The 52,547-nt window shown below is 44.9% G+C and carries 39 protein-coding genes and 1 tRNA gene (1 of these 40 only partly in view); 26 read left to right on the top strand and 14 right to left on the bottom strand.

The genetic code is table 11. From position 1 onward, the window contains the following. Positions 1–55: 55 nt before the first annotated feature. Positions 56–2,416: an ABC transporter permease gene (locus B3O12_RS18750; protein WP_286757400.1), complete on the bottom strand. Its 2,361-nt coding sequence runs from the start codon at positions 2,414–2,416 to the stop codon at positions 56–58. Positions 2,417–2,688: 272 nt separating this feature from the next. Between B3O12_RS18750 and pelF the strand changes: the two genes are divergently transcribed. From pelF to B3O12_RS18725, 5 genes are read left to right on the top strand one after another with little or no spacing between them, the layout of a single operon-like run. Then, positions 2,689–4,224 (top strand): GT4 family glycosyltransferase PelF, encoded by a 1,536-nt coding sequence (gene pelF / locus B3O12_RS18745; RefSeq protein WP_286746518.1) that lies wholly within the window; start codon positions 2,689–2,691, stop codon positions 4,222–4,224. Further along, positions 4,221–5,828: a hypothetical protein gene (locus B3O12_RS18740; RefSeq protein ID WP_189630435.1), complete on the top strand. Its 1,608-nt coding sequence runs from the start codon at positions 4,221–4,223 to the stop codon at positions 5,826–5,828. The genes pelF and B3O12_RS18740 overlap by 4 nt, the downstream gene beginning before the upstream one ends. Beyond that, positions 5,815–6,621 (top strand): endo alpha-1,4 polygalactosaminidase, encoded by an 807-nt coding sequence (locus B3O12_RS18735; RefSeq protein WP_189630436.1) that lies wholly within the window; start codon positions 5,815–5,817, stop codon positions 6,619–6,621. The genes B3O12_RS18740 and B3O12_RS18735 overlap by 14 nt, the downstream gene beginning before the upstream one ends. Continuing rightward, positions 6,618–8,591 (top strand): hypothetical protein, encoded by a 1,974-nt coding sequence (locus B3O12_RS18730; protein ID WP_189630437.1) that lies wholly within the window; start codon positions 6,618–6,620, stop codon positions 8,589–8,591. The genes B3O12_RS18735 and B3O12_RS18730 overlap by 4 nt, the downstream gene beginning before the upstream one ends. After that, positions 8,588–12,466: a DUF2194 domain-containing protein gene (locus B3O12_RS18725; protein WP_286757399.1), complete on the top strand. Its 3,879-nt coding sequence runs from the start codon at positions 8,588–8,590 to the stop codon at positions 12,464–12,466. The genes B3O12_RS18730 and B3O12_RS18725 overlap by 4 nt, the downstream gene beginning before the upstream one ends. A gap of 52 nt (positions 12,467–12,518) precedes the next feature. Here B3O12_RS18725 and B3O12_RS18720 read toward each other — a convergent pair whose 3' ends face one another. Beyond that, complete coding sequence (locus tag B3O12_RS18720; RefSeq protein WP_286757398.1) at positions 12,519–12,866, bottom strand: hypothetical protein; 348 nt, start codon at positions 12,864–12,866, stop codon at positions 12,519–12,521. Positions 12,867–12,964: 98 nt separating this feature from the next. Beyond that, positions 12,965–13,330: a hypothetical protein gene (locus tag B3O12_RS18715; protein ID WP_286757397.1), complete on the bottom strand. Its 366-nt coding sequence runs from the start codon at positions 13,328–13,330 to the stop codon at positions 12,965–12,967. Between the two features lie 132 nt (positions 13,331–13,462). Here B3O12_RS18715 and B3O12_RS18710 point away from each other — a divergent pair, with 132 nt between their 5' ends. The 4 genes from B3O12_RS18710 (at position 13,463) to B3O12_RS18695 (ending at position 22,959) form a co-directional block, all read left to right on the top strand. Beyond that, positions 13,463–19,018, top strand: coding sequence for an alpha-2-macroglobulin family protein (locus B3O12_RS18710; protein WP_286757395.1), 5,556 nt, complete (start codon positions 13,463–13,465; stop codon positions 19,016–19,018). Positions 19,019–19,063: 45 nt separating this feature from the next. Next, complete coding sequence (gene pbpC / locus B3O12_RS18705; protein ID WP_286757394.1) at positions 19,064–21,439, top strand: penicillin-binding protein 1C; 2,376 nt, start codon at positions 19,064–19,066, stop codon at positions 21,437–21,439. Between the two features lie 219 nt (positions 21,440–21,658). Further along, entirely contained in the window at positions 21,659–22,195 is a 537-nt protein-coding gene (locus B3O12_RS18700) for a hypothetical protein (protein ID WP_286757393.1), read from the top strand. After that, a complete protein-coding gene (locus B3O12_RS18695; protein WP_286757392.1) occupies positions 22,192–22,959 on the top strand; it encodes a type II CAAX prenyl endopeptidase Rce1 family protein in 768 nt (255 codons plus the stop codon). The genes B3O12_RS18700 and B3O12_RS18695 overlap by 4 nt, the downstream gene beginning before the upstream one ends. Positions 22,960–22,981: 22 nt before the next feature. On the opposite strand, the gene ruvC is transcribed toward B3O12_RS18695, so the two are convergent. Then, a complete protein-coding gene (gene ruvC, locus B3O12_RS18690; protein WP_370299173.1) occupies positions 22,982–23,539 on the bottom strand; it encodes a crossover junction endodeoxyribonuclease RuvC in 558 nt (185 codons plus the stop codon). 68 nt (positions 23,540–23,607) lie between these two features. Between ruvC and B3O12_RS18685 the strand changes: the two genes are divergently transcribed. The 15 genes from B3O12_RS18685 (at position 23,608) to B3O12_RS18615 (ending at position 38,418) form a co-directional block, all read left to right on the top strand. Further along, positions 23,608–24,711 carry a glycosyltransferase gene (locus B3O12_RS18685; RefSeq protein ID WP_286757390.1) on the top strand — a complete coding sequence of 368 codons (1,104 nt, stop codon included), beginning with the start codon at positions 23,608–23,610 and terminating at the stop codon, positions 24,709–24,711. A 3-nt stretch (positions 24,712–24,714) separates the two neighbouring features. After that, positions 24,715–24,975: a hypothetical protein gene (locus tag B3O12_RS18680; RefSeq protein ID WP_349675969.1), complete on the top strand. Its 261-nt coding sequence runs from the start codon at positions 24,715–24,717 to the stop codon at positions 24,973–24,975. Positions 24,976–24,978: 3 nt separating this feature from the next. Continuing rightward, positions 24,979–26,205: a GAF domain-containing SpoIIE family protein phosphatase gene (locus B3O12_RS18675; protein ID WP_286757389.1), complete on the top strand. Its 1,227-nt coding sequence runs from the start codon at positions 24,979–24,981 to the stop codon at positions 26,203–26,205. Further along, positions 26,192–26,815: a polysaccharide deacetylase family protein gene (locus B3O12_RS18670; RefSeq protein ID WP_189630447.1), complete on the top strand. Its 624-nt coding sequence runs from the start codon at positions 26,192–26,194 to the stop codon at positions 26,813–26,815. Before B3O12_RS18675 ends, B3O12_RS18670 begins: the two co-directional genes overlap by 14 nt. Positions 26,816–26,817: 2 nt before the next feature. Next, a complete protein-coding gene (locus tag B3O12_RS18665; protein WP_286747068.1) occupies positions 26,818–27,903 on the top strand; it encodes a glycosyltransferase in 1,086 nt (361 codons plus the stop codon). A 1-nt stretch (position 27,904) separates the two neighbouring features. Beyond that, positions 27,905–28,672 (top strand): TatD family hydrolase, encoded by a 768-nt coding sequence (locus B3O12_RS18660; RefSeq protein WP_286757388.1) that lies wholly within the window; start codon positions 27,905–27,907, stop codon positions 28,670–28,672. Beyond that, entirely contained in the window at positions 28,665–29,726 is a 1,062-nt protein-coding gene (locus B3O12_RS18655) for an asparaginase (RefSeq protein ID WP_286757386.1), read from the top strand. The genes B3O12_RS18660 and B3O12_RS18655 overlap by 8 nt, the downstream gene beginning before the upstream one ends. Positions 29,727–29,815: 89 nt before the next feature. Continuing rightward, positions 29,816–29,903 (top strand) — tRNA-Ser (locus B3O12_RS18650). Between the two features lie 155 nt (positions 29,904–30,058). Beyond that, positions 30,059–30,853 (top strand): MotA/TolQ/ExbB proton channel family protein, encoded by a 795-nt coding sequence (locus tag B3O12_RS18645; protein ID WP_189630451.1) that lies wholly within the window; start codon positions 30,059–30,061, stop codon positions 30,851–30,853. A 24-nt stretch (positions 30,854–30,877) separates the two neighbouring features. Beyond that, positions 30,878–31,240: a hypothetical protein gene (locus tag B3O12_RS18640; RefSeq protein ID WP_189630452.1), complete on the top strand. Its 363-nt coding sequence runs from the start codon at positions 30,878–30,880 to the stop codon at positions 31,238–31,240. A 4-nt stretch (positions 31,241–31,244) separates the two neighbouring features. Then, positions 31,245–31,907 (top strand): ExbD/TolR family protein, encoded by a 663-nt coding sequence (locus B3O12_RS18635; RefSeq protein ID WP_189630453.1) that lies wholly within the window; start codon positions 31,245–31,247, stop codon positions 31,905–31,907. Between the two features lies 1 nt (position 31,908). Next, positions 31,909–32,370 (top strand): ExbD/TolR family protein, encoded by a 462-nt coding sequence (locus tag B3O12_RS18630; protein WP_189630454.1) that lies wholly within the window; start codon positions 31,909–31,911, stop codon positions 32,368–32,370. A gap of 138 nt (positions 32,371–32,508) precedes the next feature. Continuing rightward, entirely contained in the window at positions 32,509–33,804 is a 1,296-nt protein-coding gene (locus tag B3O12_RS18625) for an MFS transporter (RefSeq protein ID WP_286757385.1), read from the top strand. A gap of 144 nt (positions 33,805–33,948) precedes the next feature. Next, complete coding sequence (locus tag B3O12_RS18620) at positions 33,949–34,680, top strand: hypothetical protein (RefSeq protein WP_286757384.1); 732 nt, start codon at positions 33,949–33,951, stop codon at positions 34,678–34,680. 93 nt (positions 34,681–34,773) lie between these two features. Continuing rightward, positions 34,774–38,418: an alpha-amylase family glycosyl hydrolase gene (locus B3O12_RS18615; protein ID WP_286757383.1), complete on the top strand. Its 3,645-nt coding sequence runs from the start codon at positions 34,774–34,776 to the stop codon at positions 38,416–38,418. Positions 38,419–38,611: 193 nt separating this feature from the next. Here B3O12_RS18615 and B3O12_RS18610 read toward each other — a convergent pair whose 3' ends face one another. Continuing rightward, positions 38,612–39,385, bottom strand: coding sequence for an AMP nucleosidase (locus B3O12_RS18610; RefSeq protein ID WP_189630458.1), 774 nt, complete (start codon positions 39,383–39,385; stop codon positions 38,612–38,614). A 32-nt stretch (positions 39,386–39,417) separates the two neighbouring features. Here B3O12_RS18610 and B3O12_RS18605 point away from each other — a divergent pair, with 32 nt between their 5' ends. Both B3O12_RS18605 and B3O12_RS18600 read left to right on the top strand, forming a co-directional pair. Then, a complete protein-coding gene (locus B3O12_RS18605; protein WP_286748084.1) occupies positions 39,418–39,876 on the top strand; it encodes a type I restriction enzyme HsdR N-terminal domain-containing protein in 459 nt (152 codons plus the stop codon). Positions 39,877–39,895: 19 nt separating this feature from the next. After that, entirely contained in the window at positions 39,896–40,990 is a 1,095-nt protein-coding gene (locus B3O12_RS18600) for an alkane 1-monooxygenase (RefSeq protein ID WP_189630460.1), read from the top strand. 39 nt (positions 40,991–41,029) lie between these two features. Here the strand turns inward: B3O12_RS18600 and B3O12_RS18595 are convergent, their stop codons facing one another. From B3O12_RS18595 to B3O12_RS18555, 9 genes are all read right to left on the bottom strand, one after another. After that, complete coding sequence (locus tag B3O12_RS18595; RefSeq protein WP_286757382.1) at positions 41,030–42,034, bottom strand: formylglycine-generating enzyme family protein; 1,005 nt, start codon at positions 42,032–42,034, stop codon at positions 41,030–41,032. A gap of 175 nt (positions 42,035–42,209) precedes the next feature. Then, the gene (locus B3O12_RS18590) at positions 42,210–42,809 is read right to left on the bottom strand and encodes an intradiol ring-cleavage dioxygenase (RefSeq protein ID WP_286757381.1); all 600 of its coding nucleotides are present in this window, start codon (positions 42,807–42,809) and stop codon (positions 42,210–42,212) included. 607 nt (positions 42,810–43,416) lie between these two features. Then, positions 43,417–45,249, bottom strand: coding sequence for a family 43 glycosylhydrolase (locus tag B3O12_RS18585; RefSeq protein ID WP_286757380.1), 1,833 nt, complete (start codon positions 45,247–45,249; stop codon positions 43,417–43,419). 80 nt (positions 45,250–45,329) lie between these two features. Beyond that, a complete protein-coding gene (locus B3O12_RS18580; protein ID WP_286757379.1) occupies positions 45,330–46,082 on the bottom strand; it encodes a sulfite exporter TauE/SafE family protein in 753 nt (250 codons plus the stop codon). Between the two features lie 3 nt (positions 46,083–46,085). After that, on the bottom strand, positions 46,086–47,600 hold the full coding sequence (locus B3O12_RS18575) for a sulfatase family protein (RefSeq protein WP_286748077.1): 1,515 nt from the start codon (positions 47,598–47,600) through the stop codon (positions 46,086–46,088). A 220-nt stretch (positions 47,601–47,820) separates the two neighbouring features. Beyond that, the gene (gene bglX / locus B3O12_RS18570; protein ID WP_286757378.1) at positions 47,821–50,082 is read right to left on the bottom strand and encodes a beta-glucosidase BglX; all 2,262 of its coding nucleotides are present in this window, start codon (positions 50,080–50,082) and stop codon (positions 47,821–47,823) included. Positions 50,083–50,094: 12 nt separating this feature from the next. Continuing rightward, entirely contained in the window at positions 50,095–50,883 is a 789-nt protein-coding gene (locus tag B3O12_RS18565; protein ID WP_286757377.1) for a prolyl oligopeptidase family serine peptidase, read from the bottom strand. Then, a complete protein-coding gene (locus B3O12_RS18560; protein ID WP_286757376.1) occupies positions 50,873–52,228 on the bottom strand; it encodes a glucoamylase family protein in 1,356 nt (451 codons plus the stop codon). The genes B3O12_RS18565 and B3O12_RS18560 overlap by 11 nt, the downstream gene beginning before the upstream one ends. Before the next feature lie 29 nt (positions 52,229–52,257). Next, a protein-coding gene (locus B3O12_RS18555; protein ID WP_286757374.1) for a glucoamylase family protein crosses the window boundary here: on the bottom strand, positions 52,258–52,547 show its end. 1,663 nt of this gene lie beyond the right edge of the window; only the last 290 of its 1,953 coding nucleotides appear in the window; the start codon falls outside the window, past its right edge; the stop codon is at positions 52,258–52,260.

Genomic DNA, 52,547 nt, shown 5'->3' with positions numbered 1-52,547 from the left:
TCTGGTTTTTGATTCCTATCTTCCCACTATAAGCAGTCGGTCCTCACATTAATGCTTACTCGCTCCTTAGTCCTTCCGTAGGGCTGGTGGTCATAACTTTACGAACCTGGGAAGAGATAGTCAGTGCAACCATTAGAATTACTACAGCCAGAGCCAGAGAAAAGGGTAACCAGGTGATGGGTACGTGAACAGCATATACAGAATCGAAAAGCATGGTTAACAAGTAGTAGCTAATGGGAATGCCTAAAATCAGGGCAATTATCAGAAACACAGCAAACTGCTTGTTTATCACATAGACAAGGTTTTTGAGGCGTGCTCCCAGGGCTTTTCTAATACTGAATTCTCTTACTCTACTGGCAACATTGAGAGAAACCAGCCCATAGAGGCCCAGGCAGGAGAGCAGTATACAGATAGTGGCCACATACTGCATCAGGCGGCTATGCCCTTCAATATTTCTAAAATACCAGTCGAGTGAACTGGCCTGGTAATATCCGTCAAAGGGCTTGTCCGGAAAAAGTTTGGCCCAGGTTTTTTCCAGGTCTTCATAAGCACTGGTCAGGGAACCTTCATTCACCTTCATGGAAAAATAACGATACTGTTCTTCTTTGGCCAGCATAATAATCATTGGCTTTATGGGGTCATAAAAAGACCATTGATGAAAATCTTCAACTACTCCGGCCACCCGATAGGTAAGGCTATCTATTCTAAAGCTTTCACCCAAAGCCTTTTCCGGATTTAGCAAGCGCGCCATTTTCTGGTTCACCAATACATTCTGATAGTCGTTTTCGCGTTGAGCATCAAAGTTTCTTCCTTCCAAAAGTTTTAGTCCCAGGGTTTCTAAATAGTTGTGGTCTACGATTAGGCAGGGGATGTCGTACTTTTGATCAATCACCTGGACTATCTTGTTGGAAGTAGATCGGTTGAGGTGCCCCATTGAGGCAGAAACAGACTCTACTCTGGGGTTTTGCTGCAAGGCATTGGTGAGTTGTTTTACTTGTGTGGCATCGCCCACAAAGGCCGAAATTACCCGGCTTTGATCATAGCCCCAATCCCGGTCTTTTTGGAATGCTGTGTTTTGGGTAAAGAGTATTCCACCCACCACGGCAATCAGGGCAAGAATGTATTGAAAGGTGAGGAAGATTTTGGTGAGTATATTTTTGCCACCAAACTTAAGGCTACCCCTGAAAATATTTACTGCGTTGAACCGCGAAATATAAAGGGCCGGATAGGCACCGGAGAGCAAACCTGTGCTCACCACCAGTACCAGCAGAAATATCCAAAGTTCGGGTTGGTTGGTGTGAAAATCGAGTCCCACATCGAACAGGCGATCGAACCCCGGAATGAGCAAGGTAATGGCCAAAATGAACCCAAAGACCAGAGCCAATAGTGTGAGTACTATGTTTTCTACCAAAAACTGAAAAACCAATGCCTTGCGTGTGCCACCCATTACCTTTCTAACCCCAATTTCTTTGAGCCTTTTTGTTGCGGAAACAATGGCAATGTTTATGTAATTGAATACAGCCAAAACCAAAACAAAGGCACCAATTACCGATAAGACTATTCGAGCTACTGAATCACCCTCACCGGTCATCACACTGCTCATGTCTTCTGCCTGAACAAACAAGTCGGTCCATGGAACAAAAGAGAACGCAGTGGCGGGCCAGTCTTTTTGCACGGCATTCTGAGTTTTAATATGCTGTTGAACCGAACGCTCTACCTGCGCCACGGACTGAGGGTCGCTTGTTCTTATGTATACAGCATCGAGAAATCGGCTCCAATCGCTTAGGCTGTAGTCTGGGTCTATTACTTCCAGCTGGCCAAAGTTGACCAATACTTCAAAATTCAGGCTGCTTCTTCTGGGAAACTCCTGAGCTACGCCTGCTACTTCAAATGAAAACTTTCTTCCTTCAAAGTCAAAAGTCATCGACTTACCCAAGGCATTTTCTTCGCCAAAATATTTAACAGCAGCGTTATGGCTGAGAATGATTTGATTAGGTGTTTCTAAAGCTTCTTTTTGGCCGTAAGCCAGAGGAAAAGTGAACAATTCCAGAAATTCCGGGTCTACAAATGAGAAAGATTGGTTGAATACGTTTGGCCCCGATTTAAGTATGCCACTTCTTCTTTCAACACGAACCACCTGACTAATTTGAGGGAAATCGTTTTGAAGAATGGCTGCATAAGGAGCCGGAACAATACCGTGATGCCCTACCTCTCCATTTCGGTTGAGATAGGAAGTAGCCAGGTATATTTCTTTTTTATTTTCATGAAACTGATCGATACTAAGATCCAGGTCTATGAAAGCATAGACCATGATGGCTACTCCGAGAGCTGTAGCCAGACCAAAAATATTGATGAATGAAGAAAGCGGGCTACGCTGTATAGCACGAAGTGTTGTTTTGAGATATGACCTGATCATGGAGCCTGAGTTTTTGATGGTATGAACGACAGATGCAACCATGCGCTTTAGGGTTGCACACTAGCCATCAGGCAACTGATCTACTATTTTGGTTACTCAACGGCTTTTAACGGCAATTGAACGTAAGCCGGGCAGCGTGCCAAAGCTATTGAGTACTTTTAGTCCAATAGGCTTTGCTGGAATTTTAATCATCGATATCTTTTATGAAATGTTCGAAATACCAACATTTCTTAATTTAAAAAATGATTAACTAGCGCACTTTTTAAGAAAATTTGAAAAGAACAGAAGACGATAAGATCAATGTCCTTCTTATTTCGGAAGGAACCTATCCGTTTTACGGAGGAGGTATTTCTACATGGAGTCACATGTTGTGCGATAGGGTTTCTAACGTCCACTTTAATTTATACTCCATCAATGCCGGCTACATACCTAAGCCCATTTTTGAGCTAAGTCCTTCAGTAAAAGAGGTAATACAGGTACCTCTTTGGGCTCCCGATGAGCCGCAGGATTATGTGAGCTATAAGCGAGACTACTATAAGGTAGTGAGCAAAAAAGAAGAGACCACCAGCGAAGTAGTGCAAGAGCGGTTTATTCCCATTTTTGAGAAGTTCTTGCAAATGGTGTATGAGGGGTCTACTGACATGAAAGTGTTGGATGTGGTGTTCTATGAATTGTGGCTTTACTTTCAAGACTACGACTACAAACGCACCATGCAAGACCAGGCCGTTTGGGAAGCTTTTAAGTATGAAGCCACGCGCAAGACAGAAGAAGATGGCAGTTATGTGGCCTCTTTGTTCGATATTACCGTTGGGCTGCGTTGGCTCTATCGTTTTCTCATTCCGTTTTCTATTCCTATCAAGAAAATGGATTTGTGCCATATTACACTCTCGGGTTTTCCGCTCATTCCTGCACTGGTATTAAAATATAGATACGGTACACCGTTGATGATTACCGAACATGGGGTATACGTAAGGGAAAGATTGCTTTACATTAACCGGTCAGACTACAGTTACTTCATTAAGGATTTTCTGATCAGGCTTACAGAAACCATAACAAGGCTCTCCTACTATAAGGCCGATAAAATTCTATCGGTAAACAAGTTTAACATTACCTGGGAGCTCATGTATGGCGCCAGCGAAGATAAAATTGAAATTACTTACAACGGGGTAGACCATGAGAAATTTGCTCCCCGCCAAAAACCTGAGCACTTAAGGGGGATACCTACCGTGGTGGCTGCCGCACGAATTTTTGAATTGAAGGATGTGCTCACCATGATTCGCTCATGCGATGTGGTTCGGAAGAAGATACCCAATGTGAGATACCTGGTGTATGGCGATAAGAATGCGGTGCCGGAATATACCGAGCAATGCGAAAACCTAATTAAGCAATTAAAGCTGGAGAACAACTTCTTCTTAATGGGGTATCATAGTGAGCCCCACCTCATATTTAGTGAGGGAGATATATCCATTCTCACCTCTATTTCAGAAGGATTTCCTTTCACGGTAATTGAATCTATGAGCTGTGGGGTGCCGGTGGTGGCAACCGATGTGGGTGGAGTAGCCGAAGCAATAGATGAGGGTTCGGGCTTTGTGTGTAAACCCAGGGACCCTGAAGCCATTGGTAAAAGGGTAATTCAGTTATTGGAAGATGAAGAACTTAGAAAGACCATGAGTGTACACGCCCGAAAGCGGGTTATGGAAAACTTTACGCTCGATATTTTTATAGAATCTTATGAGCGTATTTATGAGGAGGTTTACCAGAAACAACAACCAAAGAAGCAGAAGATAAAGAAGGAGTTGAGCTTATGACACATACGCAGAAAATAGAGCAATTGGGATATGATGTTTATGATAAACTGGGCAAGCCGGTCAATGTGAATGTGGTGCGTGCCATGCTAGAATCTATGAGCATTAGAGCCATAGATGCTAAGCAAGACTATGGCATAGACGACCTTCAGGAATTGGCTCAACTGGTTTATGATCAGATAACCAATCCTCGTTTTCTGGAAGAAAACCCTAGCCAGCTGCCTGTAAATGAACAGTTCAGAGCAGACTTTACCTCTGCGACAGACTACCTGAAAATAAAAACCAGGTACTTCTTTTATTACTATCCGCTCGGTTTGTTTCATGGTGTTCCTGTGTTTTTGCAAATAGCTACCATCATCGTATTCGGGTATTCTATGTGGACCTACGTAGGTTTTAACCAGTTGCAATCTACGGCTGTGGTGTTGGGAGTAATTTTCGGACTGATCGGCACAGGAGGTTTTGTGCAGGTAATAGGTAGGCAGGTTTCTCACTATTGGTTTAGCAAAGACTTTCATATGGCGCGAAAGAGCACCATTATGGTTATTCGCGATGGGTTACTTTTTATGGGGGTGCTCTGCGTTTTGGCATTGGTGCTTAATTTCTTTGCCAATTTTTATCCGTATAAATTTTTGTGGTTGGTGTATGCCTATGCCTACTCCATTGGGTTGTTGTTATTGCTTTCGGCAGTGTTTCACCCCCTCAAAGAGCGGTGGTTCATTACGGTGGCATTTATTTTGGCAGCAGGGCTTTCTTTGGTACTACACCTGTACACCAGCCTGGAAACCTATTATACGCATTGGATAGGCATCTGGACGGCCATAGCCCTTATGGTACTTTACCTCAACTGGTTTTTTAAACGAAAAGTGAGTAGAACCAAAGTGTTCAACCGGGCCACCAGCAAAACGGCTGTAATGGTTTACCGCAACTATCGCTACTTCTTTTACGGGTTTGTTTTCTTCATTTTCATTTTTACCGATCGTTTTTTGGCGTGGTCCACATCAGACGATGGAGCTTTGCCATACATTCTCTACTATGAAAAAGATTATGAAATAGGCATGGACATAGCCATTCTCATTTTCTTTCTTTTGGTGGGGGTGCTGGAGTTTGGTATTGCTTCGTTTAGCACAATCAGCGACCTGCTACAGAAACAGATTCCTTATAATCAGGCCAAGGTGTTTAACAGACGATCGCTCAAAATGTACTGGGAACATGTGCTCATATTGCTCATTGTTGGAGCGGTTATGACCTTTTTGCTTTACCTCATTATCTGGGAAAGGCTGGGCTATCAGCGGGCGTTCGATCAGGTATTGAATACGGTGAGTATTAAAGTAAGTATTATTGGAGGGCTGGGCTATATTCTTGTGGCTTGGGGTATGCTCAATTCACTTTATTTATTTACGCTCAACAAACCAACACAGCCGCTCAATGCGCTGCTTTTAGGGTTGTTGGTCAATGTATTGGTGGGGCTGGCGGCAAGCCGTCTTATCTCTTATGAATACAGTGTGGTAGGCATGTTTGCCGGTTCGGCCGTATATATGCTCATGACACTGCGAACAACGTTACAATTTTTCCGAAATCTCGACTATTACTACTATGCCGCGTATTAAAAAAATGGCCTCATTTCTGGCTCTGTTTTCTTTTACGAGCCTCTTTTGCCAGGAGCCACCAAAAGCTTCAGTATTGGTGTGCTATGGCGATATCAATGCCGATAGAATCAGAAATTTTAAATATGTAATTCTGGAGTCGGAACAATACAACCCCTTCGATATACGCCTAATGAAAGAAACCAACGAGCTGGTGTTGGGTTACATTAGTGTGGGAGAGGTGAGCACGGCCCGATATTATTTTCCGGAGCTAAAAGACCGAACCCTGGGCAAAAATAGTTTATGGGACAGCTATTATCTGGATTTGGCCGATCCGGTGACCCAAAATGCGCTTATGGGCCTGGTCGACCGGATAAAGCAAAAGGGTTTTGATGGCCTTTTTCTGGATACGGTTGATGCTTATGGCCCCTGGGGGCCACATCCGGAGAAAGTAGGGGCTTATGTAGAGTTCATTAGTCGTGTCAAGGAGAAATACCCCGATTTTCATTTAATGCAAAACTCAGGGGTTTCCATCACCCCCCGAACCAAAGACTTTATTAACTCGGTTGCTCTGGAATCGGTAATTACCGACTATAACTTTGAAAAATCGGATTATCGTATGCGCAGGCTAAGCGAATACAATGAGCGTGTGGCCGGGCTTAAGAATGTAGAAGAAAAATATAACCTGCCCATTGTGCTTATTGAATATGCCAATACAAAGAGCATGTTCAATCGGGTGAGAAACCAGGCCACGGCATTGGGTTGGGATTATTTTATTGGAAACATAGGTTTAGAAGAATTGCCAAGGTTTAAATGAACATACCCTACATAGATACCATCTTTCTCGGCATAGTCAGGCTGCTGCTGTGGGTGTTCTTCCTGTATTTGCTCAAACGCTTGTTCATTAAAGACAAGCCATCGCAAAACCAGGTGAAGACCATGGGTAACTATTGGGCAGTTTTCGGAAGTGTGGTTTTGGTGCTTATCTATGTGCTTGTGCAGGTAAACAGCTACGACCTGCTGACCATCATTGCCTTTATGATTTTCTTCTTTGGCTTTCGGCTGATTGGCGTAAAACAACTCAAGCTGAAAAATAACCTTTGGCTTAGGAGGCGAAAGGCCATACTTATCAATGTAATTGAGAACATTGAAGATAAGGAGCCGATTATTGATGTACGAAAGGCCAAAGCCAATAAACGCTTTTCGGTAAAAGCAGGCTTTTATTTTGCCACACTGGCTTGCTTTACGGCCATGATGGTTCGCTTCTACCTGATGCAGTTTGATAACTATCAGCTTTCGGCCGCCTGGTTTCAGGAGCTCAAAATTCTGGACGGACTCAGTGATCAGCGTTGGTTCAACAACGAGATGGTTATGACAGGCCAGTATGCTTTAATGAGCTTCTATGGCCTTATTACCGGTATAAGTGCCGAAATGGCTCTTGAGTCCTTTGGTCTTTTCCAAATATTCATTTTATGCTTCGTTATTTTTTGGTTTATCGATGCCATGACCAACAGCTTGGTTACCATTCCGCTTTTAGGTACCCTGGCTTTTGCTCTATTCTTTAACCTGGTACCCATCAACCTCACACAAATAACCCACAGCAAGTCCACCTTTATGGCCATGACTTTCTTTTTGCCGGCCTTAATATTTATTCGGAAGCCCTGGGTGCTTTATAAGAATAAACGAAGTAATTATTTCTGGCAAATGCTGGTTATTTTCTGTGCCATTGCGCTTATAGACCTGTTTACATTACTTATTCTTTTGCCTCCCTACTTCATGGTGGTAATACCATTTATTCGAAGAGGATACTGGAAATTCTTTATGCAATCTTTTTGGGCTTATTTGGGAGCCTACGTCTTCATACTAGGCTCTTTTGCCCTTTCGGCTTATAATAATGATACAGATTTCTTTCTTTTTCTTCGATCCAATCTTCTTTCAGTTAGTTCTACCACCACTACCGGCAACATGATACTGTCTTACGATACCCTCATCTGGATATTCCAGGGCATATCCTTAGTGGGGGGTGTGGTCATGTTCTTTCTCTATCGCGACCATGAACGCAAGTGGGCCAGCCCGCTCGCCTTCATTATTTATGTAAATGTAATGATACTCTACAGCACCATGGGCTTTGAGTATTTCGATAGAGACCTGTTCAATGAAATATTGCCGGTGTTAGTAGCATGCGCGCTCAGCCTTGTTTTCTACATCATTTACTACTATTTCAACACTCGTTTAACTCGTGTAGAAATCCCCGACAAGGTTTCGGTGCCACTGATTTTTGCCTTGTTTTTAGTAACAGCCTATTACAGCCAGCCTGAGCTGGTGAACCGTACCTCTAAAACCAACTCACTGAGTAAAACCATACTAGAGGCCTATCAGAATATTAAGGCCAGTTTTATACCTTACGGGTATGCCGTGGTAAATGCAAGCAATATGCTGCCCATGAGTAGAGACTCTCATATATTCATAGGCTACGATGATTTTCTCAATGCTTACCCCGAGCGAGACTCTGTTTATTTTGAGTACAAAGACGACAAGGAATTTCTGCGGCTCAACACAGAGTACATTTTGCCGAATAGCGTGCTCGTTTTTATTTATCATAATGTATCGGATGAGTTTAGGCGTAAGGTGCGCATTGAAGAGGAGGTACAAGACGATGTAGTGCGATTGGTCAATGACCTAAGATTACGAGGAAGACCTATACGTCTCTTCTATGAAAAGGATAATTTAAGGGTCTATGAAATTGTGAATAAACCCAAAGAAGCAAGAATTAAAGAGTTGTTGTGAGTAAGAAGGCTTTCACCGGTTGTGTAGTTAAATGGCTTTTACTAGTACTTGTAGTGCTTGTTCAGGCTTGTTCTGACGATGAAAAGAACGAGCCCAGAAAGAAAGTACAGGTAGTGGATAATCAGCCCATTGTGCTGTACCTGATTGACTCTACCCATGAGATGAGCCGGCCCTATGCCAAAGAACTGGCCAAAGTTTTCGATTACAATAAAATACCCTACGCCACTCAGGAGCTACCTGATTATGCAGACGACCCCTACATAGATCCTTCCGTTAGGGTGGTTTATATAAATACCACTCAAAACCTGGATGATCTGGGCAGAGAAATATTGGTGGAGTTTGTGGCCATGGGGGGAACATTGGTGTTTCCAAGCCTCAATGAAGACCCCAATGGTGGTTTCCTTTCGGGTATAGATGTGGGAGCCGACTTTATGTATGATCTGGAGTCGCAAGGGATTCACTTTGTAAAGAACATGGTGCCCGGTATGGAAGGAAAGTCTATTTATCCTCAGAAGAAAAATATTGGGCTCAAGCGCGAAAGTTTTAAAGACTCCATCAATGTGCTAGCCACTGCCGCTACGGATCCTACCCAGCCGCTCATTTTTGAACATTATATAGGTGCCGGCAAAGTGGTGCATTTCAATACCAATATGGTTTTTGAAAAGCCCGACAGGGGTCTGCTCTTTGCTCCGGCACTAAAAGGCCTGCAGGGAGTGCCATATCCTATTGTGAGTGTAGGAGCTATTTTCATAGACGATTTCCCCAGCCCACTCTACGACTATAAGGCCGAGCCAATAGCCAGCGAATTGGATATTACCCAGGCCGAGTATGTAATGGATGTATGGTGGCCCGATATGCTCAAAGTAGCCGAACAGTTCAATATCGATTATTCGGCCTATCCCTGTTTTAACTACGACCGAATAAAACAACCGCCATTTATTTTCAGAGAATGGGATACGCACCGTTCCATACGCGATGGCAAAGAGGTTATTAGTGCTAACTGGATGACCAAACAGGTGATCAAACACAAGTTTGAAATGGCCTTTCATGGCTATAACCACGAGTCGTTGGTAGATACCATTTGGAGAAACCCGGAATATATGGAAGGGGCACTTATTGCGGCCCGGAAAAAATGGAGAGTGAACGGCTTTGGCCCCTTTCCGGTAACCTATGTGCCACCTTCGAACGATATCGATAGCATTGGACTGGTTCACCTGGCCAATGCTATGCCCGAAATTGAGTTTATGTGTTCTATTTACGAGGGCGATTTCTACGAAGGAGGCGAAAGAGAATACGATGTAGACCCTCTTGAGCCGAGACTGTTCGATTTTCCGAGGGTTTCCAGCGGCTATGTGTTTAGCGATTTTAAAACCTACAGTTGGCAATCGCTATACCTTTTTACCGGCATCTGGTCGCATTTCATTCACCCTGATGATATTTACCAACTCCCCGTTGAGAGCAATACCAGTGCAGGAGATTATGCATACAGAAATGCCGAGCGATTGGGGTGGTATACCTCCAGCAACAACCGAAAGGGGATGCTCACACGTTGGGTAGAGTACCTGGAAGAGGTAACGGAGACTCACCCCTCTATGCGCTTTTTAGATGTGGCAACCGGTGCTACCATTACCCGCGATTGGCGCAACAGCAAGTATGAGTATATACCCAATGGAGATACCTATAACGTAAAAAAGGTCAGTGCTAACAAATGGAAGAAGAAGCACTTTTTTTGGAATGTATTCGTAGAAAAGACCAATCAACAACTGCTTCAGGAAGAACTACAACGCAAAGGTCTCAATTACACCAAAACGCCCGTTATGGGAGGATACATGCTTACGGTAGAAACGCCCGAAGCCGCCATTGCCTTTAGCGAAGGACTCCGATTTAAGAATACTCGTCAGTACTCCTTAGATGAAATATTTGCTGACATTAAAGATCAGTTCAAAGGCTACGAAGAAAAAAGAAAAACCATTGTGCAGGAGGTAGACGAAGGGGAGTATGTGGAGGAAATTGAGCTTCCGGTTACCGTAGAAGACTCGGTGCAATATTTCGTGGAAAACGAAAATCTGGATGCCGCCACCAACATCTTGTTGCGTCAGCTCAAGGAGAGTACTCAACCCGATACGGCTATTTTTAGCCAGTATGCACTGTATTTGGCTTATAACGAAAAGCCTCAGGAGGTATGGGGCTTTCTGGAAAATACCTACAAAGAGTCGCCCAAAACAGCTATGGTTTACCTCAATCATTACCTGGCTACAGAAGCCTACCCCAACGAAGAGCTCAACGAACTATGGCTGAGAAGAAAAATTGAGCGCGACCCTACCAATATGGAGCTCATAAAAGAATACATGCAGTATTTCTATACCGACCAATACAAAGAGCAGGTAAAAGAAATGCTGGTAAATGCTCAAGAGGGCAATAGTGCGGAAGAGGCCTATGCTCTTTATGTACGTTATCTGATTGACTGGGAACCCGAAGAGCTCCATAGAGAACTGGTGAACAAAAGCCCCGAGAGATACCCAAAACTCTTGCCCATGGCCACTTCTATAGCCTATGCATTTTCAGACAATGGCATGTTGCAAGATGCCCTTTTGTGGACCGAATACAGCAATGAGATAAGCATGCTTACCCAATTGCAGTGGTGGGCCGACCTGGAAGCCTTTAATAAGATGGAGACGGTATACCTCCGATACATTAAGAACAACCCCAATGATGAAGAGGTGAAGAGCTTTGTGGCCAATACATGGTTTGATATTGGGGAGTTCGAAAGAGCCGGTTTAGTGGCTAAATCCATGAACAACCCGTTGAAAAAAGACAGCTTAAGAGAGCGCATAAACCCCGAAGCACAATACTTTGAGAGTGATGTTCAAAAATTCATGATTCTCAATACGCCCGGTGTATTCTACCCCGATACATTGCAAAACTTACTTATGCGTCTGAGGTATAACGAACATGCTTCAGTAGAATATACGACCGACTTTGTGGAGGATAACTTCAATCAGTCGGTGTGGAACAATATGGTTACCCTCCATATGAAAACACGCAAGCTCAACCAGCACAGCCTTTCGGTTACCTATAGTGATGTTTCAGACCTGGTCATTAATACATTCGATGCCAACAACGTGGCGCATCAATTGTATGGTTTGCGATACCGCTACCAAACCAGAGAGAATACAGATAAGCCCATTTTCTATGCCTTGGCCGGTTTAGAGAAAGACGATTTGTCTAACACCTTCTTTTCACTGGGGGCAGGAATATCACAGGCCAACGAAAAGTCTTTTAAGTCCATTGGCTACACCTTTAGCCCGGTAAAAACGGGTCCGGCCATAAGTAGAGAAATTTATTGGGGCGAACTGGTTGGCTACTATGAAAGAGGTTACAATAAGGCCTGGCAAACCTCTCTGTCGCCCGTGCTTTCTCACTACACTACCGGAGTCTACGAAGGAGCCGTTACAGGACGCCTTTTCTATAATATTAAGCCCCTTAACAAGTCTCGGTTTTCACCATTTGCTGAGGCATTTGGTTCGGTATCTAATGGCATGCAAGAAGGTGGTAACCCCTTCTGGGTAGTAGAGCGAAGGTTCTATGGAGGAGGAGGTTTGGCCTGGAATTACGGTAGAGACCAAACCAGAAAGCCATACATGCGTGTGGAGGCAGGAGCCTTTTACGATACCTATACCGGAAACTTCCTTAGAATTACCGGCAATTTCGCCTTCCCTATAAAGAAATATACTTTCGTTACCGGGCAGTTTGAGTTTTACAACCAGGCCCTCTATTACTCCAATGGCTTTCAGTTAGGTATAAGGCACTTCTTTAGAAGAAGAAAACCATATTACGTGAAGCCAAGGGAATATGACGACTGGTACGATGAGTAATAAAGCCCTTTCCATACTCCTTGGCCCGTTTAAGTGCTAAGACAGAGATAAATCACTCGGTTTTTTTGGTAGCCTCAAACTTTCGGTTGCCTCCTTCAAAAGTTAGTGAAATCACTACACCTTCTTTGTTTCGAGTGAAAGAAATACGGAGCCCCTTCGTGTTCTTCAATTCATATTTGTCTCCGGCCACTTCAACCATTTCTGTTAGAGGCTGAGATTTGTCTGAGGGTTGAGCCATGAGTACATTTTCGTTATTTAAACTCACCGTAATGTCAAAGCCCCGGTCGGTACTGGAGATGTATTGTCCCACATAATCTTTTGCCGCCTTGTCCTGAGCCAAAAGCGTGGAGACTGAAAAAAGAATAAATGCGATAGATAGTGTTCGAATGGAGTTTTTCATAAGACCTTTTGGAACCTTAGATGTGTTTAGCTTCGGCAAGGTTACATACCTGAGACAGACCAGTGCACTATCCGCCAGGCTTACTATTCGCATTTGTTTTAATAAGGCAAAAACAGCAAATAAAGTCCCGTTAGTAAGTTGACGCCAATACAAACCCACCCGATGATTGTTTTTAGCTTTTTGTTGAAAGCTAGCAACAGAACAAACAAGAAGAATGTGAGGCCTCCAATAAAAGGAGGTGCAAAAAGCCACAACAGCCCACCAAGTCCGGAGTTTTCGGGTAGACTGGCACTTGAAGAGAGGGCAAAGGATGTAATGACCGAAAGTAGAATTCCCATTAGAAACTTCTCTGTTTTGTCATCCATAAATTTCTCCGCCTCAGCAGGAGCCTTTCTGTCTTGAATGACCATGGCAATAATCAGTACCACAAAGGAGAGCGCAACGGCTGCTATAAATATCAACATTGTATTACCAAGTTCTAAAAAAGAAATGAGGTAAGGGTGTATGCACAATAAAAACTAATATTCTAGTTATTTATTCAGTGAGGCTTTTTTGCCTATCTTATTAACAGTAATCATCCTCCTAAACGTAGTCCAATGCACATTAAAAAAATAATGAGCTCACTGCTCTTGTTTCTCCTAATTCTGGTTGTTTTTAATGCTTGTCAGAAAAATAAAAAAACTTCGTCTGACTATGACCGGATAGCCGATCAGCAATACAGTCAGGTAATAACCGCCTATACTTCAGGAAAAATATCGAGCCGATCGGTCATTACCCTTCAGTTAGCCGAAGATATATCTCCCGATCGCCAACAAAAACTGGCTCTTTCTTTTACTCCCTCACTCAAAGGAGAACTTCGTTGGATAACCCCTCGGGTAGTTGAGTTCAAACCATCTTCGCCTTTGCCAAACGGTAAGTCGTATGTAGGCAGACTATCACTGGAGGGGCTTGGTTTGGCCAAGGCAGAAGGGTTGAAGCCTTTCGAATTTCAGTTTGCTGTTATTGAGCAGGATTATGATCTAAACATTACCGGTCTGGTGAGCGATGAAGATGAACCCATGAGGCAGCAAATTATTCAAGGAGAGTTTACTACAGCCGATGTGGTTGACACTCTTAACCTGCAAAAGGCAGTAACTTTTGAACAAGAAGGAAATACTTTGCCGGTGCATTGGCAGTTCGACCGGACCATAGGCAAGAAGCACAGCTTCTATGTAACCTCTGTTCAGCGCAAAGAGCAAAGTTCAACGGTGCGATTTAAAGTAGATGGGTCGGTCATTGGAGCGAGGAGAGATCGTGAAGAAAACCTTGAGGTGCCTTCGCTCAATGATTTTTCGGTGATAAGTACACGCATGGAAAAAGGAGAAGACTCGCATATAGTCCTTCACTTTTCAGACCCGCTCAACGAAAGACAAGATCTTACAGGCCTCATAACTCTTGAGGACGACCCAAATCCCAAATTTGTGGTTTCAGGCAATTCAGTAAAGGTTTATCCTTCAACCGACTTGAATGGCGATAAGCTTGTGCAGGTATATGCGGGCATACGCAATCGGCTCGATTTCAAGATGGCCAAAGGGTACCAGCAGGCAGTAAACTTTAGCCAATTAAAACCACAGGTACGGCTAACCCGCCAGGGCTCTATTTTACCGGGAACCCAGGGACTGATTCTTCCTTTCGATGCCGTAAACCTAAGAGCAGTAGAGGTTACCGTCATAAAAATCAATGAGTCAAATGTGTTTCAGTTCTTGCAGGTGAATAATCTGGATGGTGATGAGCAATTGAGAAGAGTGGGTAAACCCATTGTACATCAGGTGATAATGCTCGATGAGTCTGGAGTCACCGACTTTAGTCGATGGAATCGGTTTACACTCGATTTAGCCAAGTACATGACTCCGGAAAAAGGAGGGATCTATCAGGTGCGCCTAAACATCAGAAAAGAATTTTCACTTTACAATTGCGGCCAAACTATAGAAGACCTAAACCTGGAAGGAAAAATACCCGAAGATAACTGGGCGACATACTCGGCCGAAAGAGGAGGAGAGTATGATAGCTACTATACCTACAGTTATGGAATGAATTATGACTGGCGGGAACGTGACAATCCTTGTCACGATACTTATTACGCCTCCAATGCCAGAATGGTGAAAACTAATTTACTGGCATCAGACCTCGGCCTTATGGCCAAGTTGGGAAACGACCGGAAACTTTCTGTGTTTGTTACCGACCTTAAAACCACTCAACCCCTAACTGGTGTAGAACTGAAGGTATACGACTATCAACAAGAATTATTAGAAGTATTGCGTACCGATGAGAAGGGCCGGGCAGCACTCCAAACCCAGCGAAAGCCGTTTTTGTTGGAGGCTGTTCGCGGTTTAGACAAAGGATACCTGAAATTGACTGACGGAACATCTCTTTCAGTGAGCAACTTCGATGTTGGAGGAGCACGGGTAGAAAGAGGGATTCAAGGATTTCTTTATGGCGAACGAGGCGTTTGGCGGCCCGGGGACCCCATTTACCTCAACTTTATTCTAGAAGATAAGACCCATCAACTTCCTGAAGACCATCCGGTAGTGCTTGAGTTTATAGATCCCTCCGGACAGGTAAAAGACCGAAAGGTTAGCAATCGTTCAGTAAATGGCTTTTATCACTTTCCGTTACAAACCAATGAAGATGACCCAACAGGCAATTGGCTGGCCAGGGTTCAGGTGGGTGGCTCCACTTTTACCAAGCGGGTTAAAGTAGAAACCATTAAACCTAACCGACTGAAAATCAAATTCGATCTGGGCAAAGAAAAATTAACAGTGACAGACAGGCAGGTGAACGCCCGCCTGCATGTTAATTGGCTTACGGGAGCTACCGCCAAAAACCTAAAAGCCGAATTCGACCTTTTTCTTAACCCTGTGGCTACCGTATTTGAAAAATATCCAAACTATATGTTCGATGACCAGGCCAGAGAATACTACCCCGAAACGCAGCGTATTTTTGAAGGCCTTATTGACACAGAAGGTAAAGCACAGGTGCCCATTGGCTTGGTTAGCCAGCCCAATGCTCCAGGCATGCTCATGGCTACTTTTAGTGGTAAAGTCTATGAGCCGGGTGGAGATTTCAGTATCGATCAGTTTTCTGTTCCATACTATCCCTACACGCACTTTGTAGGAATAAAAAAGCCGGAAGGTGACTATAGAGGCAGGTTGGTTACTCAGAGAGACCACACGCTGGAAATAGTCTCAGTAGATGCGGATGGTCGGCCCGTAGACCGTTCGGAGCTCATTTTTGAGGTCTTTCGCTTACAATGGCGCTGGTGGTGGGATCGCTCGGGCGATAATCTGGCTTACTATGTAAGTCGCAACGAAGATAATCCATACAAGCGCCAATTGGTAAGTACCAAAAATGGGAAGGCTCAGGTTCATTTAAATATACCGAACGATGAGTGGGGCAGATACTACATTAGAGTGAGAGACCCGAAATCGGGTCACTCGGCCGGTTCGGTCACTTACTTCGATTGGCCGGGGTGGGCCGATAGTAATCAGCGACCTGGAGGGGCTTCGCTACTCAATTTCTCTACCGATAAACAAGAGTATAAAGTTGGGGAAAAGGTGACGGTCCGAATTCCGGCTAGTAATACAGGCCGGGCTTTAGTGAGCATAGAAAACGGCAGTCGTGTAATAGATGCCCATTGGCTTGAAACCAAAAGCGGAGCCAATGAATTCAGCTTTGAGGTAACCCCGGATATGGCTCCAAATGTATACGTCAATGCCACACTATTGCAGCCGCATGCGCAGACTCAAAACGATTTACCCATGCGTTTATACGGTATAGTTCCCATTCAGGTAACCAACGAACAAACGGTGCTGAATCCGCAGATCACTTTGCCCGATGTACTCAAACCTGAGGAGTCTTTTGGGGTAAATGTGAAAGAAGCAAACGGAAAGCCCATGACATATACCATTGCGGTGGTAGACGAGGGATTGCTCGATATTACGCGCTTTCAAACCCCAAACCCCTGGCATACCTTCTATGCGCGTCAGGCTCTGGGTGTAAAGAGCTGGGACGTTTATGATCACGTAATTGGGGCCTACAGTGGAGACCTTTCTCGTCTGTTAGCCCTTGGAGGCGATGGTTCCGGAATGAGGCCGGAAAACTCCAAAGCCAATCGCTTTAAACCTGTGGTTAAACACCTGGGCCCCTTTCGGTTGGAAAAAGGAAAAACAGCTACCCACCGCATAGACATGCCCAACTATGTGGGTTCTGTGCGTACCATGGTTGTGGCAGGAGGCAACGGGGCCTATGGCCACACAGAAGAGGCCACGCCTGTACGCAAGCCACTCATGGTGTTAGGTACCTTGCCCCGTGTTTTGGGGCCGGGCGAACAATTGCAACTTCCAGTGAGTGTCTTTGCTCTGGAAGATTTTGTGAAGCAGGCAGAGGTTGAGCTAAAAGTGAGTGGCCCACTGCTGCTCAAAGAAGGAGCCAGCAAAACAGTTAGGTTTTCCGGCCTGGGCGATGAGTTAGTCAATTTTGCCCTTGAGGTAAAGCCGGAACTTGGAATTGGCAGAATAGAAATACTTGCAAAGTCGGGTAAAGAAACGGCCAGACATTCAATAGAAATTCAGGTGCGTAATCCTAACCCCATGAGCACTAATCTCTATCAGGCGGCATTGCAACCCGGAGAGAGCTGGGAGCAGAGTTTTACAGCCATTGGCATGCAAGGTACGAACAGTACAACACTTGAGCTTTCTGTTATTCCGCCTATAAACCTGGAGAAAAGACTGGGATATTTGATTAGCTATCCCCATGGGTGTATAGAACAAACCACTTCAGCGGTGTTTCCTCAACTCTTTTTAAACGATGTGATGGAGCTGGAACCGCATAGGCAAAATGAAGTTCGAAAAAATGTGATCGATGCTATTGAGAAAATAGGCCGTTTTCAGACAGCCGATGGAGGCTTTGCCTATTGGCCGGGCAACAGCGATAACAATGATTGGGGAACCAATTATGCCGGACACTTTTTACTGGAAGCCAAAGACAAAGGATATAGCATTCCTTCGGCTCTGCTTACCAACTGGAAGGCCTATCAAAGTCAGCAAGCCAGGCGTTGGAGTCGCTACGGAAGATATAATGACGATGCTGTACAAGCCTATAGGCTTTATACCCTTGCTAAAGCTCAGGCACCGGAGCTTGGAGCCATGAACAGATTGAGAGAAGATGAAGGGCTGAGCCTGGAAGCCAAATGGAGATTGGCGGCTGCTTATGCCCTGGCCGGTAAGCCACAAGTAGCCCAAGAAATGGTGAGCAAGTTGCCAAAAGTTGCTTCCAAACGCTCTGCCTATTACTTCTATGGTTCGCTACTACGCGATAATGCAATGATTCTGGAGGCCATGGGACTAATGGGTATGCAGCAGGAGGGTATGGACTTGCTGCGCTCTGTGGCTTCCGAACTGGCCGAAGACCAATGGCTAAGTACTCAAACGACCGCTTTCAGTTTGTTGGCTATTATAAAGTTCGTAGGCATAAATAACAATGCCTTTGGCAGGAGTCTGCAAGCCGAGTATCAGGTCAATTCCGGCAGCAATCAGCGCATTGCTACCAGTAAACCCATCAGGCAAATTGTTCTTTCGGCCAATGAGCAGAGTGGAAGGTTGAAGCTTAGTAATACCGGAGAATCTATGCTGTTTGTCCACCTCATACAGCAAGGACAGCCGCTTGTGGGAGAAGAAAAAGATGGTAGCTCGGGCCTTCGCTTAGAAGTAAATTATTTCGACCGAGGAAATAACCCCATTGATCCGTCTCAAATGGAACAGGGAACGGATTTTTATGCTGAAGTAAAAGTATCTAATCCGGGCAGCCGTGGCATATACAGAGATATTGCCTTAAGCCAGGTGTTCCCATCCGGTTGGGAAATACTCAACGATAGACTGAACGAAATACCCGGAACTTCTCAGGGAGGAAACTTCACCTACCGAGACATACGAGACGACCGGGTGTATACTTACTTCGACCTAAGGCCCAATGAATCAAAAACCTTTAGGGTAAACCTAAATGCCACTTATACCGGTAAGTTTTACCTGCCGTCTGTCAATGCAGAGGCCATGTATGATCATACCATTTATGGGAGAAAGGCCGGACGATGGGTAGAAGTAAAGCGGGTGAATTAACCGTCAGGCACTGAACATATTCGGCAGTTGAAAACCAGATTAACATTGAAAAGGCTTAGGAAGCATAAGAAGTTACTGTTTGTAGTAGGTCTTCTTTTAGGAATGATCTACTACTTCTCTTTGCCCGAGCAACTGTTTGACGACCCCTATGCCACTGTTGTAAACGACAGAAATGGAGCCTTACTTTCTGCCAGAATTGCTCATGATGGGCAGTGGCGCTTTCCTCCGCTGGATTCACTGCCTCAGAAGTACATTACTGCACTCCTTACCTTCGAAGATCAGCGGTTTTACCAACACCCTGGCGTAGACTTGCTAGCCATGGGGCGGGCCATTCAACAAAATATTACTTCCGGCCGGGTGGTAAGTGGAGGCAGCACCCTCACCATGCAAATTGTGAGGCTACACCGTAAAGTGAAAAAACGAACCGTATGGGAGAAGATGCTGGAAATGATATTGGCCACACGGTTAGAGTTGCGCTACAGCAAGCATGAACTTTTAAAACTCTATGCTGCACATGCGCCATTTGGGGGCAATACAGTAGGGTTAAATGCGGCAGCCTGGCGTTATTTTGAACGCAGCCCCCAAACCCTTTCATGGGCAGAGGCGGCTTTGCTTGCGGTGTTGCCCAATCAACCTGCCATGCTTTACCCCGGCAAAAGTATCAGACCGCTCAGGGCCAAGCGAGATCGATTGCTTGCACGATTACACCAATTAGGTCACCTATCGGCTACCGATCTTTCGCTTGCTTTGGCCGAACCTGTGCCGGAAAAGCCGGAAGAGCTTCCACAATGGTCGGCCCATTTTACAGACTTTTTGGTAAAGCGGGGGTACTCGGGCAGGCAGATAAAGTCAGGTATAGATATGCATGTGCAAAAGAGTGTGGTGGGTGTACTCAAGGCGCATCACCAATTGCTAAAAACCGATGGCATAAACAATGCGGCTGCTTTGGTACTCGATGTTCGCCAAAATAAGGTATTGGCCTATGCCGGTAATGTGGAAGGTGCAGGTAGGGAGCATCAGGAGTTTGTAGATGTAATTCAGGCCCCTCGAAGTACAGGGAGTTTGTTAAAACCATTGCTCTACGCCAGTTTACTAAGTGAAGGGCAAATTCTTCCTAAAACCCTGGTGCCCGATGTCCCCGTATTTTATGGTGACTTTGCTCCCCAGAACTTCACCAAAACCTACGATGGTGCTGTTCATGCAGATATGGCCATCGCACGATCCCTCAATGTGCCGGCAGTAGAAATGCTTAAAACATACGGTTATCCCAAATTTTATCAGAAACTGAAGGATTTGGGCATGACCACACTCACTCAGCCGGCAGGGCACTACGGTCTCTCACTTATTCTTGGCGGCTCGGAAGGCACACTTTGGGACTTAGCAAATATTTATGCCGGCATGGCCCGAACGCTAAGCCATTTCAACACTCTTGGCTATGCCTCCAATCATCAGGCCTTTGCAGGCTTAGAAGCTTCACCAACTGGTAATGACAGAGCAACTTCAGGCTCAGACAAAATAAGAACAGAAAGCCCTCATCTATCGGCCGCCTCCATTTGGTTCACCTTTCAGGCCATGTTAGAAGTTTACAGGCCGGCAGAAGATGCAGCATGGAAAATGTATTCCAGTTCTCACAAAATTGCCTGGAAAACGGGAACCAGCTTTGGGTATCGCGATGGGTGGGCCATTGGCATTACCCCTGAATATGTAGTGGCCGTGTGGGTGGGTAATGCCGATGGCGAAGGCCGACCCGGGCTTACGGGCATTAAAGCTGCTGCTCCTATTATGTTCGATATTTTCGATAGACTGCCCGAAACCACCTGGTTTCGAATGCCAGTGGCCGAGATGACTCTCGCAGCCATAGACCGGCAAAGCGGACATCTGGCTTCACCATATTCGGCTCAGGTAGATACGGTGTGGATTCCAAAGGTAGGTTTGCGCACCTCCGCTTCGCCATACAATCGGCTCGTTCATCTCAACAAGGCACAGAGCCACCAGGTAAATGCGGGTTGTGTTCCTACCGACCAGTTAATTACAAAACCCTGGTTTGTTTTGCCTCCCAAACAGGCCTTTTATTTCAAAATGAAGAATCCTACCTATGCCGATTTGCCTTCTTTTTGGCCCGGTTGCGGCACAAACCTGACTGCACTAAAGTCTATGGAAATGATATATCCTGAGCAAAATGCATCGCTCTATTTGCCGGTTGAACAAGATGGTGAGGTTGGTAAGGTCATATTTGAGGCTACCCATCAAAGTCGGTTGGCCAGAGTACACTGGCACCTCAATGGCACATACTTAGGGTCCACACAGTCGGAGCACGTAATGGCCTTGCAGCCGGAGAACGGCAGACACAGGTTGGTATTGGTCGATGATTCTGGCAACGAGATTATAAGAACTTTTGAAGTGCTAAGAAAAGGAGAGTAGGATTGAGAACCTCTCTTTTAATGCTGTAACCTCGTATATCATTACATTCTAATTAGGGGTACTTCTTTAGATTACAAAGAAGTTAACAGACTACTCGAGCAAAAAGCTGTGCTACCACAAATGGCAAAATATGAAAACATGCCTCTTAAGTAAGTAACCCTAGTTTTAATTTTCTTTTAATAGGAACATTAGCATATTTAGGTACAATAAACTATTCACTTGGAAAATCAAGATACCACGCTCGACCAAGCAGCCCACGTCTGCTCAAATTGCCAAAATACCATAGATGATACTGCTACCTATTGTTCGCATTGTAGTTATCCGCAAAACGGAACAGAGGAAGAAAAGGCTAAATTTCAGAGGCGCATCGATGCCAAAAAGAGGCTTTTGAATGTAGTTGAAAAAGAGGTGAAGAAATCGAAAAACACACTGATAGCGCTAGGAGTGCTCAATATTTTGGCCGGTCTAATACTCGGTTATTTTGCTGATGATATGGCAACTCTCATTGCTTCTTCGGTTTTGACCATAGTTTACTTTGGTTTGGCCATTTGGAGCGATAAAGAACCTTTTGGTGCCAGCCTCACGGGTTTGATCGTTTACGGTACAATTATACTCCTTCAGGCTGTGTTGGAAGGTGCAATTTTTAGAGGGATCGTCTGGAAGATACTCATCATTAGTCTTCTCATTCGTGGGTTAAAGTCGGGGCTTGAAGTGAAGAAGGTGAAGGCCGAATTAAAAGAGTTGGGCATTTCATGACAGACGGAGCTCCGATAGGTCCTTTGCTTACATGCCAGCATTGTGGGGCAGAGCATTTTAACGATTTTCGTTTTTGTGGCCACTGTGGTCAGAAAAAAGAAATAGAAGACAGTCAAAGAAGCCCATTAGAATCCAAAGAGCTTCGAATCATTATCTGGTATGTTTCCAGCTTGCTGCTAATACTCGTGGTCTATCAGACTACTTCTATTCTCGACCAATGGCAGGAGGATTTTGAGTTTGTAGAAATTCTCCTTATTGCACAAACATTATTGTTTGCATACCTGAGTGGAAAGAAAGCATTGAAGCTAGTGTTTAAACCCATTGACCCCGGGGTGATTGGACTGGTTCTTATCTGTGCTGTCCCCGCTGCGGTATTGGTTCACTATTTTGCCGATTTTATTAACTTCAATTTGCTGGGTATTGAGTGGGATTTCCCTCAATATACCATTTATGGATTTGCTTATGCCTTTTTATTTGTGGCTGTTGTGCCTGCTATTTTTGAGGAAATGGCTTTTAGGGGCTTCTTCTTTACCCATATGAAGGCTATGGCAGGTACTCAGGCAGCACTGGTGGTAACCAGCATAGTTTTTGGAATTTCCCACCTTTCCATCATAAGTCTTCTGTGGTTGATACCTTTGGGCTATGTATTTGGATGGTTAAGACAAAGGTATGGCACAATAGTATATGGTATGTTGGCTCACTTTACTTATAACCTCACCATAGTTGTGCTCGAATACATGCAATACAATCTGGAGTCTTTTTAGTCCATCCACTTGATGGAGCGTCTTACTTCACCCGTCCCGGGTTTTCGCTAATAAAGCTCTTCCAGCTGGCCGAACGGGTTTGGGCCTGACCATTCTGGAAATGATGACAAACTGCCACGGCAAGTGCATCGGTGGCATCGAGCATTTTGGGTAGCTCCTTTATGTTTAGTAAGGTCTGCAGCATAGCTGCTACTTGCTCTTTAGAGGCATTGCCATTGCCAGTGACCGATTGTTTAACCTTTTTTGGGGCATATTCAGTAATGGGTATTTCCCGCGCCAGAGCAGCCGACATGGCTACACCCTGCGCCCGTCCGAGCTTGAGCATAGATTGCACGTTCTTGCCGTAAAAAGGGGCTTCCAGTGCCACTTCATCGGGGTGAAACTCTTCGATAATAGAGGTGACTCTCTCAAAAATCTTCTTTAGCTTGAGTTCGTGGCCAACGTATTTCTTCAGGTGGATGACGCCAAATTGGAGTAACGAAAGCTTTTTACCTTCTACCTTTAATACGCCATAACCCATCACGCTTGTGCCCGGATCTATTCCTAAAACAATTTTCTCCTGAACGGCCTTGTCTTTCACAAGGGCAATATACGGAATCGGTTTTTTCCGAAGGTTTTTAATTTGTGGCAGATTAGCAATCTTGCAGCATGCTGGCCATAGGGCTTATTCTTACCACCTACATTTTACTCGTTTTACTTGCTGTGAAAAACTGGAGCAAGGTAGATGCGAAATATAGTGGAGGTTCAAAGCCTCCGGCAACAAGTCTTATTGTTCCCTTCAGGAATGAAGTGGCCAACCTGCCCCATTTGGTCAAGTGTTTGGAGCAGCAGAGTCATCCCGATTTCGAGGTCATTTTTGTAAACGATCACTCCATCGATGCAGGAGCAGAGTGGCTCAATAATTACTGTGCTGCTGAAAACAGTGTGTTTCGCTTGATTCACCTCCATGAACAAACCGGTAAGAAGGCAGCTATTGAGAAGGGCGTTGAGGCGGCTAAAAATGAGATTGTGGTGACTACCGATGCAGACTGCTCAATGTCTTCTAATTGGTTAAAGACCGTGGCAGCTCCATTTGGGCTAGGGCAGGTGCAAATGGTTTTGGGTCCTGTAATGCTAACCGGTGAGTGCTTATGGCAAAAAATGCAGTCCATAGAGTTCAGCGCCCTGATTGGTGCCACTAAAGTGATGACCGATTACGGGAAACCATCCATGGCCAATGGTGCCAATTTGGCTTACAGGAAGGCTGCTTTCATTGAAGTTGGAGGCTTTGATAATATAAATACCACTCCCTCGGGCGATGATGAGCTGTTGCTACAAAAGGTACAGATGAAGCATCCCAAAGGCGTAGTGTTTTGTGCTTTGCCGGAGGTGCTGGTTACTACCGCTGCTGCTCCCAATTGGCAGGTTTTTCGGGAACAACGTTTACGTTGGGCTAGTAAGTGGAAAGAGAACAAACGAAAAAACACCATAGTGGCGGCTCTGGGTATTGTTCTGGTTCAGTGTGCTACACTTAGTATTCCTATTTTGCCGGTGCTAACCAACTCCACCAGTAGTTGGTTGTGGGGAGTGCTTCTGGCCAAGCTTCTGGCAGAATTTCTGTTTATACGAAAAGTACGTAAAGCATACGCCTTCAAAACTCCATTCCCTTATTTTCTCCTTTGCTTTATTGTATATCCCTTCTATGCCATTTATTTTGGACTTGCCGCTAACTTTAGGAAATTTGAGTGGAAGGGAAGAACTTATTCACCCTGAACTATGACAATGACCGATGCTGAATTTGATGTGATGGATGAGCTTTATTTTGTTCAGCCATATACATATTTGCTGGAAGAACTCACTCTTAAAGAGGAGGAATTAAAAGCTACTTTGCGAAGCCTACTCGAAAAAGGCTATATCAAGTGTTTTTTTAATATGAACGATGAGGTTTTCGAAGATCAGCTGAACTTTGAAAAAGAATATAAAACCTACTATTACCTGGCCACAAAAACGGGTCTTTTGGCTCACAATGGTCGCTAATTTATGAAGCAAGACTCTTTACAAACCAAGTTTTACCAGAAAGAACTGGAGGTTAATGCCCTGTTGGAAATTACGCAGGCCGTAAACAACAACCTGCCCGAAGAAGATCTATACAAAATTTATGAGTTTACCCTGCGGGCCAACCTTCAAATGGAAAAACTTTGTCTGTTTGTAATGGAAGAAGATTGGGAGTGTAAAGTGCAGTTTGGAACCACCAAAGATTTCACTAAAATCACCATGGGAGAGGCTTGCCTTCAGGTGAGAAAACCCACATTTATTGAAAGTGTGTCTTTAGAACAGCCTTGTTTCGATGAGTTTGAAATCATTATCCCCGTTCTGCACAAAGACAGGCTGTTGGCTTTTGTGTTTATAAAGTCTAAAGGAGAAGGAGTTAATGTAGATACCACCTTTATTCAGGCGTTGAGTAATATTATGCTTGTGGCCATTGAGAATAAGCGGTTGGCCAGAAAGCAACTGGAACAGCAGGCCTTTCAGCGCGATATGGAAATTGCCAAAAATGTGCAGAATTATCTCTTTCCTAAAGACCTTCCGGCCACCGATAAAATTCACATTGAGGCATACTATCAGCCTTGTAGAACAGTTGGGGGCGATTATTACGACTACATTACCCTCGAACATGAAAATCAGTTTGTGGTATGTATAGCCGATGTTTCCGGTAAGGGTATTCCTGCGGCCATACTCATGAGTAATTTTCAGGCAGTGCTACGTACCATTTCGCGCACAGCCGAAAATCCCATAGATGTGGTAAAAGAGTTAAACTATCAGCTCTGTGTAAATGCCAATAGAGAAAACTTCATTACTTTCTTTTTGGCGGTTTACGATTATGAAAAGAAAAACCTCCGTTACATAAATGCAGGGCACAATCCGCCACTGCTCATGAACGGGCAGCCCAAAATAGAGCGTCTCACCACAGGAACAACGGTTTTAGGAGCCTTTGAGCCACTGCCTTTTATAGATATGGGCTGCGTTGAAAACTTGGAACACTTCTCGCTGTTTCTTTTTACCGATGGTGTCACTGAAACTTTTAATGAAAATGAAGAGGAGTTTGGCAATGAAAGGCTGGAATCGTTTCTCATAGAAAACTACGACACTCCGCTGGAAGAACTGCACAAGAAGCTTTTAACCGAGCTCAATACGTTCAATGCCGGCAAGACCTTTTCAGACGATCTTACCTTTCTATCTTGTAAGGTGAACAATGCTTCCGTTTAGAACACCCTTTCTTGCGCCCTATGCCTTCCCCAACTTATTGTGGAGGGTAAACACGTTGGAAAAACACATATATCTAACCTTTGACGATGGTCCCATTCCCGGCCTTACGGAGTGGGTTTTGGAACAGTTAAAAACTCATGAGGCCAACGCTACCTTTTTTTGTGTGGGAGAAAATATTGCCAGGCATAGCAGTATCTTCCGGCAAATTATAAGTGAGGGTCACACGGTGGGCAATCATACCCAACACCATCTGAACGGTAAGAACACCCCCAAAGGTGCCTATTTGGCCGATGTACAGGCCTGTGATGCAACCATGCAGCAACTGCAAGTATCATCTAAATGGTTTAGGCCACCCTACGGCAGACTCACGCGGGCTCAGCGCAAACCTTTGCTTAAAGAAAAAAAAGTGGTGATGTGGGATGTGCTTACACAAGACTATGATCAATCCCTCAGTGCCGAAACAATTCTTACGAAGTCAATTCAGGCTACACGAAAGGGATCTGTTGTGGTTTTTCATGACAACCTGAAGGCAGAGAAAAACCTCAAAAAGGTGCTGCCCAAGTACATCGATTACTTTAAGCAGGCCGGATATCAATTCAAAGCGCTATGACGATGCTCATAGTTGCGATTACATTGGTATATCTGGTGCTCATACTTACTGAGTTGGTACTGACTTTACTTTTTAGTACTCGATTTAAGAATGTCTCTCAGCAGCCCAACGAGTGGCCTCATGTGTCGGTGCTCATATGTGCCAGAAATGAAGAGCTGAACCTCGATCGTTGTTTGGAGTCTCTTATTCGCCAAGACTATCCCCGTGAGCAAATGCAACTCCTGATAGGGAATGATAATTCCGAAGATGGCACAGCAGAGAAAATAGCCGGTTATACAAGTAGTTATTCTTTTATTAAAGAGATCGAAATTACTCATGAAAAAGATGGGCTTATAGCCAAGGCCAATGTGCTCAATCAGCTCATTGATGCTACCGATGATGAGTATATTGTAATTCTTGATGCAGATATGAAAGCCCGACCGGGGTGGCTAAGGAGCATGGTTTCGGCCTTGGGACACAGTCCATTAGTAAGCGGTTATACCCGTATAGATCCGCATAGCTTCCGTGCACAAATTCAGGCTTTCGATTGGCAGATAGTGTTACACAGCATGAAGGCTATGGCCGATACTTTTCGACCTATATCCATACTTGGCAATAACATGGGCTTTAGACGATCGGCCTACGATCAGGTTGGAGGATTCAGAGCACTTGGCCCAACCGATGTGGAAGATTTAGGGTTGTTGCAGCGCTTTCAGAAAGCAGGGCTTTCTACTCTGCAACTCATCGATGGACAGGGGAGTGCCTACACACTGCCCCAGGCCACATGGACAGAGATAATTGTGCAGCGGTGCCGGTGGATGAACGGAGTCTTTACTCATCATTGGCTGCTGGCCATACCGGCTTTTTTTGCCCGCTTATGGCTTCCTGTGGCTTTGTTAATGTTCTTCTTCCATCCAGAGGTGGCACTCTTTATAGTTCTTTATGCCTATGGAGCCTCGCTGGTCAAGTATATACAAGTGAGCCATCGTTCGGCAGGAGCGTTTAAACTATTGCTTGGTGAACCTTTTTTTATAAGTCTTTTAGATACTTTTGCGTTGCTGAGAATTCTCATTTTCGGTAAAGTAAGTTGGAAAGGAAGAAAGTTCTGAAATGATAGAAACCCACGCCCATATATACGCAGAGCAGTTTAAAGAAGATATTAGTGAGGTGTTAGAAAGGGCACAAGAAGTTGGTGTTCAAAAAATTATAATGCCCAATATAGACCACACCTCTATAGATGCCATGTTGGAATTGGAGCATCGCAACCCAAGCCTTTGTATAGCCACAATGGGATTACACCCCTGTTCGGTGAATAAGCATTTTGAGAAAGAACTCTATGTGGTAGAAGAATGGATCAATAAGCGACCCTTTGTAGCGATTGGAGAAATTGGAACCGATCTTTACTGGGATAAGACGTTTAAAGATCAGCAAATAGAGGCGTTCAAAATACAGGCCGATTGGGCTAAAAAACTTAAAAAACCCATTATAATCCATTGCCGCGAATATCTCGATTTGACCATCGATCTGGTGGAATCAATGAAAGACCAAGAATTTACTGGTGTGTTTCATTGTTTCAACGGCACGGTTGAACAAGCACAACGCATTGTAGATATGGGTTTTTACCTTGGGTTGGGAGGGGTTTCAACCTTTAAAAATGCAGGCATGGATAAAGTAGTGCCGGAGCTGGATGCCCAAAGAATTGTTTTAGAAACCGATAGTCCATATTTGGCTCCGGTACCTTATAGGGGCAAGCGCAACGAGCCGTCATACCTCAATGTAATTGCCCAAAAACTGGCCGATTACCGTCAAGTGTCCCTAACCGACCTGATAGAACAAACTACAGTCAACGCCCGAAAACTTTTCCAACTCCATGATTAAAGTAAAAAACATAGAGCACTTTGAGTTTACTCAAAAGCCTAAGGCACACATACTCCTTATATATACCGGAGGCACCTTGGGAATGGACTTGAACGAAGAAGGAGCCCTGGTACCTTGTGGTTTTGAGCAGATACTGAATAGAGTACCTGTAATTAAGGAATTGCAGGTTAATATATCGGTAGTGAGTTTTAGCGAACCAATCGACTCATCCAATGTGCAGGTAGAACATTGGCAACTTTTGGCCGGACTGGTTTATGAACACTACGACCACTTCGATGGCTTTCTGATTTTGCATGGCACAGACACCATGGCCTATACTGCTTCGGCTCTGAGCTTTATGCTCGAAGGCGTTAACAAGCCCGTGATATTCACAGGAGCCCAGTTGCCCATTGCTTCTCCGCGTTCCGATGCTACTGAAAATTTGGTGACCTCTTTGGAAATAGCAGCCGATAAAAAAGATGGCAAGCCAATCATTACCGAAGTGTGTATCTTTTTTAATCATGTGCTTTTGCGCGGTAATCGGTCTAAAAAAGTAGAAAGTCAGCATTTCGATGCGTTCGAGTCCGAAAACTATCCCATTCTGGCGGAGGCAGGTATTTCCATCGATTATCAGTGGTCTTACCTTAAACCTTATGCAAAAGACTTTATACAATACCAATCGGCAATGGATACCCACATAGCCGTACTCAAATTGTTTCCCGGACTCAACGAATCTACCGTTGCACACACCGTTTTAGCCGAATCTGTAAAAGGTATCATTTTAGAAAGTTATGGCTCCGGTAATGTGCCGCAAGAACCGTGGTTTCTGGACTTGCTCAGAGAGAGTGTAAAGCAAGGCAAAATTATTCTCAACGTATCGCAGTGTAATGGTGGCCGGGTGATGCACGGTAAGTATGAGACTAGCAGTGAGTTAGATAAGATAGGTGTAGTGAGCGGTCATGATCTTACCTTTGAAGCGGCCACTACCAAAATGATGTACGTGTTGGCAAAATACCCGAATACCAGAGATGCAAAAAAATGCCTAAGAACTCCAATTAGGGGCGAAATGAACTGATTTTTTGTGCCTTACAAAAACAGAATAGCGCTTGCATCATGAGATAATTATTGATTTATTTGTTGCCCTGCGAGAAGCGCAAAGATTAGGGAGAGGTGTCCGAGTGGTTGAAGGAGCACGCCTGGAAAGTGTGTATACCCCTAAAGGGTATCGAGGGTTCGAATCCCTCTCTCTCCGCAACTCAAAGTGTTAAGTGTTGGATTAGGGGCCTCGCACGACTATAGTTGAGTATCCTACTTTCTATCAACTAAAACTTTAAGTATAAATTTCTTTTAATCATAATAATTAATAATTTAGAAACCGTTTTAACCTTTATTAATCAAAACTAGACTATGAAAAAGTTATTCTCTTTACTGATGATCCTGGGTGTCTTTGCCTTCGGATTTAACGCAGTTGCACAAGACGATACGACAGGTACCGACTCTACTGCAGTTGAGGACACTTACCCAGAATCTCCAGATTATTCTGCTGAGACTGAAACGGAAGAAGCTCAGTCCTTCGATCAGATCATCAAAGAAAAATTTATTGAAGGTGACCCAGCGTTCATGGTTTACCCTCTAATCTGTTTGATCCTGGGATTGGCTATCGCCATCGAAAGAATTATCAGCTTGAACCTTTCTACAACGAATACAGCAAAACTTCTGAGCAAAGTGGAAGACGCTTTGGAATCAGGCGGAGTTGAAGCTGCTAAAGAGGTAACTAAAAATACCAGAGGTCCTGTGGCTTCTATCTTTACCCAAGGTTTGATGAGAATGTCTGAAGGCATCGAAATGGTTGAAAAATCAGTGATTGCCTACGGTTCTGTAGAAATGGGGCGTTTGGAAAGAGGACTTGTATGGATTTCCCTATTCATCTCACTAGCCCCAATGTTGGGTTTCATGGGTACTGTAATTGGTATGATCGATGCCTTCGATGCTATTCAAGCAGCTGGAGATATCTCTCCTTCTTTGGTTGCCGGTGGTATTAAAGTGGCTCTTTTAACAACAGTTGCTGGTTTGATCGTTGCGATTATCCTTCAGTTGTTCTACAACTACTGTATATCTAAAATCGATTCAATCGTAAACTCTATGGAAGATGCTTCAATCTCATTGGTAGACCTATTGGTGAAGCACAACCTTTCAAAATAATTTCCATCTTAAAAGACATTAAATATGGATCAGGAACAGTGGATTGATATAGGGCTATATGCGGCTTACATCCTTATTGGAGTAGCTATTGTAGCAGCTATAGTAATGAACCTGATCAATGCCTTTGGAAACCCTAAGTCATTGATCAAAGGTGGAATTGGAGCTTTAGTTTTAGTAGCTATTTTCTTCATCGGCTACAGCATGGCTCCGGCCGAGTTTGGTGCTTCTACAGCAAGTGTTATGGAGGCAGCCAAAATGGATCCAACCAGTGAAAGCGCTGTAACAACCTACAAACTTGTGGGTGGTGCTATGACCACAACCTTAGTTTTAGTAACTATAGCTGTTGTGGGCTTGATTTACTCATCAATTGCAAGAATAGTAAGATAATTTTATGGCTAGAAGTAAAAACAAAGGAAGTCAGGAAGTGAATGCAGGCTCAATGGCCGACATTGCGTTCCTTCTTTTGATCTTCTTCCTTGTAACTACGCAAATTGCCACAAACAAAGGTCTTACCCTATTGCTTCCTCCGAAAAACGAAGACGATGAGCCAATCGAGATCAAGCAAAACCAAAAGAACGTTTTCAAAATTCAGGTAAACTCTGCCGACCGTTTGTTGGTAGAAGATGAGCCTTTGGAAGACGTTGCGCTGATCGAAGATATGGTTTATGATTTCGTATTAAACTTCGGTAACCCAAGCAATACCAAAAAGGGTAACGACAAAATGAGTGATGTAGATGTTTACAATACCTTGCCGGCTTCTATGAAATCGTACATTTCTAGAAATTTGGGAAGCAAAGAATCATCAGATGGACCGACTTCGGCCATCGTATCGCTCAAGGCAGACCGTGGTAGTAGCTACGAGATATTTATTGAGATATTGGATGCCCTTAATGCTGCTTACAATAGAATTTATGGTGAGCGAGTAGGGCTGACAGCGGAAGAATTCAGAAAGCTGAATCGAAACAACCCAAAAGAGCAAGAACTGTATGACAGAGCGCGATTGGGGATTCCTAAGGCTATTTCGATAGCAGAACCAACAACACAAGGAGGGTAATATGTCAAAGTTTAAGAAAAAGAGTACATCGAGTCAGGATATACCTACCGCAGCTTTGCCGGATATTATTTTCATGCTCCTGTTTTTCTTCATGGTAACAACTGTGTTGAGAGAAACAGAAATTAAAGTAGAGCAGAGAATTCCACGTGCAGAGCAGTTGGTAAAGCTCGAGAAGAAAAAACTGGTGACTTACCTTTATGTTGGTAAGCCTAAGGATAAGTCTTTAGGAACTGAGCCGCTTATTCAGGCCAATGATGCCTTTATTGGCATTGAAAACATTGTGCAGTGGATCAACGAGGAGAAATCTAAGTTGGCAGAGAATGAGCGTGACCAGATTACCGTTTCAATGAAAGTTGACAATGAAACCAAAATGGGGATCATTGTAGATATTCAAACGGAGCTGAGAGAGGCTAATGCTCGTAAGATCATGTACGCCACTCCGCAGAAGACTGAAGACAATTAAGCGAATAACTACCGAATCATATAAAAAGAGACTGCTCATGCAGTCTCTTTTTGTTTATGGTATTCATTGCCTTTTATAGAAGAGTCTTTCTTCCTTATCTTACCAAGCGGTTTCTAAACCGAATTTCAAACCTTAGCCATGGCCACCGGAATTGAACTGAACGATAAGAGAACAACCAATGGATGGTGTTTGTATGACTGGGCCAATTCGGTCTACTCACTTACCATAACCACAGCAGTTTTTCCTATTTACTATGAGGCCGTAACCACACAGCCCGATGGCACCGCAATGGTCGATTTCTATGGCTGGAGTTTGCCCAATACGGTACTTTATTCATATGCTCTGAGTGTTTCTTTTTTACTCACAGCTATGCTTATCCCGTTGCTTTCGGGTATTGCCGATTACTCCGGTCGGAAAAAGAGTTTTCTGAGGTTTTTTGCCTACTTCGGAGCATTGTGTTGCGCGGGTATGTACTTCTTTACCGGTCAAAATGTAGAGTTTGGTATTCTCATGGCCGTATTGGCCAGTGTAGGTTACTCCGCCAGTTTAGTATTTTACGATGCTTTTTTACCCGAGATTGCTACTCCCAATCGATTCGATGAATTAAGTGCCAAAGGCTACTCCATGGGTTATGTAGGTAGCGTTATTCTTCTAATTCTTAACCTTGCTATAATCGAATCGCCTGCTACCTTCGGAATCCCGGAAGGCGACCTCCCGGCTCGGCTTTCCTTCCTGTCGGTAGGCCTTTGGTGGATGGGTTTTGCTACCTATTCTCTCAACCGCCTTCCCGCCAACCCTTACCACAAGCGGCCTGAGGGGCACTGGTTGCTCAATGGCTATAAAGAACTTCGGCTGGTTTATAGCCGGATTAGAAAATTGAGTCAAATGAAGCAGTTTGTTTTGGGCTTTTTCTTTTACAATGCAGGAGTACAGGCAGTTATGTATCTGGCCTCTTTGTTCGGAGCAAAAGAGCTGAATATGGAAACACGCGACCTAATTATGACCGTTCTCATCATTCAGTTGGTGGCCATAGGAGGCGCTTATGCCTTCGCCTATCTTTCAAAAAGAAAAGGCAATATATACTCGCTGTCAGTGATGATAGTCATATGGATTGCCGTATGCATACTCGCCTTCTTTGTGAGTACCAACTATCAGTTTTTTGGCTTGGCTTTTCTTGTTGGTGTTATTATGGGAGGCATTCAGGCGCTGTCCAGAGCTACCTTTTCTAAACTCATTCCTGAAGATACCACAGATCACGCTTCCTTCTTTAGTTTTTACGATGTCACCTTCAATGTATCCATAGTATTTGGCACCATTGCCTATGGCACAGTAGAGTGGTTTACAGGTTCTATGCGATATAGTGCGCTGGTACTCAGTGTGTTCTTTGTTATAGGTCTTCTGCTTATTAGAAGAGTAAGAAGTAACTGGGCTTAATTTTATCCATTTTAATTGTTCAAGGTTAGGAACCTCGTTTTCGCAAACGTTTGCAACGCGGAAATGTCTCAGATCATTTACAAAGCGGTTTTTTTATCCTTATTCTTGGTTAAGAAACTTCTTTAATCAACCTAATCTTAAACGATGATGAAAAATTTAATTCGAGCCATAATGGCCCTGGCTGTGACCAGTTTGACACTCACTTCTTGTGGAGATGATGAAGACGATGCGGTAGCAATTGCGATTAGTGCACCAGCCGAAATTACCCTCGGAGCAGGCTTTCAGCAGACCCTTGCTATCGATGCTACCGGTAGTGGTCTTTCTTCAGCTACGGTAACAATATCTAAAGAGGGAACCAATGTACTTACTGATGAACTGACCCTTTCAGGAGATGAGGCTGACCTGGACTTTTCCTTTACCATTAATGAGACAGGCGATTATACCGCTGTAGTTACTGTAACAGACGGTAGTGGGGCTACTCAAAGTGCCAACATAGCTTTAACCATTGCCTGCATGCCTACACCAGACCATGTGGTGGCGTCAAAGATTTCGTTTGTGGCCGAAGTACCTTCCTTTACCACCGGTTCTGTAGGAGTGGTAGGTCAGTTTACAGATTGGGGAAATAACCCGGATGTCAGCCTGACCAAAGTGGGAGAATCGGATTGCTACTGTGGTACCGTAGAAACCACTATTGCTGATGGTGGATTTAAATTGAGGCTTGATGGTACCTGGGATAAAGTTGAAAAAACATCAGATTGTCAGGAAATTTTGAACGGTGAAAACCGTACAACTACGGCTGTTGCCGGAGATACCGTGGCTGTAGTAGTAGCCGAGTGGAGAAACAGCGACCAATTCGGAGGAGGCTGCGGAAACTAATATCCGGTTTCATACAATCCGCTTGGGGAGACTGTCTACCCTCATCTATGGTCAATTGCAGTCTTCCCTTGCAACTCAACAAAGTTACCCTTCATGCGAAATTTCTTTTCAGCACTTCTTCTTCTTCTTTTGCAGTCTGTTGCTACTGCGCAAATTGTGCGGATAGAACCGGCCAGTGCCACAGCCGATGATCAAATTAAAATAATTTATGATGCCACTCAGGGAACCGGAGGTTTGGTGGGGGCATCAAAAGTATATATGCATGGTGGGGTAATAACCAGCTCGCCAACGGCTACAACCTGGGACGAAAACTACGTAAAGGGTAACTGGGGCAAAGACGATGGAATTGGTCTGATGACTAAGGTACAAGGTCAGAACGATTTATGGGAAATAACCCTTGATGCTCCTGCCAGAGCTTACTACGGAGTACCATCTACCACTACTGTTTTTCGTTTGGCCATGGTTTTCCGAAATGCCGATGGCTCGGCAGAAGGCAAAGGAACACCCGGAAGCTTTGAGGGAGGACAGGTAGCTTCTAATGGCGATATATTTATAGACCTTGCAGTTGATAATTTTGTAACTATAAAGCAGCCTGCTACTACTACCCACTTTATAAAATCGGGTGAGCACATAACCATTAGTGCCGAAGCTTCTTCAACCGTGAGTCAAATGACAATAGCCATTGATCAAGGGCAGGGTTTCGAAAATAAAGCCAATGTAAACACGGGGACTACCATTAGCTACAATTTTAGCCCTTCAGAAAGCTTTAGAGGAACCCTTCGGGTAACGGCCACCATCAACGGAGAGCAAGTACAAGACGAACAACCGTTCAATGTAAACATTACCGATGCCACCACTGTGGCCGAACTTCCGCAGGGAGTACAGAAAGGAATTAACTATGATGATGAGGATCATAGCCGGGTAACCCTGGTTCTGGAAGCTCCTGGCAAAGACTTTGTCTACGTGGTAGGTGATATGAGCAACTGGGAGGTTCAGCCTGAATACCTGATGAATAAAACACCCGATGGAGAGCTATTTTGGCTTACACTGACCAACCTGACGGCAGGAAAAGAATATGTATTTCAATACTGGGTAGAAGGAGCCATTAAAGTGGGAGATCCTTATGCCGATAAAGTGGCCGACCCCTGGAACGATCAATACATACCCTTATCGGTAAACAATCAGATACCAGACTACAACCTGACCGAAAACGCCATTGCCACCACCTTTCAAACAGGTCAGGCACCCTACCAATGGCCGGCAACCGAGCAAAACTGGGAAAGACCGGACGCCAAAGACCTGGTGGTGTATGAACTTTTGGTGCGCGATTTTGTGGGCAGCAGAAGCTACAAAGATCTCATAGATACGTTGGACTATATTCAAAATCTGGGCGTAAATGCTATTGAGCTAATGCCGGTTATGGAGTTTGAAGGCAATGAATCATGGGGATATAATCCTATGTACTTTTTTGCTCCCGACAAATACTATGGTACCAAAAACGATTTAAAGGATTTTATAGCAGCCTGCCATCAGCGTGGATTAGCGGTTATTCTGGATATGGTGCTCAACCATGCTTTTGGACTTAACCCAATGGTGCGTATGTATTGGGACGGCTCTAAACCTTCGGCAGAAAGTCCCTGGTTCAATACCGAGGCAACCCACCCATTTAATGTCGGGTACGACTTCAACCATGAGAGCCCTTATACTCAGGCTTTTGTTGATTCCGTGAATGCCTACTGGCTGAGGGAATATCATTTTGATGGTTATCGTTTCGATTTATCTAAGGGCTTCACCCAGACCAAAAATACCGATGTAGGTGCTTGGTCTGCCTATGATCAGTCCAGGGTAAACCTGCTCAAGCGCATGGCCAATAAGCTGTGGCAGGTAGACGAAAAAGCCTATGTAATACTGGAACATTTTGCGGCTTCCAACGAGGAAGATGAACTGGCAGAGGCCGGTATGCTGCTTTGGCGAAATATGGGCTACAACTACTGGACGGCTTTGGGAGGAGAAGCTAACTCTTCTTTCGATGGGGCTACTGCCGAAACACATGTGAGCTATATGGAAAGCCACGATGAGCAGCGCCAATTGTGGGAAGTGTATGAAAACGGACTTGCCAACGGTGTTTATAACACACGCGATACCACCATTGCTTTGGAACGATTAAAAATGAATGCTGCCTTTCTCTACACTCTGCCCGGCCCTAAAATGCTGTGGCAATTTGGAGAGCTTGGCTACGATATAGATATTAATTTCAACGGAAGAGTGGGCAACAAACCTTTGCCATGGGGGCAAGACGGCCTGCAATACTATAATGATCAGCTGAGGAAGCATGTATACAATGCCTTTTCTGCCATTTTGAATCTTAGGAAACAAATCAATGCCCAAGATAACGTTTCCTATACCTATGATTTTTCAGGGAATGAAAGGTTCATACATGCTGACTCAGACGATCTTGATGTGTTGATTGTAGGGAATTATGGTTTGGAGGCATCATCAATTAACCCATCCATAGCCACAGGTAGCTCTTGGTACAACTATTTTTCTGGTGAGACCATACCGGCCGGAGCTTTTGAAAAAGACATAAACCTCGCACCCGGTGAATTTCGAATATATACCTCAAATAAAATTTCGGATGGATTTCATCAGGTGGTTGAGGCCTATGAGTTACCGGTTACTATTAGCCCGGCCAGCTTCTTTGTTGAAGATGAGATAACCATTACGTTCGATGCCACCAAAGCTCATCCGGCAGGTACTGAGGGTCTGGTGGGAGCCGAAAAGGTATATATGCATGCCGGTATAGTGTTTGAAGATTTCAATGCTACAACACTGGAAAACGAAGTGGGCAACCATACCGATGATGGTGTAGGTTTAATGACTCGTGTGGATGGAGAAAATGACATGTGGCAAATAACCCTTACCCCGAAAGACTATTTCTCTATTACCTCGGGAGAGGCGGTTAAATTAGGCATGTATTTCCGAAATGCCGATAACTCTAAACTTGGTAAAGGCTTTAGAGGCCAAACTATATTTTTTGCAATAGAAGTTGATGGGGAGTTAATTACCATTACTCCACAGCAGTTTGATCAGGATACGGAAATAACACTAACCTATGATGCTCGCTTTGGCAATCGCGGATTGCTTAACGCGCAGCAGGTATATATGCATTCGGGCGTTATTACAAGCTCGGCCAATGGAACTTCATGGGATGAACAACACGTGGTGGGTAACTGGGGAGCAGATGATGGAGTTGGTGAAATGACACGCTCCACAACCAATAATAATCAGTGGCAAATTACCCTTACGCCCAGTAACTATTACGGTTTGGGACAAACTAAGCTTGCCTATCGCCTGGCCTTTGTTTTTAGGAATGCCGATGGTAGTAGAAAAGGTACTGGTACTGCAGGCGACTTTGAACACGGAGTGGTATTAGAAAACGGAGACATACTTTACGATGTTCCGGTATTGAAACAGATCACGGGCTTGGAGGAGGAACTGCCCGGCTTCCGGTATTATCCTAACCCCGCCAGCGGTATCATTCATTTCGATGGAGAAATCCCTGGCCAGATTAAAGGTCTTGAGCTGCGCACTCTAAAAGGAGAAGTGGTTGTTCATCAGTCTGTTGCAAACAACAGTCTCAGTCCATTAGATATTTCCGAACTTCCAAATGGCCTTTACCTGCTTAGGATAATTACCGAACAAAAAGGATATACGCTCAAGGTATTGGTAAGTCGTTGAAAGCATAAGGTGGTGCAGGCCAATGGCCCGCACCGAATTTTTTTATAGGGTTACTTACTTATGTCGCAAGAAGTGCATTTCTGAACCTTACCTCCATTTGTGTCTTCACAAATGGTTGTAACGCTGTGAGGACACAGCTTGTGGCTAGTATACTGGAGCTAACAAATGCGATCTAAATGAGTAACCCTATTTTTTATTCAAAGCGCATGTGCTTCACAGAGTCACCCGAATCTCTCAATTCGCGCAACGCGTCAATACCAATTTCCAGGTGAGCGTTCACATAATCAGCACTAACCTTCTTGTCGCTTTCTTCGGTTTTTACACCCTCAGGAATCATAGGGTTATCCGACACAAGCAGTAGGGCACCTCGCGGAATTTCATTCACAAAACCTACGGTAAACAAGGTGGCCGTTTCCATATCTATGGCCATAGCCCTGATTTTCCGCAGGTATTTCTTAAAGGCCTTGTCGTGCTCCCACACCCTTCGGTTGGTGGTGTAGCAAGTGCCTGTCCAATAGTCCATGGCGTGCTTCTTAATCATGGAAGATACTGCCCGCTGCAAACGGAAGGAGGGAAGAGCAGGTATTTCCACCGGCATATATTCATTGCTGGTTCCTTCGCCACGAATAGCGGCAATAGGCAAAATAAGATCGCCCAGTTGGGTTTTCTTTTTCAACCCCCCACATTTACCAAGAAATAGAACGGCACGTGGGTGAATGCTGGAAAGCAAGTCCATAATAGTGGCAGCCATTGCACTCCCCATACCAAAATTGATTATGGTTATGTTCTCGGCTGTAGCACTTTGCATGGGTTTTCCTTCTCCCATTACTTCCACGCCAAACTTATCTGCAAACATTTCTACATACGAAATGAAATTGGTAAGTAGAATATATTCTCCAAAATCCTCCAGAGCCACACCTGTGTAGCGGGGTAGCCAGTTTTCAACTATTTCTTGCTTGTTTTTCATAGAATAATGTTTGGTGTAATTAGATTTGCCCAATGTTGCAACTCAACCTGCCGACATACGCCTATCGGCTTGAGAATAGAGGCGGCAAGTTATTTATTTTCGATCCCATTCGAAAGAAGTTCGTTCAATTGACTCCTGAAGAATGGGTTAGGCAGCACATGCTCAACCATCTTATGGTCAATTTGGGTTATCCTGCGGCCCGTACTCGCGTGGAGTCGGGCTTGAAATATAATGAACTGCAAAAACGCAGCGATATTCTCATTTATGACCAGAAGCTCAAACCATTGGTACTGGTAGAATGTAAAGCACCTTCTGTGGCTTTGGGACAAAACGTGGTGGAGCAAATTGCCGCGTACAACAAGGTTTGTCAATCCAGGCTGGTAATTATTAGTAACGGTATACAAACCTATGCTGGTTTATGCTCAAGCGCTAATGAGCCAACCCAAATGTTGAGTACCATACCTGACTACCAACAGTTGAAAGTGATGTAGGGAAATTGTATTTTTCTACATGAGTTGGATCAAGAAGATTGGTTTTCTTACGGCTTTTATCATTCCCTCGCTCACTGTGCTGGGCTTTTATTCCGGGGGTTATTGGAACTGGTTGACGGTTGCCTTTGTGTTTGTGCTCATTCCTTTGGCCGATCATCTGATAGGAGAAGACCCTGAAAATTTAAGTGAGAATGAAAGTTTGCTTCTGGCCGAACAGTTCTATTATCGATTTATCACTTACGTATGGACTTTTTTTCAGGTAGCCTTTGTCTTATGGGCATGTTGGATGGTTGCCTCACATTCCCTCGACCTTATGGAGTGGATTGGCTTTACCCTTAGCTGTGCCCTGGTAACCGGGGGCATAGGCATTACTGTAGCTCATGAGTTAGGCCACAAGAAGTCGGGCTGGGAGCGGTTTTGTTCCAAACTACTACTAATGACGGTATGCTATATGCATTTTTATATTGAGCATAACCGTGGACATCATGTCTATGTGGCCACACCTCGAGATCCGGCTACGAGTCGTAAAAATGAGCCTTTTTATCGTTTTTGGATACGCTCGGTTTTCGGTAGTTATTTTAGTGCCTGGAAACTGGAAAAGGAAAGGTTGAGCCGCAGAAAGCAAGGGTTTTTGAGCCTCAGGAATAATATGCTCTGGTTTACTGTTCTACCCCTTATTTTTTGCGCCCTGATTGTGCTGGCCGCAACCTGGTATTTGCAGGAAATGGCCTGGCCGGTGGTGGTGTTCTTCTTTGGTCAAAGTATTTTGGCATTCACACTCCTGGAGTTGGTAAATTACATTGAGCATTATGGAATAGTGCGAAAAGAGCTTGCCCCCGGGCGATATGAAAAGGTGAACCCAATGCATTCCTGGAATTCTAACCATCGGTTGAGCAATTTTTTTCTTTTTCAATTACAACGGCATTCCGATCACCATGCCTATGCCATTAAGCGCTATCAGGTATTGAAGCACTACGATGAATCGCCCCAGTTGCCTTCAGGTTATCCGGCCATGATTTTACTGGCGGCCTGTCCTCCATTATGGTTTCGGTGGATGAATCCAAAGCTAAAGGCCTGGGAGGAAGAAGTATACAACGCTAAAGGTAGTGGATGAAGCCCACTGGGTGATGGCTCATGAACTGTCAGGGATAGGTTAGGGACGCAAGATGGTTCGGAAACCCAGGTGAGGCATTCCGGTATCCGGTGCCGCAGGCATTTTGGCCGATACTCTGTAGCTGGAGCAATAGCTGTCGTTGCATAAAAATGAACCGCCTTTGATCACATGTTTAATTGCATACGGAGCTGCCGGATCATAACTTCTTTCAGGGCCTTGCGGGTTACTAATAGTTCCTTTTAATGCCAGTTGCTGATAATAGTTGGCATCGTAAAAGTCGCTGCACCATTCCCATACGTTACCTGCCATATCGAACAGGCCGTATCCATTGGCCGCAAAGACCCCGACAGGACTGGTGTGCTCAAATCCATCGTCTACCGTGTTATTTAGAGGAAAATTGCCCTGCCAGTAGTTGGCCATAGGTTTGTTCTCAGGGATTAATTCATTACCCCAGGGGTAAATATGGCCTTCCTTTCCGCCCCGGGCAGCAAACTCCCACTCTGCTTCTGTAGGTAGCTCTTTACCTGCCCATTGGCAGTAGGCAAGCGCATCGTAGTAGGCAATGTGAACTACCGGATGGTTCATACGGTCTTCAATGCTGCTTCCCGGGCCCTCCGGCTGGCGCCAGTTTACATGGTTTTTCCATTGCCACCATTGAGCATAGTTATGCATGTCTTCTACTTGCGGGGGACTGTAGAATACCAATGAGCCCGGGGCTAACAGGCTGTCAGGCGGTTTTGGAGTGCCGGGAGGCAGCTCTTTTTTCATGGTTTCCCAGTCCAGTGCCCGTTCGGCTAAGGTCTTGTATCCGGTGGCTTGGGTAAAGGCCAAAAATTCTGCATTGGTGACCTCGTACTTATCCATCCAGAAACCTCCTACTTGTACTCTATGTGGTGGTTTTTCATGGGCCATTGCCATTTTATGCTCTGCTCCCATGGTAAAAGTTCCCCCTTTTATCCACACCATATGGGTGGTATCTGTATAGCCTCTATAGGGTATTTGTGCTATTTCCGATGCGTAAGGTTCGGGTATATAGGCGCGCATTGAAGACGCAGATTGCTCTGTTGTGGGTTTGGGCTGACAGCTTACTATGAGCCAAAAGCAGGAACAGAATGAAAGCACAAATTGCCGCATATTCGATGCCTTATTTAGTCAGAGGGCAATTTAGGCATTAACAGGCTTTTTAATAGATTATAGGCCGACCAATTGAGAGTGAAAATTAGCGGTAGTTTGGGATATTTAAGCCCAGAAAAATGTCGCGTCTTGCCCAAAAGAAACCATTCTCTTCTTTGAGATTAACAATACCATTTCCGCCTCTGTTTTTCCTGTCTTTGCGAATACTTTGGCTCAAGAGTTCGTCATTTTCAAACATTATATCGTCAATGTAATATTCTCTTTTGCCGGGCTCTTTTATGGTAAGGTGTACATGGGCTGGAGCTGTTCGGCCGGGATAGCTTCCAGGCCTGAAGGTATAGAAGGTATATTGGCCGTTTTTATCGGTTATAGCCCATCCTCTTATGTAGCCATGTCTTCTGCCCCAACCTGTTTCATTGCCCCGGGTGGGGTATATTCCTTCACTATTGGTGTGGTAAGCATAAATAATAACGCCTTTGGCAGGGGTATGGCCGTCTTTTTGAAATACGGTTCCCTGAATAATCATTTGAGGAGCCCCCTCTTTAAACCCCGGTAGAGTATCGGTAGATGTCAACGTTTTGTTGCCGTACTCTAATAATGCCTCGCAACCCTCGCAGGGGCCTCCGAGTATCTGTGCCTGAGAGTAGAGAGGCCACAGAAGTAAGCCAATGAACAAGTTTCTCATAGCTGGGTGAACGATAACTACCTTGGTCAGTTGGTTCTTTTCGATCAACAACCGGGTTCGCAGGACATATAGAAGCTTATTCAAGTACTACCCGTTCTTGGTGTTGTTAGCGGTGAGGGGCTAGTTGGTTGTTTAGTCTACATGTCGAATAGTATTAGGGCTTTAATCCGTAAGATGGATATAAGAGTATATTGGATTGATTGCTTCCATTTTCTTTTTAACGCCAGAAAATACGCGGCACGTTGGTTCTGACAAAAACCATAGTCCATTTTATCTCTCAGATAAGAAAGGAATACCCTTTTGATTTATATTTTTTTCTCTTTCTCCTTCTTCTTCTCGAAGAGCTTGGTCTCATGTGATATAGAATGAACCCTAGAGCAATACCAATGAATAAACCTTACAGATTGGTAGTCGGTGGTCATGTAAAGGATTTTATCTAAAGTAATACATAGTAATGATGTTTTATCTTTAAATACTTCTTTTTGACCCGATACCGCTGGGCAAGGGCTTTATTTGGGTTGAATTTATTGATAAAAGAAATTCTGGTCTTAGTCTGGAAAATATTGGGTGGTTTTTATCACAAAACCTTCTTGGTACCCAACAGCTCCTATTGAGTAAATAGTATTTCGCTTCTTTCCGAAATTCCGTTTTCATCAAAAGCTTCCACCTGGTAGTAGTAGCCGGTGTCTGTATTGAGAGCTCTAAGTTCATAGCTATTCGCTCCATAGATCATGGCAGAAAGGTTCAGTTTGTCTTCGGCTATACCCCAATAAATGACATAGCCTGTGGCACCCTCAACGGTATCCCAGCTCAAGTCTGCATTTCTCCGGTCTTTTTGTCGGCTCACCTTAAAGTTGGCAGGGGTTTCGGGTAGGTCCTCTTTGCCGTTGCCAAATACCCTGAACTCGGAGATGGAGAGGTACTCATTGGTGCAGTATACATGGTTGTAGCGCACATAGCGGGCTTCAATAGCTTGGGGTAACTCAATGTATCCGTGGGGCATGTCGCGCATGTTTTCAGAGTAGTCTGCAATGGTCTGCCACTTGTTGCCATCAATAGAGGCCTCTATTGTAAATTGCTGTCTCAGCGTATCCGGACGCCCGAATATTTTACTGTTAAAGTCTTGAAAGTTGATCTGGATAGCTTTTACATCCATGGTTTTCTCTAAATCTACTTCCACAAAAATGGAATCGTTGTTGGCCTCCGATACCCAATAGGAGCGAATTTCTTCATCGTTTATTTTACGGATATCGAACTCCCTAATTTGCCCGAGCATATAGCCCGACTCGCTTTCATCTACCACGTTGATTTCCTGACTCACCAGGCCTGAGTTTGTGCGTACCGGCTTGTTGTAGCTAAGGAGCATCCACCCGGTAAATCGGTTTTTGTGATCTTCCACGGGTGTACCGGGCAAATAGTGAGGATAGTCTCCATAGGCAGTATTCACGTACATTTGACCGTTTTCTTCGAATCCGGCAGGGTACATCCCTATTCTTCGCTCAAACTTATAGTTTACTGAAATGGCCATTGTAGCGTAGTGCCAGTAATTGCCATTATTATCGCGTACGGTGCTGCCATGCCCCGAGCCTTTCAGAAATCCTCCGGGTTTGTAAGAAATTGGGTTGTAAGGAGCATATTCAAACGGCCCCAAAGGGCTTTTACTGGTATATACTCCATCGGCATACACGTTCCACTGAGTTCCCGGAGCACCATATTCCAGGTAGTAGGTGTCTCCATGCTTTACCATCCAGGGACCCTCTATAAATGGCTGGATTTCCGATTTATGATCTTGCCCAAAACGTTCCCACCCATGTTTTTCGGGCTGAAGGTAAAGTAAATCGGTCTGTTCTCCTTTGGGAATATAGTAGTTGTCCGGGTCTAGCTCTACTCCCCTGATAGGGAATTTGTTAGACGACTCCTCATAGAGGTATACTCGGCCATCATCGTCAGTAAACAGCATTGGGTCCTGCACGCCATTGGGCGTATTAATCACTGCAAAGTTGGTTTTCCAATCGCCCAATTCCGGGTTGTCTGTTTCGATGACCGCGCCCCTACCCGAAGGGTCGCCTAATACCAGAATTTTTCCGTCTCTTACAGTGGCAGCAGGAGCATTACTGCCGTTGAAATACCAACTCCGGGGTCTGATAAACCGCCAATTGCTCATGTCTTCAGAGGCCCAATAGCCGTGAGAACGGGTAACAAACATGTAGTAGGTGCCCTTAAAGTTCACAATGGCCGGGTCGGCACCCGAGCGATAGGAAACGTTGTTGTTGGCCCTGTAATGCGACATGTAGGTGTAATCGATGTCTAGTGGGTTGCAATATGTTTTATAGTGCTTTTGCTCCTGAGCCGTAGAAAATGACACTTTTGGCTGGTGCTGTTCTGGGCCTGAGCAGGCGAGAAGGAGCAGAAGTGGGAAGAACAGGTTAATGCTTTTCATAGAAATTTATGTATTGATCCTTATAGGGTTGTGTTAGGGTTGAAATGATTATTCTGACACGTTTGTTGCGGCCGATATACTCAATAAAACCATACCTTGATGAGCGTAGCCACAATCATTAAAACCGAAATAACTTTGGCCCACAAGTGGGCTTTAGTGTTTACTCTTATAAACCGGGCCGCACCATAGGCACCTATTACCTGACCTATGGCCAGCAACAGGGCTGGCTTCCAGAGAATGTGGTTGGTAAAGGCAAAATACAGTGTAGTGGGAATGGTATAAATGAGTACGATAAGCAGTTTGTACGTATTGGCCTCCTGATAGGGCATACGGTATACTCCGGAAAGTATAACCAGAATGAGAATGCCCACGCCTATCTGTATAAAACCACCGTACAAACCACCGAGAAATAGCAAAATTGCAGCCCAGCCCGAACTACCGGAAAATGATAGTTTCGATCTTCTGGTTAGTGAGCCGGGTAAAAGAAACGAAATCAGCAAGGCTACCATTACTATCGTAGCCATTAGGTTGAAGGATGCGTTGGACACCTGAGTGGCGCACCAGGCACCCGCCATAGCTCCGGCTACGGTAGAGAGAATTGGAGTGAGTTTAAACTGACCATGCTGCGAAGAAATAGTCTTTCGAAGCACCAACACTCCCGTTAGGTTTTGAAAGAAAACCCCGGGGCGTGTAGTGGTATTGGCCATTACCAACGGAATACCCGTGAGGGTCATTACTCCCATGCTGAACAGTGTGCCACTACCGGAAATGGTGTTCACTATTCCCGCCAATATGCCTCCGGCTATAAGCAATATTTCGTTGGTCCAATTCACTCTTTAAAAGGTGCCCCTGTACAAATGGTCGAACCGCGCTCCCGTGCCATCAGTCTTTAGTGGAATTTGCATTCCACCTGTTTCTTCAAGCCAGTTAAAAAGGTCGGTGCGAAGTTGTTTGGCAATGTCGCGATACGCTTCGTCCCTGATTAGATTATTCATCTCCCAAGGGTCGTTCTCCAGGTCATAAAGCTCGTTAATGTCCCACAAACCATAGTAGCGTATAAACTTATATTTGTCTGTTCTTACCGCATGTACTGTAGGAGTTTGCGGAAATGGCCGCTCCCAGAAGTACTCATAATAAATGCGTTTTCTCCAGTTATCGGGATTCTCCCCTTTAAGAATAGGTAAAAAGCTCTCTCCATCCATATTGGTGGGTTTTTCTAAACCGGCCATGGCTAATATGGTGGGGCCAATGTCTATGTTCTGAATCATTTGCTTCACCTTATTCTGCTTAATTACATCTTTTCCGCCATAAATGAGCAGCGGCACCCGAATGGATTCTTCATAGGCATGTCGCTTGTCAATAAGGCCGTGCTCACCAAAAGAAAAGCCATTATCGCCCATATAGAATACAATGGTATTGTCAATCTGTCCGCTCTTCTCCAGTTGGTCAAGCACGGCTGCAATGCTTTCATCTACCGAAAGTAGCGTTTCGGTATAAAGCTGGTAAAACTCATCGAAACCAATCTGACCATGATACATATAGTCTACACCATGCCAGCTGTTGCGTTGTTTTTTTACCCAATCGGGTACATCGGCATAGTTGTAGTCTTTGTTCTTTTCAGGAAACATGGTAGGCGGATAACTCGGTTTGGTATTGGCATATACTCCCTGGTGTCGTTTGGCCGGTTTAAAGTCGGCATGTACGCCTTTGTGTGATAAATAGAGGAAAAAGGGCTTTTGGCCGTCTCTTTCGCTTAGCCATTTAACAGCCTCTTCGGTAAGTAAATCGGTAATGTATGTGCTGTCGCTAAAGGTTTTTTCAACCCCATTGATGTTAATGAGTGGGTTGTAATAATTGCCCTGACCTTTAAGGCTAAACCAATGATCAAAGCCCTTTCGAGGGTCTGCATGGTGTTCACCCATATGCCATTTGCCCATAAAGGCTGTTTCGTAACCGGCTGCCTGAAGGTATTGGGGGAAGAACTTAATACTATCAGCAATAAGCGACTGATTGTCTACCACCTGGTGGTGGTGCGATAGCTGCCCCGTGAGAATGGAAGCCCGGCTGGGCGAACATAGCGAGGTGGTAACGAATGCATTTTCAATATGGGCCCCTTCGCGTGCCATTTTGTCCATTGCAGGAGTTTCTAAGAAAGGTACTTTACCAGTAAAACCCATGAAGTCGTAGCGATGGTCATCACTAAGAATAAAAACTACATTCATGGGTTCTGTCCCTTCAATGTGCTTTAAAATCAAGTCGTTTTTTTGTTCGCCCCTTGGGGCAGAGCAAGCCAATGCTACCAGATGCACCAGCGCCAGCAGACTTAAAAGTTTGGTTGTGGAATTAGTCATGGTCTTAGTTTTTGATTGTACAATGGCATAGGTGAGGTCGATGGTTGCCCAGCGTGCAGGGTTCCCACCGACCTACCCATAAGATGCCGTCCGCATTGAATTTCCAGTTTTCACTCACGGCTGTATTTTTTCTGCCTTGCCCATTGACAGAAATTCCGGTGAATGATTCCAAGGGGGCTGAAACGATGATTGCACTTCTGGAAAAGGACGGCATTTTTCTTTACTTAAGCTTAAAGTCGGCCTCAAGCCCTGTGGAAGAGTTGGGGCCAATAAATACTTTGAAATCCCCCGGTTCGGCTTCAAAGCGCATATCTAAAGTATAGAATGCCAGGTCTTTAGCGCTAAGGTTAAACGACACGCGCTTCGATTCTCCGGGTTTAAGTTTAATTTTCTCGAATCCTTTGAGCTCTTTTACCGGGCGGGTTACGCTGCCCACCATGTCTCGCACATAGAGCTGTACTACCTCTTGGCCCTCATAGGTTCCCGTGTTGGTTACCGTGGCCGAAACGGTAAGGGAGCTATCGAACGATAGCTCAGAGCTGCTCAAGCTAATGTCGCTGTACTCAAAGGTGGTGTAGCTCAGTCCGTAGCCGAAAGGATAGAGCGGCTCGTTAGAAACATCCAGGTATTTACTGGTGTATTTGTTGTCGGCACTAAAAGGGCGGCCTGTATTCTTCATGTTATAGTATATGGGAATCTGACCCACGTTTTTAGGAAAAGTTATGGTGAGTTTGCCGGCCGGATTATGGTCTCCGAAAAGCGTTTCAGCAATGGCTTTTCCAGACATTGTGCCCAGATGCCAGGCGTTCATAACAGCAGGAATGTGTTCGTCAATCCAATTGATGGTGAGTGGCCTGCCAGCCATTACCACTGCGACTATGGGTTTGCCAAGCGCATGTATAGCTTCTATAAGCTCTTGTTGCGGTCCTGGCAGTCCTATTTCCGATCGGCTGGCTGCTTCTCCGCTTTGGGTATAGTCTTCACCTATGGCCATTATAACTACATCCGATTTTCTGGCTGCTGCCAGAGCTTCAGCAAAACCCGACCGGTCGTCTCCACTAAAGCCGGCACCACGTGCATAGTTGATTTTTACTCCGGGAGCAATTTGCGCTATGCCTTCTTTTAGAGTAATCACTTTAGAGGCATCGCCAGCTACATGCCAGGTGCCTAGCATATCTTTGCGGTTATCGGCCAATGGACCAATAAGAGCTACTGAGCCAAGTTTTTTAGAAAGTGGCAAAAGATTACTTTGGCCTTTGCTTGCCGGTTGGTTTTTGAGCAGTACAATAGACTCTTTTGCGGCCAATAACGCATGATTCATTAATTCTTGAGAATATAGCGTTTGTTGCTCCCTGTCTTTGTTTAGGTATCGGTAGGGGTCTTCAAACAATCCCAGTTTGTACTTCATTTCCAACACCTGTCTTACATACTCATTCAGTGTAGACTCTTCAATCTTTCCTTCGGCAATCAGTTCCGGAATGTAACGGCTGTAAAGCCCTCCCTGCATATCCATTTGTACGCCTGCTTTAAAGGCCAGCTCTGCGGCCTCTTTCTCGTTGGCTACTACTCCATGAGGCACCATTTCATTGATAGATGTGTAGTCGGTTACCACAAAGCCATCAAAACCCCATTCATTGCGCAATATTTCTGTCATCAGGTAGTGGTTGCCAGAAGCAGGCACTCCATCCAACTCGTTAAAGCTGGTCATTACTGTGGCGGCACCGGCCTCCAGAGCGGCTTTGTAGGGAGGTAAATAGTTCTGCCTCAATTCCCGGTCAGACATATCCACTGTATGATAGTCGCGCCCTGCCTGGGAAGCTCCATAGGCGGCAAAGTGCTTTACGCAGGCCAAAATGGTGGTAGGGTCGGCAAGGTTTTTACCCTGTATGCCCCTAACCTTGGCAGCACCAATGAGTGCACCTAGGAAGGGGTCTTCGCCACTACCTTCTGCAATGCGGCCCCAACGAGGGTCGCGCGCAACATCAACCATGGGGTTGAAGGTCCAGTTGACTCCGGCAGAGGCGGCTTCTTTGGCGGCCAGGTGAGCCGATTTTTCAATAATATCAAGGTCCCAACTAGAAGCCTCGGCCAGAGGAATTGGGAAGGTGGTTTTATAACCATGAATTACATCCAAGCCAAAGAGTAGAGGAATACCCAGCAGTGTTTCTTCAACAGCTATGCGCTGCAGCTCACGGGCGTAGTCTACGGTATGGGCATTAAAGAGATTACCGGCCCTGCCAGCCCTCAATTCGTCCATGTAGTCATCGCGCAATACAGGTCCTGTTACATCCCAGCCACTGGTGTAGAGGGTGAGCTGTCCGGCTTTTTCTTCGATGGTCATTTCTTGAATGAGCGAATCGATGAACCGGCTCATAGGGTCTGAGCTGCCCGATGGGTTTTCGCAGCCATTTAGGGCCATGAACCCCATGATGCTTACCAGGAGTATAAGAGGTGTGCTTTTATGGATGTTGAATGAATGCATTGCGGGTATAGGTTACTTGGAATGAGAAAATAGCCAGGGCAATAGTTCAGGTTCGGCAAATGCAGGATCCCAGCTGTTGTGGTTGGCATTGGGGTAAAGGGTGAGTTTTACCCGACCGCCCTTTTCTTCAATAGCACTGGCCATTTCTTTAGAAAAATGAGGAGGCACTACATCGTCTTTCAGGCCATGGAATATCCAGAAGGGTACTTTTTTGGCGTACTTTCTGGCACTTTTTGGGTGGTCGCCACCACAAATGGGTGCGGCAGCCGCAAACGTTTTGGGTCTGCGGCTCACAAGCTCAAATGTGCCCATTCCTCCCATGGAAAGGCCCATTACATACATTCTGTCTTTATCTATATGAGCAACCCGACTAAGCGAATCGACCAATGAAAGAAGGCCTTTCATGGCCAATGTAGGTTCTGTTTTGGTGGTGAAATAGGTAAACTGACGTTTTCCATTCTCATCGAGTGGTCTGTGTACATTGGCCCAGTAGTCTTCCGGTGGGCATTGAGGAAAAACGACAATGGCCGGAAACTTTTCCCGATTGGAAGGGTCGAGAAACAGTTTGCTGCCATGCACCAACTGTTTCTCATTGTTGGTACCACGTTCACCAGCGCCATGAAGAAAAAGTACCAGTGGATATTCCTTTGTGGGATCGAACCCATCCGGATAAAGTACTCTATAGTTGAGCGAACCTTCTTCATAGGTGTGTTTTGCCGCTCTAAAGTCTTCCTTGGTTTGGGCCAGGCTAATGTTTAATACCCCGGCCAAAGTACAGATGAGCAGTAGCTTAATCTTCATAGTAGAAACCTAGTTTTTTAAGTCCTTGCTGTATTTCCGGAGCCGACATAAACAGATCCCAGATTAGCCCGCTGCGGTAGTTTTCGATCATTACTGGAATTGGGCCCTGATCGATGGCCAGGTAGCGTGGGAGGTACCAATTTTCGTGGAAGCTAAAAGCATCGTAAGGACCAAATTCGCCTACAAGGGAATCGGCTTCGGTGTAGAGTTTTTTTAGCATGGCCATGCTTTCTTCCGGAGTATATGGGAAAGAAGAAAGGGCAGCAGTTGGCGAAATTACCCCAAGATCGCGGTCAGGTCTATGGCCGGCATAGCCTCTCATGGAGTAGCTGGAGGTAAAGCCCCACATGTCAGGCCCGTATCCTTTGAATTCATTGGGATTGGCTACTGCATGTTTGTGATGAATGAGGGCATGATTGCGGTTGAGCTTCCAGTAGTCTCCATACTTGTCTTTCAGGCCTTTTGGGTTAAGGCCGAGGTAAGAGTAGTGTGCCCAAAAGAGCGGACCCACGGGTGAGTCGTTGGTTTCGTAGTGGTTAAGTACGGTTTCGAGTCCATAGTAGGTAGTATCGTTGGCAATGGCACCATTCATGGCCCAACCTTCATGATACACAGCAGGGTCTACCGAGTGGGTTGGCGATGAAGCTGCCAGCACATACATAATGAGGCACTCATTGTAACCTCTAACATCAAAGTTCATTTCCCACTCATAGTTGGGCGACCAGTGCCAGTAGAGTACATTTTCGCCTTTGGTGTGCCAGTCGAACTCAATGTTTTCCCAAAGGGTATTCATGCGTTCGGCCAGCTGTTTTTCTCGCTTATCGTTTTTGTCCAGGTATTGTCTCACGGTAAGCAGGCCGGCTGCCAGAAAAGAGGTTTCTACCAGGTCGCCCCCATCGTCTTTTTTGCTAAAGGCCGAAACCTTACCGGTTTTGCCATCCCACCAGTGAGGGAATACTCCATGGAACGAATCGGCTTTTTCCAGAAAGTCTACAATCTTTTCAAAGCGCTCAATACCTTCTTCCCGGGTAATAAAGCCTCTTTCTATACCCACAATTAGTGCCATAAGCCCAAAACCTGAGCCGCCCGATGTAATAATGTCTTTGTCGTGACTGGGATAAATATCGTCCATGTGATATCGCTCGCGGGCCATACCGCTGTTGGGCTCGGCACCATTCCAGAAATACTGAAAGGTTTGATATTGCACCAGGTTGAGCAAAGAGTCTTCTTCGCTTTGGGTTTTTATAGAGTCGGCCTGCTGGCTGCCTTTGGATTGACTGCAAGCCCATAAAAAGGCGCCCAGTGCCATGGCCATCAAACATTGAAGTATTGTTCTTTTGTTCATCTTAGTTTAGGGTTATTCTAGGGTTTGGTTCAGTAGCTTGTAAATCCGAGTTTCTTTAGTCCGTTAGTTATTTCACTGCTTTTCATAAACAGGTTCCACAGCAAGCCTGTCCTGTGATTTTCTATCATCAGTACAATAGGCCCCTGGTCAATGGCCAGATATGAGCTGGCAACCCAGCTTTCAGTCAGGTTAAAGGCATCGTAGAAGCCATATTCTCCCCAAAGCATATCGCCCATAATGTAGTAGAAGTGTTTAAGTGCCTTCATAGATTCATCGGGTGTATAGGGGAAAGACGAAAGGGCGGCTGTGGGGGTAATTA

Origin of the sequence: Roseivirga sp. UBA838 (genome assembly GCF_002296035.1) — a bacterium.
GTDB lineage: Bacteria > Bacteroidota > Bacteroidia > Cytophagales > Cyclobacteriaceae > Roseivirga > Roseivirga thermotolerans.
The sequence above is the reverse complement of the archived record's forward strand: the minus strand, read 5'-3'. Positions and strand labels throughout refer to the sequence as shown.

Excerpts from the sequence above, each read along its gene's own strand:
- B3O12_RS18605 (WP_286748084.1), top strand. The coding sequence starts at position 39,418 with ATGTTGCAACTCAACCTGCCGACATACGCCTATCGGCTTGAGAATAGA.
- B3O12_RS18610 (WP_189630458.1), bottom strand. The coding sequence starts at position 39,385 with ATGAAAAACAAGCAAGAAATAGTTGAAAACTGGCTACCCCGCTACACA.
- B3O12_RS18565 (WP_286757377.1), bottom strand. The coding sequence starts at position 50,883 with ATGAAGATTAAGCTACTGCTCATCTGTACTTTGGCCGGGGTATTAAAC.
- B3O12_RS18730 (WP_189630437.1), top strand. The coding sequence starts at position 6,618 with ATGAACATACCCTACATAGATACCATCTTTCTCGGCATAGTCAGGCTG.
- B3O12_RS18575 (WP_286748077.1), bottom strand. The coding sequence starts at position 47,600 with ATGACTAATTCCACAACCAAACTTTTAAGTCTGCTGGCGCTGGTGCAT.
- B3O12_RS18615 (WP_286757383.1), top strand. The coding sequence starts at position 34,774 with ATGCGAAATTTCTTTTCAGCACTTCTTCTTCTTCTTTTGCAGTCTGTT.
- B3O12_RS18750 (WP_286757400.1), bottom strand. The coding sequence starts at position 2,416 with ATGATCAGGTCATATCTCAAAACAACACTTCGTGCTATACAGCGTAGC.
- B3O12_RS18560 (WP_286757376.1), bottom strand. The coding sequence starts at position 52,228 with ATGAACAAAAGAACAATACTTCAATGTTTGATGGCCATGGCACTGGGC.
- B3O12_RS18675 (WP_286757389.1), top strand. The coding sequence starts at position 24,979 with ATGAAGCAAGACTCTTTACAAACCAAGTTTTACCAGAAAGAACTGGAG.
- B3O12_RS18660 (WP_286757388.1), top strand. The coding sequence starts at position 27,905 with ATGATAGAAACCCACGCCCATATATACGCAGAGCAGTTTAAAGAAGAT.
- B3O12_RS18630 (WP_189630454.1), top strand. The coding sequence starts at position 31,909 with ATGTCAAAGTTTAAGAAAAAGAGTACATCGAGTCAGGATATACCTACC.
- bglX (WP_286757378.1), bottom strand. The coding sequence starts at position 50,082 with ATGCATTCATTCAACATCCATAAAAGCACACCTCTTATACTCCTGGTA.
- B3O12_RS18645 (WP_189630451.1), top strand. The coding sequence starts at position 30,059 with ATGAAAAAGTTATTCTCTTTACTGATGATCCTGGGTGTCTTTGCCTTC.
- B3O12_RS18695 (WP_286757392.1), top strand. The coding sequence starts at position 22,192 with ATGACAGACGGAGCTCCGATAGGTCCTTTGCTTACATGCCAGCATTGT.
- B3O12_RS18590 (WP_286757381.1), bottom strand. The coding sequence starts at position 42,809 with ATGAGAAACTTGTTCATTGGCTTACTTCTGTGGCCTCTCTACTCTCAG.
- B3O12_RS18635 (WP_189630453.1), top strand. The coding sequence starts at position 31,245 with ATGGCTAGAAGTAAAAACAAAGGAAGTCAGGAAGTGAATGCAGGCTCA.
- B3O12_RS18665 (WP_286747068.1), top strand. The coding sequence starts at position 26,818 with ATGCTCATAGTTGCGATTACATTGGTATATCTGGTGCTCATACTTACT.
- B3O12_RS18670 (WP_189630447.1), top strand. The coding sequence starts at position 26,192 with ATGCTTCCGTTTAGAACACCCTTTCTTGCGCCCTATGCCTTCCCCAAC.
- B3O12_RS18620 (WP_286757384.1), top strand. The coding sequence starts at position 33,949 with ATGATGAAAAATTTAATTCGAGCCATAATGGCCCTGGCTGTGACCAGT.
- B3O12_RS18680 (WP_349675969.1), top strand. The coding sequence starts at position 24,715 with ATGACAATGACCGATGCTGAATTTGATGTGATGGATGAGCTTTATTTT.
- B3O12_RS18720 (WP_286757398.1), bottom strand. The coding sequence starts at position 12,866 with ATGAAAAACTCCATTCGAACACTATCTATCGCATTTATTCTTTTTTCA.
- B3O12_RS18600 (WP_189630460.1), top strand. The coding sequence starts at position 39,896 with ATGAGTTGGATCAAGAAGATTGGTTTTCTTACGGCTTTTATCATTCCC.
- B3O12_RS18740 (WP_189630435.1), top strand. The coding sequence starts at position 4,221 with ATGACACATACGCAGAAAATAGAGCAATTGGGATATGATGTTTATGAT.
- B3O12_RS18735 (WP_189630436.1), top strand. The coding sequence starts at position 5,815 with ATGCCGCGTATTAAAAAAATGGCCTCATTTCTGGCTCTGTTTTCTTTT.
- B3O12_RS18640 (WP_189630452.1), top strand. The coding sequence starts at position 30,878 with ATGGATCAGGAACAGTGGATTGATATAGGGCTATATGCGGCTTACATC.
- B3O12_RS18715 (WP_286757397.1), bottom strand. The coding sequence starts at position 13,330 with ATGTTGATATTTATAGCAGCCGTTGCGCTCTCCTTTGTGGTACTGATT.
- B3O12_RS18710 (WP_286757395.1), top strand. The coding sequence starts at position 13,463 with ATGCACATTAAAAAAATAATGAGCTCACTGCTCTTGTTTCTCCTAATT.
- B3O12_RS18585 (WP_286757380.1), bottom strand. The coding sequence starts at position 45,249 with ATGAAAAGCATTAACCTGTTCTTCCCACTTCTGCTCCTTCTCGCCTGC.
- B3O12_RS18625 (WP_286757385.1), top strand. The coding sequence starts at position 32,509 with ATGGCCACCGGAATTGAACTGAACGATAAGAGAACAACCAATGGATGG.
- B3O12_RS18655 (WP_286757386.1), top strand. The coding sequence starts at position 28,665 with ATGATTAAAGTAAAAAACATAGAGCACTTTGAGTTTACTCAAAAGCCT.
- B3O12_RS18595 (WP_286757382.1), bottom strand. The coding sequence starts at position 42,034 with ATGCGCGCCTATATACCCGAACCTTACGCATCGGAAATAGCACAAATA.
- B3O12_RS18685 (WP_286757390.1), top strand. The coding sequence starts at position 23,608 with ATGCTGGCCATAGGGCTTATTCTTACCACCTACATTTTACTCGTTTTA.